The sequence below is a fragment of the Xanthomonas cassavae CFBP 4642 genome, from assembly GCF_000454545.1.
Lineage (GTDB): Bacteria > Pseudomonadota > Gammaproteobacteria > Xanthomonadales > Xanthomonadaceae > Xanthomonas > Xanthomonas cassavae.
Genome location: NZ_CM002139.1, coordinates 3,905,811 through 3,960,417, shown reverse-complemented (window position 1 = coordinate 3,960,417; position 54,607 = coordinate 3,905,811). Strand labels below are relative to the sequence as shown.

Here is a 54,607-nt window from a genome sequence, read left to right as displayed (position 1 = left end):
GGGCGACACGGTGATCGTGCGGCGCGCCGGCGATGTGATTCCCGAGGTGGCCGGCGTGGTCGCCGAGCAACGCCCGGCAGGCACGCAGCAATGGCGCATGCCTACCCAATGCCCGGTGTGCGGGTCGGAGATCGTGCGCGAGGAGGGCCAGGCAGTGTGGCGCTGTTCCGGCGAGTTGACCTGCCCGGCGCAGCGCAAGGAAGCGTTCCGGCATTTCGTCTCGCGGCGTGCGATGGATGTCGACGGCCTGGGCGAGAAATTCATCGAGGTGCTGGTGGACAGCGGCCTGGTGCAGGGCGTGGCCGATCTGTATCTGCTCAACGTGGATCAGCTGCTGCAGTTGCGCCTGATCAGCAGCGCCGACAGCCCGCATGGCTTCCTGCGCGAGGCGCGCGAGCATTTGGCTGAGAGCAAGTACCGCGAGCTGGAAGGTTTGATCGGGCTGCAGGGCGTAGATGTGGCGAACGCGGATGCGGCTGCACCTGAAAACTGGCAGGCCAATATCTTGCGTTTGCAGTTCAAGGGCTTCGACTGGAACCGCCGCAAGATCGCCACCAAATGGGCCGAGAACCTGATCGAGGCGATCGAAAAATCGCGCGATACCACGCTGGAGCGCTTCCTGTTCGCACTCGGCATCGAGCATGTGGGCGAAAGCACCGCCAAGGCCTTGTCGGCCTGGTTCGGCGACCTTGAACTCATTCGCCATCTGCCATGGCCGCTGTTCAAGCGCGTGCCGGACATCGGCGGCGAAGTGGCGCGTTCGCTCGGGCATTTCTTCGATCAGCCGGGCAATCAGCAGGCCATTGACGATTTGCTGCAGCGTGGCGTGCGCATCGGCGATGCGCATCCGCCATCGCCCAAGCTGCGCGAGGCGCTGAGTTTTGCCAGCGTGCTGGAAGACATGGATATTCCCAAGGTGACGCCGGTGCGTGCGCAGCAGCTCGCCGCTGCAGCGGAGTCGTTCGCTGCATTGCGCACGGCCGGCGCCGATGCCTTGCAACAGGCCGGCGTGCCGGCGGCGGTGGTCGCTGCGCTGCTGCAATGGCTGGATCGCCCGGAAAACACCGCCCTGGCCAGCGCCGCGCAGCAGGCGATGGACACCGTGCTGGCGCGTCTGCCGGACGCTGCCACAGTGCAGGCCGGTCCGTTGGATGGCCAGACCGTGGTGATCACCGGCACGTTGGCGGCATTGACCCGCGACGCGGCCAAACAGCGTCTGGAAGCCCTGGGTGCCAAGGTCGCCGGCAGCGTGTCGAAGAAGACTGCGTTCCTGGTGGCGGGCGAGGAGGCCGGCTCCAAGCTCGACAAGGCCCAGTCGCTGGGCGTGGAGATCTGGGACGAGGCACGTCTGCTGGCCTTCCTGGGCGAGCACGGGCAGCAGCCGTGACCGCTGCGCCGCTGGACCTGGCCGCGTTGCAGTTAAGGGCGCGGCTCAATGCCACGATCCGCGACTTCTTCGCCGAGCGCGGCGTCATCGAAGTGGAAACGCCGGTGCTGTCGCAGGCCGGCAACACCGAGCCGAACATCGAAAGCTTCAGCACCCGCTTCAGCGGGCACGTGGATGCCGGCGCACCGGTGCGCTGGTTGCGCACCTCGCCGGAGTACCCGCTCAAACGCCTGCTCGCCGCGGGCCTGGGCGATTGCTATGAGCTGGGGCGGGTGTTCCGCAACGGCGAAGCCGGTGGCCGCCACAATCCCGAATTCAGCATGCTCGAGTGGTATCGGGTGGGCTGGGAGGACCGGGCGCTGGCGCAGGAGACCATCGCGCTGGTGCAGCGTGCGCTGGCCCTGGTCGACCGCGAAGCCACCGTGCAGGTGCTGAGCTATCGCGAGCTGTTCGTCCAGCGGCTGGGCGTCGATCCGTTGCTGGACCCGATCCGGGCGCTGCGTGCGCCATTGCAGGCGATCGCCATCGATCCGCAGGGGCTCACGCGCGACGATTGGCTGGACCTGCTGATGACCCACTGCCTGCAGCCCGGCTTTGCCGCCGATACGGTGACCGTGGTGCACGACTGGCCAGCCAGCCAATGCGCGCTGGCGCGGATCCGCCACGACGATCCGCCGGTGGCCGAGCGCTTCGAGCTGTATCTGGGTGCCTGCGAGGTGGCCAACGGCTACCACGAGTTGAACGATGCGCACGAACAGCGTGCGCGTTTCCAGCGCGACAACGCCGTGCGTGCTGCGCGTGGACTGCCGCAGCTGCCGCTGGACGAATCGTTGCTGTCGATGTTGCCGCAACTGCCCGATTGCGCCGGCGTGGCGGTGGGCGTGGATCGGTTGTTGATGGCCATGCGCGGCACCACGCAGATTGCCGATGTGCTGGCCTTCGAGTTCGCCTGCGCCTGAGTCGCGCTGGCAGCGCGGCCAGCGCGAACGCTCATGCTGCGAACTGTGCCGCAGGGGCAACGCCGCGCCGGAACCTGCGCGCCCGCAGCGCAATGGCTGCCTCGCGCCAATACCGCAATGGGCACGTCGCCATGCGGCAGGCCGGCCACGCCGGGTTGCCATGGCCTTGTCATGCCCGCCGTATTGCTATCTTCACATCGATGGTGCTCTCATCTTCACGTCCACGCGGGCGCGACGTACATCGTTTCGGGGTGAGGATTGTTGGCATGAAGTGGCTGATCAGCTTATGCGGTGTGTGGTGCTTGCCACTGCTGATGCATGCCGACGCACGCGCTGCCGATCGCGGCTCCGGCGTGGTGCGCTGCGAGTCCAAGGACATGGCGCGCGTGCATTGCCCGATGGAAGTGGCCAGCGGCGTGCAGCTGGTGCGCCAGCTGTCCGAGACCAGCTGCATCCGTGGCAGCGAGTGGGATGTCGACCGCGAGGGCGTGTGGGTGGAGCAGGGCTGCCGCGCCGAATTCGCCAGCAGCGCGCCCACGGCCAGCGTGATGCGCCGGGTGGTGCGCTGCGATTCCAATGGCGGCAAGGTGGTGTGCCCGGTGGTCCTGCGTGACGCGCCGGTGCGGCTGCTGCGCCAGCGCTCGATGTGGCCATGCAAGGAAGGCCGCACATGGGGAACGCGCCGTAACGAGATCTGGGTGTTGCGTGGCTGCGACGGCGAATTCGAGGTCGGTGCCGAAGACGGCAGCGGCTTCGTGGCGATGCCGCGCATGGTCACCTGCGAATCGAAGAAGAGCGCGCGGCGCACTTGCGGGGTGTCGGTGGAACGTGACGTGCGAATGGGCCGGCAGATGTCCAAAACCCCGTGCGTGGAAGGCCAGACCTGGGGCTGGAGCCGCGATGGAGTGTGGGTCAACGACGGTTGCCGCGCCGAATTCATCGTCGACTGAGCGACTGACAGGGCTGCTGCGCTACTAGGCGTCGGTCTATTGCTGGGCGGAGGATTTAGGTCTTCGCCGCGAGGCGGTTGCTCTGCGGTTTTGGCTGCACGGCCCGTACCCGCCCACCATCGCAGGACACGCCGTGAATACGTCCCTGGAGGCTCTGGCGCGGCATCCGTGCCGTTCGAGGTCCCGCGACGGGGGGCGGGCAAGGACCAGTCGAGACGGTCGGCGTGCGTGGTTTTCAACAAGCACCCGACAAGCCGCGACGCGCTCCCCGCTCTTCAACAAAACCACCAGCCAACTGTCTGGCGGTGTCCTCGCCGATTGCGGGACCCTTGGCGGCATGGATGCCGACACGGAGCCTACAAGGACGTACTTGCGGCGTGTCCCGCGAGCGGTGAGGGCGCCGCATCCTCGACGAACAGGCGTTTGCGCTTGATGCATCGCCGTACGCACTGCGAGCTGCCTATTGACGGCCCACTGACTGCACCGCCCCTGCGCCTTACAATAGCGGCATGAACGACAGCGCCCATATCGATTACGCCCGCTACGACCACATCCGTCCGCTGTTGTGGACCGGCGATGCCCTGGAATTGCTCGACCAACGCAAGCTGCCCTTCGTGGTGGAGCATGTGCGTTGCGAGACCAGCGATGCGGTGGCCGAGGCCATCCATTCGCTGGCTGTGCGCGGCGCGCCGGCAATCGGTATCGCCGCCGGGTGGGGCGTGGTGTTGGCGGTGCGCGGCATCGAGGCCGACGATGGCAGTGCGGCACTGCAGAAACTCGAACCGGCGCTGTTGCGGCTCAACGCCGCGCGGCCGACCGCGGTCAACCTGGCCTGGGCATTGATGCGCATGCGCCGGGTGCTGGGCGCGGCCGGTGCCGACTGGCGCGAGGTGATCGCGCGCGAGGCGCAGGCCATCGCCGATGAAGACCTGGCCGCCAATCGCCATATGGGCGCGTTGGGTGCCGGGTTGATCGCCCCGAGCAGTGGCGTGTTGACCCACTGCAACACCGGCTCGCTGGCCACCGCCGGCTTCGGTACCGCGCTGGGCGTGATCCGCGCCGGCATGGCGCAGCAGCGCATCGCCAAGGTGTTTGCCGGCGAAACCCGGCCGTGGCTGCAGGGCGCGCGCCTGACCGTGTGGGAGCTGCAGCAGGACGGCATCGATGCCACCCTGATCGCCGATTCGGCCGCCGCGCACCTGATGAAATCCGGCCTGGTGCAGTGGGTGATCGTGGGCGCGGACCGCATCTGCGCCAATGGCGACACCGCCAACAAGATCGGCACTTACCAACTGGCCATCGCCGCCCGCCACCACGGGGTCAAGTTCATGGTGGTGGCGCCCTCGTCCACAGTGGACATGGCCACGGCCGACGGCGTCCAGATCGAGATCGAGCAACGCGATCCGGGCGAATTGTTCGGCGTGGGCGGGGTCCGCACGGTGGCCGAGGGCATCCATGCCTGGAACCCGGTATTCGACGTCACCCCGGGCGCGCTGATCGACGCCATCGTCACCGAACGGGGGGTGATCGAGCACCCCGATCCGGCCCGAATGCAGGCCGCGTTCGGCCGCTGAGCCCAGCGCCGGGGCGGGACACCGCAACGTCGCGTAAAGTCCCGCAAGTGCTTGTTTCTGGCCGCTAAACCGGCGGCATCCGGCTGTCCCTTCATGGTACAATCCGGCGCTTGAATCGATCGGCGGGAGCGTGGGGTCGGCAGCCTGTCACCAAGGCGCCCCCGACGCGGCTTTCCGGCTCGCCCGCCACCTCACTTACGGAACCCGAATGGCAGAAACCGCCAAGGAAATCATCCAGGTCAACCTGGAAGACGAGATGCGCAAGAGCTATCTCGATTACGCGATGAGCGTGATCGTAGGCCGCGCACTCCCCGATGCCCGTGACGGCCTCAAGCCTGTGCACCGACGCGTGTTGTTCGCGATGCACGAGCTGGGCGCACACAGCAACAAGGCCTACTTCAAGTCGGCGCGTATCGTCGGCGACGTCATCGGTAAGTACCACCCACACGGCGACCAGTCGGTGTACGACACCCTGGTGCGCATGGCGCAGCCGTTCTCGCTGCGCTACATGATGGTGGACGGTCAGGGTAACTTCGGTTCGGTCGACGGCGACTCCGCCGCGGCGATGCGTTATACCGAGTCGCGCATGTCGCGACTGGCGCATGAGCTGATGGCCGACATCGACAAGGAAACCGTCGATTTCCAGCCCAATTACGACGAAAAGGAACTGGAACCCACGGTCATGCCGACGCGGTTCCCGAGCCTGCTGGTCAACGGCTCGGCCGGTATCGCGGTGGGTATGGCCACCAACATCCCGCCGCACAACCTGACCGAGGCGATCAATGCCTGCATCGCGCTGATCGACAGCCCGGAACTGGATGTCGAAGGCCTGATGGAGTACATCCCGGGTCCGGACTTCCCCACCGCCGGCATCATCAACGGCACCGCCGGCATTGCCGCTGGCTACCGCACCGGCCGTGGTCGCGTGCGCATCCGTGCCAAGGCCGATGTGGAAGTGGCCGACAACGGCCGCGAGGCGATCATCGTCACCGAGATCCCGTACCAGGTCAACAAGGCGCGGCTGATCGAAAAGATCGCCGAGCTGGTCAAGGAAAAGAAGCTCGAAGGCATCAGCGAGCTGCGCGATGAGTCCGACAAGGACGGCATGCGCATCTACATCGAAATCAAGCGCGGCGAGTCGGCCGAGGTCGTGCTCAACAACCTGTACCAGCAGACCCAGATGGAGTCGGTGTTCGGCATCAACATGGTGGCGCTGATCGACGGCCGCCCGCAGTTGATGAACCTCAAGCAGATGCTGGAGGCGTTCATCCGCCACCGGCGCGAGGTGGTCACCCGCCGCACCATCTTCGAGCTGCGCAAGGCGCGTGCGCGTGCGCACGTGCTGGAAGGCCTGACCGTCGCGTTGGCCAACATCGATGAAATGATCGAGTTGATCAAGACCTCGGCCAACCCGCAGGAAGCGCGCGAGCGCATGCTGGTCAAGACCTGGCAACCGGGTCTGGTGGGTGCGCTGTTGGGTGCCGCCGGGGCCGAAGCGTCCAAGCCGGAAGATCTACCGCCGGGCATGGGCCTGATCAAGGGCTTCTACCAGCTCAGCGAGGTACAGGCCTCGCAGATCCTGGAAATGCGTCTGCATCGCCTCACTGGTCTGGAACAGGAAAAGCTGACCGACGAGTACAAGCAGTTGCTCGGCGTCATCGAAGGCCTGATCCGCATCCTGGAAAATCCGGACGCGCTGCTGCAGGTGATCCGCGACGAGCTGATCAACGTGCGCGAAGAGTACGGCGATGCGCGTCGCACCGAGATCCGTCACAGCGAAGAAGACCTGGATATCCTGGATCTGATCGCACCGGAAGACGTGGTGGTGACGTTGTCGCATGCCGGCTATGCCAAGCGGCAGCCTGTGAGCGCGTATCGTGCGCAGCGCCGTGGTGGGCGTGGGCGCTCTGCCGCGGCGACCAAGGAAGAAGATTTCATCGACCAGCTGTGGTTGGTCAACACGCACGACACGCTGCTGACCTTTACCAGCAGCGGCAAGGTGTTCTGGCTGCCGGTGCATCAGCTGCCGGAGGCCGGTTCCAATGCGCGCGGCCGCCCGATCATCAACTGGATTCCGCTGGAAGCCGGCGAGCGCGTGCAGGCGGTGCTGCCGGTGCGCGAATACGTCGACGACCGCTATGTGTTCTTCGCGACCCGCAACGGTACGGTCAAGAAGACCCCGCTGAGCGAATTCGCGTTCCGCCTGGCGCGCGGCAAGATCGCGATCAACCTGGATGAAGGCGATGCGCTGGTTGGCGTTGCCCTGACCGACGGCGACCGCGACGTGTTGCTGTTCGCCTCCAACGGCAAGACCGTGCGCTTTGGCGAGTCCACCGTGCGTTCGATGGGCCGTACCGCCACCGGCGTGCGCGGTATCCGCATGCCCAAGGGCGAGGAAGTGGTCAGCCTGATCGTGTCCGACCCGGCCGGTGGCATCGAGATCGAGTCCGATGAAGACGTCGCCGACGAGGTCGTCGACACTGCCGACGGCACCGATGCAGCCGTGATCGAGCTCGCCGACGACGGCAACGTGGCCTACATCCTCACCGCCACCGCGAACGGCTACGGCAAGCGCACTCCGCTGGCCGAGTACCCACGCAAGGGGCGTGGTACCCAGGGCGTGATCGGGATCCAGACCACCGAGCGCAACGGCAAGCTGGTGCGTGCGGTCTTGCTGGGTGCCACCGACGAAGTGCTGTTGATCTCCGATGGCGGCACCCTGGTGCGCACGCGCGGGTCGGAAATCTCGCGCGTGGGCCGCAATACCCAGGGCGTCACGCTGATCCGCCTGTCCAAGGGCGAGAAGCTGCAGGCGGTCGAACGCCTGGATGCGTCGCTGGATGAAGTGGACGAGGTGGCAGAAGAAGCGAGCGCAACCGTCGAGTCCGTGGCGCTGCCACCGGCAACCGAAGAATGATCGGCCAGCGCCCTCGCTGCAGTTGAACCAAAACGCCGGCAATGCCGGCGTTTTTTTATTGCCGGCGTTTTGTTGCGCGCTTGGTTTATTGCAGGCGATGACATGTGCAACGCAGTGTTTAAGCGCAATCCCCGCCAAAAACGCGGTGTTTTCACCGTTGCAGGTCGAACGTAAGTGGCGGTGCGGCGGCGTTGCGTTGCCGCTGGGTCGAATGAGGAAGAACTGATGACGAATGTGGATCGTCCTTCCAGTCGCGGCCATTGGGCGCTTGCGATCCTGGGAGGCGTGATTGCCGTGCTGGGCGCGGTGTTGCTGGCCGGCGGCGTGTGCTTGGCCGCGCTGGGTGGCTCCTGGTATTACGCACCGGCTGGTGCGGCGACGCTGGTTTCAGGCCTGCTGCTGTCCCGTGGCCGCAACGCGGGCGCGTGGTGGTTTGCAGCCGTGGTAATCGGCTCGCTGCTGTGGACCTGGTGGGAGTCGGGCAGCGATTACTGGCGCTGGGTACCGCGTCTGGGCCTGATCGTCGGCCTGGCGTTGGTGCTTGCACTGCTGCTGCCCAGGCTGCAACGCCCGGTATCGCGCGCAGTGTCGCGCAGCGTGGCGGGCGTGTTGGCGGCCGTGTTTGTGGTCGCCTTCGCGCTGGCGTTCATGCCGCACGGCGTGACCGCGGCCGATGGCGCGTTGGCGCATGCTGCAGGGATGGTCGGTGGCCTGGTCAATCGCAGCGCGCCGGCAGCGTCTGCGGCACACGACGTGCAGCCGGCCAACGCGCCGGCCGATGGCGATTGGGCGGCCTACGGGCGCAGCCAGGCCGGTCAGCGCTATTCGCCGCTGCAACAGATCAACCGCGACAACGTCGCACAGCTGCAGCAGGCCTGGGTTTTCCATACCGGCGATCTGCCGAGCAAGCGCTGGGGCGCGGAAACCACGCCGTTGAAGGTGGGCGACAGCCTGTACCTGTGTACTGCGCGCAACCAAGTGATCGCGTTGGATGCGTCCAGCGGCAAACAGCGCTGGCGCTACGACCCCAAGATCAAGGACGAGGCGATTCCGAGGGTTGGCAGGGATTCGTGTAAAACACAGCCAAAAGTGGGCTAACTTGCTGTCAGTAAAGGTTTCTTACACGAATCCCTGCCAACCCTCAGATAGTCCCCCCGACTGAGCCNAACTGTAACGGCGGACCTCTCAACTCCCCCGCCACCGTGAGCAAGGCCTCCAGGGCGCGTGCGCCGGACCACTGTTTGCCGACGCCAACGATGTCTTGGTGTGTCGCCTCTGGCAACGCCGCGATTATGTCCTGATACGTGACAGCAACGTTCCCTAACGCTGCCGGGTGTTGGCTGAGCGCAACGATGTGCGCGTGTGTAAACCCATGGCCCACCAGTGCCTCGTGGTGCTGCGCCACTGTCGAACGAACCTTCGGTTTGATCTTCTCTTGCTGCTGCTGACTGTAGCCGAGCGTGCGTAGATCCACCTGCGCGGCCGGCGAAGCGTCGGAGGGTTGCGCAGCACGCCGTCGCGGGGCCGGCTTGGCGCGCGGCGGCCGCGCGGCCGTGACAGCGACACGCACGGTGGGTGGCGGGTCATCGGCTGCACGCAGACCCGATTGCACCTCATCCCACTCTGCTGGGGCAGCCGCTGTATGAGGCGTGCCGACGGCAGGCATCGAATCAAGAAGCGATGTATCAAGAAGCGACGGATCGAACTGACGGAGCAGATCGCCGAAGCTGCCCGCCGAGAACGCAGGCGAGGGCGCAGGGGGAGATGGCAGCCGGGTCCGGGACATCGTCCGCCGAGCGGGCAAGCCATCCAGGGGGCCGCCAGCAGGCAGAGCCCCCCCCCGATCTGCAGTCGGCTGAACCCCATCGGGTTGGGGTCCGGGCAGAAGCTCGCGGGCAGGACTTGGCGTGCGCGAACGAATGGGATCCATCAGGCATACCTCTTTACATGGTCGCCTCCAGACTAGCGGTCTGTGGTCCCTACATAGCTTCCGAGGCCGCATTGCAGTACACAACTTCGGGTGATCCTGGCAACCCTCGACGACCAGGGTGAGGCGCAGACATGAAGGCGATCCCGGACCCGCATGGAGGATCGGCAGAAGGTTGTGAAAAATTTCTTTGATGACAGCGAGTTAGCTCACTTTTGGCTGTGTTTTACACGAATCCCTGCCAACCCTCGAACAAGCCGCTGCACCTCGAGCACGCCTACGCGTCCACCGTCCACAGCTCGCAGGGCTTGAGCAACGACCGCGTACTGATCGCGCTCGATACCAAGAGCCGCACCACGTCGATGAATCTGTATTACGTGGCGATCAGCCGTGCGCGACAAGAGGCCAGGGTGTACACGAACAATCGGGGCGAGTTGCCGGCAGCCATTGCTCGGCGATTCGACAAGACGACGGCCCTGGGCCTGGAACGCAATCGCAACACCAAGCGCGACCGGCAAGCGTTGCAGCGAAACGGCGCGGCGGATGGAAAGGCCATCAAGCCGCCGGCGCATAAATCGCCGGAACTGACCAAGAAGCCGCCGACACCGCGCCAGCCGCGCCAGTACGGCCGGTTCCAGTGACAAGCACGAGCGCGCGTCTGGCTTTGGGAGCCGGTCATCCACCGCGGTATGCAGGCGACCGGCTCGTGTTCGCTCTCATGAAGCCAGTGGCATCCGTCTATTACACACTTGCGGATTAGCTCTCGCAGCCCATCCGATGCACTGAGCGTAGTGCGCGAATGAGCGTAGTGCGCGAAACCCTTCTTGCAGCAGCGAAGCCCAGATGACCCGGTGCGTAGCTGCGGCGCCAAATCAGAAACTGCCACATCCCGCCTACCGGCGCAGATCGACAATCAGAGCGTCATCCCGCATCGCCCAGAGACGCTATGAACGACTACGGTTCTTATCGCTACCTGCCTGCCGATGGTTGGTACGCCACCTATCCACAAGCTGCCGAGGCCGATGAGCCACGCGTCTTCCAGCGCGTGGCCCTATGGCGGGTGGCCCCGCATGGAACGATCGTTGGCCTGATCTCTTCGCCCGACAATAGCCAGGACGAAAGCGAATCGCAGCTTCTGAGCGCACCGCGCGGTCTAGGCGTCCACTACATCCACATTGATGATCTGACCGCAGACGAACGCCAGGAGATCCGCCGCAGACGTTTCAGTTGATCGCCTTTGGTTCTGCGTCATAGCGCGTGTGGTCCTTGGGTGGGTGGTTGCAACGGTTAGGCGTTGGCGCTGCTCGCGCGGGCCGGTTTGCTGCGGGTGCGCGGCAGGCCGGGCAACTGGCGTCTGCTAATGGGCGGGGGGATTACCGGGTTGTAGGGCGGCTCCTTCAACCTCGCCGCTTGCATCTATCTCTTGCCAAAATCCTTGGGTTCGATGCCCTTGGATGCCGGCCCTTGAATCTCTTTTGCTCCCCATTCATTCACTATGCCGACCCGGTTGTATGGGTAGCGAATCTCGACGTTCGCGCCGGCGTTCAGCAGCTCGCGGCGGTCGGTGTTCAGTACAAGTCGTTCGTGCTGAATGTGCAGCTCGCGGCCGGCTTCCCTGACTGACTGGATGACGTGCTTGTCGTCGGCCGACACAATCGGGCCTTGGTAGGTCTTGCCGGTTTCGGGCGCGCGCAGCTCGGGCTGTTGCCGGCCGTAGTCCTGGCGCTCGTACTCGGCCGGCTTAAGCTCCAGGCGTTCTAATCCCCCGTACTGCCGAGCTACTTCTTGCACACGCTCGATCTCGCGCTCGTCGGCGCGGCGGGCTGCCATCATGGCGAGAATCGTTGTCCATTCGGCCTTGTGCTGCCGGCGTTCCTCGGGCGTCGGTGGGCGGTTGCGCTCGGCCTCGACGGCGGTTCTTGCTGTCGGCTGCTGTTTCCATTCGTTGCCCTGCATCTCGTTGTCATACAGTACGTTGCCCTTGCGGTCGTAGACCTGTACGCGGTCGGCCAGCTTGTGACGTTCGATGTATTCGAGCGTTGCCGGCATGCCTTTATAGGCGTCGTTGTGGGCCTGCACGTTCGACCAGCGGCCGAAGCCCTTGGCCGCTTTCTGTTCTTCGTAGCGGCGATGGATGCCGGCCATGCTGTCGCGCTCGTTGGCCGCGATCACACGGGCGACGACGTAGTAGCCGGCCACTTTGAGGCGGCGCATCGTGTCGGTAATCGGGCCGGCCTCGCGCATCGTGCCCTCGAACAGGACGTTGCGGCGAGTCTCGATGGTGCGGTCGAATAGCTGCTTCGTCCACGGCCGCGCATGCGGGTCGGTCAGCTCGGCAAAGTGGCGCTCGTCGGCCTTCTGGATGGCAAGGTATTGCGGGTGGTAGTAGCGCAGCTCGTCGCCGTTGATCGTGACGACGTTGCGATCTGCAAAGCCTTGCTTGCTCGCTTCGAGCAGGCCGCTTTTGCCTGCGCCGGGCTGGCCGCCCAAGATGATTGCCTGCGGTTGGTCGGCCGGGGCGGTGTCCTTGAATTGATGCCGCTCGATCTTCTCGTAAATGATCGCGTGCTTGCTCGGACTCAGTTGGAAGCGGTTGTCATCCATTACGCGTCACCCGTGCATCGGTTTGAGCAGGGGTGCGTAGACATACAAGGCCCGGTTAATCAGGCCGAGATTATCGGGCGTAATGGCGCGGCGCTCGTCCACCACGATTTCTAGCTCGTGCTCTAGCGCCTCGATGCGACCAGCGTTCGGTTCGGCCTTGTCCTGCTCGGCGTCGATCTCACTGTTCAGGTAGCCGATGTACTCGGCCAGCGTTTCTGTGGCGGCTTCTAGGCGAGCCGTTTCTGCGATGGGGGAAAGGGTAGTAGTAGCCACTGTTGCACTCCTCAAAAACATCCAAATCGGAATTCGTCTTCCTTCGTTATGCCAGCCCGGTGACGAGCATGAGGGCGCGTTCGACGGCCCTCATGCGTTCTGCGTCGAGCGTGCCAATCGGCTCACTGACTTTCGCGCGAGGTATCGGTGCTGTCTTGTCCACCATGACCTGCGAAATCTTCTGTAGACCATTGGTCAGACTCGGCTCGACCGTGACCCGAAACATCGCGTCGCGCAGATCGCTTGTGATCGGGCATACGAGGACGCTTTCCAGCTCGGCAAGCAAATCGGACTGGATGACTAGCGCCGGCCGTGGCTTGCCGTAGGCTCCCGGCAAAGCCACCGTTACCAAGTCGCCACGCTGCGTCATTCCCACCCCTCGATAAGGCCAGCGGCGGCTTCACCGAAGCCGATAGCATCGGTTTCGGTTGGATCACCATGCAGACTGCGACACTGGCGGCTGAGCATCGCAGCCAACTCGGGCGAGCGGGTATCGTGCACCCAAAACTGCACTGGCCTGTACCCGGCTGCACGCAGTCGGTCACGATGACGGGTGACCTTGTTCGTCGGATTGTGAGTTCTCGGCATAATGGGCTCCTTACATTGCATGTATAGTTACATGATACCTGGCATGTATCCCATGTCGAGGGTAATCCCCCCGCCCATTAGCAGACGCCAGAAGTGGAATTTTCTCGTACCCTTTCCCGAGGAGGTTCCATGAACAAGTCCCGCTTTACCGACAGCCAGATCATCGCNNGCCCGAATATGGCGCTCGGCGGCATCACACCAGCGATGAAGTTGGCGATGGCCGCTTAGCTCCACTTCTGGCGACCGCTAGAAGTGGGGGGATTACCTTGGCCAACGCCTTCAACGCGGCTGGCCGCCCACGGCGGTAGACCTTGGGCGCGCGCACGTAGTTGGCCTGCAGCACCTCGAACACGGTCACGCCCAGCGCCAGCGGTTCCCCGCGCTGGCCGGTCAAGGAGTAACGGACGGAGACAGCCATCCCAGCAATGCGGATCCGGTCCGTGCTACCTAGTCGTTGGCTTGAACCCGCCACCTTTCGTTGGCTTGATTACGAGGAGAACTGATGATGTCCATGTCAATGCGTCAATGTGCTGCCTGCGTTGTGCTGCTCGGAAGTTGCATCTCGCTCGCCCAGGCAGCGCCAACCTGCAACAACCCGGTAGGCGAATGGAAAAACCAGCTGGGTTCCACACTCACGATCACCGCCGTACAGACCTCCGGTCAGCTCTCGGGTACGTACATCTCGCCTTCCGGCACCACTGGTTCGGTGTATCCGCTGGTTGGCTGGTTTGCCAACCCGGTTGCTGGGTCGACGGCATCGAGCAAACTGCCCGCCATCACTTTTTCGGTGCAGTGGGGCAACTACGGCAGCATGACTGCCTGGACCGGTACCTGTGATGCGTCTGGCGGCGTGCCGGCCATCACCACAGTCTGGCACTTGGTACGGACCGGCTCCCAGTATTCGTGGGACCACATGCTGACCAACAGCGATGTTTTCGTCCCCAAATGACAGGGGGGGTCTTCCGCACATGGGGCTAGCTAGCCTGGAGCCTGAATCGCTTGTTGATGTTTGCGTCATTTGTAGTTGACGGGAGCGTCAGGAGTGGCCAAGATAGCGCCACTGCCCTTGAGCAGTTACAGGCTCTCCCGACCCGGTGTATAGGGGGAGCTGGCCACCTTCTAAAGAAGGTCCCACCCAGAGTGGGGTTAAGAGACTCCGGCCCGCACTACCATGCTGTTAACAAAAAGCCTGCTCACGCGGGCTTTTTGCTGTCTGCTCACTTTGTGTTGACCAAGACGTCTATCAGCTTTGTAGCAGCCGAGCGCGCAATTTGCTCGTCCATGTCTAGACGGACATAAGCGCTTTCAACAACGAGCAACAAGAAATTTCGTCTGCGCGACACGCGAAACCAAATGGAGTAATGCCCTTCGGGTGTGACGCGCTTCACGGCGAAATGATTGTGATGCCGTGTTGGATAGACATTGCGTTGATCTAGGGCGGCGATTAATCGCGGCAACTCCTTACTGTCTTCGTAGCGTTTCGGGCAGAACACCCTGAGGTCGTCTTCGCGCTCGGCCCAGGTGTAAAGATGATCCAGGTTGTAGTCCGGAACCTTGGCGACGCCGTTGCTAAAGCAATGGTGGGAATATTCAACGCGCACCCTGAAATCCCGGGCGGCCCTTCCCGGATGCCCAGGTGCTGGGGGCCGCGCCGGCGCGTGGAATGAAACGAATACGGGATGAAGGTGTTTTAGCGTGTAACGAACACGATCCTGGACATGGTCTGCCCATACTCTGGTTGTGCTGCGGGTCGGCATTGCTGGGACATCTCATAAAACGGAAAAATCCTACGTGAAGCCATGCTCATCGTCGCGTGGCCTGGACTGGCTCCCAGCATACAGCCCGCTGAATCCTCGGCTGAGGACGGAGGATGTCGAAGGCCGCTACTCGCTCAGCGTTCCGGTATTTCGGCGGTTCCGGCTTACAACCCCAATATGGTCAATTCGCATGCCCTTGAGCGCAGTGAGCGGCCCACACACGCTTGACGGTAGTGACACTCGCGCCTGCCAGGCGCGCAGTGTTGGCGATGGTCTCCCCACGACCGCGCAACGCGACGATGCGAGCGTGTATGGCCTGATCGGCCGGGCGGCCACAGTACTTGCCGCTGGCCTTGGCCAACTCGATGCCCTGGCGTTGCCGCTCGCGTCGATCTTCGTAATCGTCGCGAGCTATCTGCAGGGCGATGCGTAACAACATGTCCTGCATAGATTCGAGTACGACCTTGGCAACGCCTTTCGCTTCTGCAGCGACGTCTGATAGGTCCACGACACCCGGCACTGCCAAACGCGCTCCCTTGGCGCGGATCGAGGCAACCAGACGCTCGGCGTCGGCCAGCGGCAAGCGGCTGATGCGGTCGATCTTCTCTGCGATGACCACTTCGCCCGGCTGCAGGTCTTCGATCATGCGCAACAACTCAGGACGATCCGGACGCGCGCCGGATGCTGTCTCGCGATAGACGCCGGCGACGTAGTAGCCCGCCGCTTTTGCTTCCTTGATGATCCGCTCCTGCCGTTCCAGATCCTGGCCATCGGTGCTCACCCGCATGTAAAGCCGGGCGACCAAATAGAACGGCGCAGCCTGCAGAGTGCGTCCCTTCGCCATCAGTTCGTTTCGCTCCGCACAATCGGTTCAACATCCGGGACCAACAGGTCCGGCCATACCTGCCAACGCAGTTCAGGTCTCAGCTGCCAGGGCTCAGTCTGCTTCGCGACTACAACCATCCCAGGGGTGCCCGCCGGAACATCAAGCCGCACGAGTCCAGAAAGGCCGCCCTGCTCCCGCCAGAGTCCGGGCAGAACCTGGGGCACCGATTCCTCCTGCTTGCCTTGCTTCGTCATAGGCCCTCCATAGATCATTTGGGTATACCTAAACGTACCATCAATTTTACGGGTGGCCCAATATTTTTTTATGGACTTAAACGGACCACCTAAAATGGGCCAGCCTAAATGGACCATTCATCCGATAGGGAGGTCTCCGGGGCGGCGCTGCGCGCCGGCCGTGGACAAGCCGGGGACGGCCTGGCGGCGGCGCCATCAAAAGCGGGTTTGCAGGGCAGGGGGAGGGCGGCTCCCTGTCGGCGGCGGGAGCGTTGCTCTCGGCGCTGAAGCCGCGCGTGCGCGGGTGAGGCGTTGTCCGTAGGGGGTTGATCTGGCACCTGATCGTAGTCGGCGCCGGCGACGACGTTGGTGACACGATCGCGGACCTGCTCAGCTGCATGTGTGACCAAGACAGGGTTGTAAGCCGAAACCGCCAAAATATCCGCTAACTCACTGATGCAATGGATGAAATCCGATCTTGTGAGCTATTTTTACACGTATGTCGGCTGAACCCCTGCAACAGCCCCTGATTTTCGCGGTCAAACGTCATCTTCGACAGCCGACCAAAAAGACTCCGACAATTCCGAGGGCCGTGTCGGAGCCAAAGAGCCTTTGATTACTGCTGCACCGTGTTCGGGCGCTCAGCCGCTGCGACCCACTGGTAGATGGTCGCCATGTCCCGCTGTGCTTTTTTGGCCGCATACATCGCTCGCACGACAATATCTTTCATGGCTCGTTGGCACAGGTCGTTCTGAATCTTCGCGATGCTGCCGCTGGACAACTCTGAGATCGCGTGAGCAAACTGGTGCAGCCGCATGACGGCCAGCCGGCAATCCGTTACTGCCTGATCCGAAACCGGCGTTCTACCACCTAGCACGGCATCCAGTTTCCCCGCTTCTTCCTGCATCGTGCCGCCGCTCTTGCTCCAGAATTCGCGAAACGGCTTGATCGCATCGGATGACTCTTTCCAGAACGCGTCGTACAGCTCGCGCTTCCCGGCCGCTTCGGCAATTTCCTGTTCTTCGTTCATGTGTGCTCCATCAGTAGGCGGATCTTTTGGTGTGACTTCCACGCAATTGCGAGACTCACCACCAATTAGCGCGCACGCAAGCCAAGCGCCTTCGCCTGATAAGTGCACCTGACCTCATCATGGTCCCTCCGCAGCCCAACAGCACAACGCATTAGGCCGGTGATGACGCGCCGCCCCAACCCCAGTAGCCTACCTTGATGGCCCTCTACAACATCACCGACCGGCTGGCCCGGGCAAGAGAACTTATCGCAACTGGCAACGAGCATTCACTGCTCTATGCAGCGCTTGAACTCCGATTCTGCTTCGAGTCCGTGGCCTACCAGAACTTGGCGGCATATGGAGAAGATGTTTTGGCGGAGCTTACCCGCGAGTGGCGACCTGACCAGATCATCCGGATGCTGGCGCAATTCGACCCACACTCCGATCAAACGGCGAGCTTTTCCATCTCCGTTTCACCGCTTCCAGACGACCTCAACTTCGAAACCAGCGACTTGAAAAAGTTGTTTGGCGATCAAGAGTTCTTGCCCATCGGCGAAGCAAAGCATATCCCTTTGTCAAAGTTCCGCACCTACTACAACGCGCTGGGCAGCTACCTCCACCTCCAGAAGGACAAGCGCACGAAGCCTCCTAGGGTGGAAAAGCTCCAGCTTTGGATTTCCGAGCTGGAAAATGTAGCGACTTCAACCTTGATAGCGGCAGCCAAAGACATCGCCACCAGTAACTGTTCGTGCGGCCAAGTTTTGATCTTGGGGCCCGCAGAACAAGCCGGTGACAAGGCAATCTTCTGCCCTAGCACCAAGTGCAACGCCAGCTACATCGCAATCAAGAACGATCCAGAGCATCGGATCGAAAAGATTCCGGCCGTCGGCCTTCGCTGCAAATGCACGGCCATGGTTCCCTTTGCCCCTGACAAGCTTCTCAAGCCAACCGTCTGCCCCAACTGCAAGGCATCCGTTCGTGCTTATATCGGCGCTGACGTGATGATGCTTTCCGACCCACCCATGCGCGAAGACGAATCGGGCAGCTAGGGCCTGTTAACACATCCGGAGCCCGTCAACGGTGAGCACAAAGCTGAGGAATCCAAGGAACATGACGTCCAGCTTCTCGAAGCGTGTGAAAATCCGGCGGTAGCCCTTCAGGCGACGGAACAGTCGCTCCACGTCGTTGCGTCGCTTGTACATTTCCCGGTCGTACTCCCAAGGGTCGACCCGATTGGAGTCGCGCATGATTCTGATATCAGAACATGGCCTGGACGCGGGGGTCGAAGTCGAGCGCCAGTAGCCAGTCACGCTCCAACGAAGACTCGAAAGCAGCGACGCCTCCATCGCCCAAAGTCACACGCCCTGTCAGGCTTCTTCGGCTTGTCCGGAGCTCGCGTACAGGGGTGTCAGAACTCAGTCGCGCCATTAGGCAGCATCCCAGAGGCAGTCGCCTCTATTGCAGTGGCTCGGTCGTGTTATTTACTGGAATTATCCGCGCTAGAGCCTTGATTTGCAATACATTGAGTCGCCTAATTGGCTGGAAGTCACATTTGGCATGGCCGGCGCGCGGTTGCGCGTGGTAGGCTTGCGGCTCGTCGTCATTGCCCGTCCCTCTAAGTGGTAGTGATGGCAAGCCGGCAGATTGCCCGATCTGCCGGCTTTTTTATCGCTCGCGATCTGGTGTTGATCGCGGCGGCTGTTTGGTCTTTTCGCTCTTGCTCTTCTCGGCCGGCTTCGCCGGCCCAAGTCCTTGCGTCTCGCCGGCGTTGAGTTTTTCTTGGATCGTGGCGCGAACGCCGGCCACGAACTGCTCACGCAACTGCGGTGCGTTCACCACCTTCGTGGCGCTGTAGAAGTCAGCGCGGCGCAGCGTGGCGTAAGCCTCTTTCAGCTCGGGGAATGCCAGTACGGCCTCGGCTTCCGGCAGCCGCTGGAACGCGTCGGCGCGGGCGGGGCGCACAAGGTGATGGCCGGCGTCCTTCAGCAGGCCGGCAAGATCCTTGTTTCCTTCCAGTTGGTCCATGCTGAAAACGACGTCCCGGCGCGTCACCTCCGCTTTGATGTTCGGCAATGCCAGCTCGTTGACGCTGCGGTCGCGGGCGACATAGAGCGCGTCGCGGCCGCCCTTGTTCTGCCCGAAGTATTCCCATTGCAGATGGAAGCCGGAGGCCTCGGCCAGCTCGCGCGTGAATTCGCGCAGCGTGCGGCTATTACCATCGCGGAACGGATGGATGTAATCGAGTTCGGCATAGAGTGAAGCCAGCTCTTGGACGAACGGGCCGGTCTTCATCTGCCGGAGACGTTTTGGGTCGGCGCGCTCTAGTGTTTCGCCGAGCCGCCCAATCGCCTTGGCATCCATGTCTGAGTAGCAGACATGCGACGTGACGTTGGCCGTCTCTAGCTGGCGGTGCTTCACCCAATCGACACCCGCCGGCACGGCATCCCTGAAGCGGCCGGGCGTCACGTCATCGAAGCCAAGGCCTGGTAGATCCTGGAAGATCCGGCGATTGATCTCCTTCAGGTGGTCCACGTCAAATGCGCCCCCCACGGGGGCCACACGCAGCTCAACAATGCGCCGGAAGGTGTAGAAACCTTCCAGCTCATCGCGTCTTGCTGCAATGTCGAGCTTATCGACCATGGACCACGTCGAACGACGGTGCCATGAACTCTTCCTTGCTGATTTCGCCGCGCATGAAGCGCTGCGCCAAATCCTGCGCAGCTCTGCTCACTGCGAAGCCTTCCAGTGCCACGGAACCGTGTGCGTATTCCACGGCCTCACGGCGCAGGCGCAGCTCATCCTCGGACGGCTTCGCAGGTCCGCTCGGCTCGATCACGAGGCGGCCATCGGCGTAAGCATCCATCAGCTCGCGCATCACCTGCGACGGATTCCGATGGCGCTCCTTGGTCTTCACTGCATTGTTGAAGCGATCGCGGCTGTTCTGATCAATGCGGAGCGTGTAATTCACTTCCAACATGTCCTGCTCCTGGTTCGGAAAGTCGCCAGCGGGGGCGACTCGGCAAGCCTCCAGTTTAATATCGCTTCCGGTGAGCTGGTCTTTCATATCTTCGGCGCCATCGCGCAGTTTGAGCGCCGGCTTATGGTCGAGCGGACGCGGGCAGGCCTCTATGCCGCCCGCGCGCGTGGACGCAACAGCGGCCGCCCGAGTGAAAGCGCCGATACCATCCGCGCAATCGAGACTCTGGCGCTGACCGATCGAACGCCCGAGGACATCTGCAAGGCGCTGAAGATTAGCCGCAGCAGTTTCTACAAGTACGCGCCTGCACGCGCAGCGGCGCCGGCGGCGGCAGTGGTGACAGATCTGCGCGATCGATCGCGCGGATCTGTCACCAAGTAAAAGCCCGGCGGTTAGGCCGGGCTTTTGGTGACAACTGCGAACTGGCCAGGTCGAGTGCATGTCGTCAAGCTTAGGTTCCTTGCGGCTCCGCGTTTGTGCGGTACTGCTCCCGGAGGGCATCGATTTTTTGCTGACCCGGCACAGGCCGGTGTTGCTGGCGGTGATGACCGGCGGCCAGGAATGCGACACTGACCATGGCGGAGATGGCGATGGTTGCCGCGATGGCGGCCGCCTGCTTGATCTGGCCGGCGCAGACTGCCTGCGGCAGGGGGGAAATGAGGGCCAGAGTAACGGCGGTCGATCCGGCGAACTGCTTGTGTTCCGTTTTCATGGTTCATTCTCGATAGCGAAAGGGCAGGTTTCACGGAGTGGTTGCGGGCCTCCTTTGCGCGGGGCTGTTGTCGATGATCTTGAGTGCGCACTGGTCGGGCGACCAGTTCTTCAGCTCGACGGTGATCGTTGCGAAACCGACATCCCGCAGCAGCTTCAGCGCGGTTTCCGAGCTGCTGAAGAAGCGCACGGCGCGGTCGGCGTCCCGCACGAGGATGGCCGAGTCGCCGAGCCGGTCGGCGGTGCTGACGTAGAACCGCCCACCGACGCCCACGAGCTGGGCGCCGGTGAAGCCACCGGCAGCGTGGGCGGCGCGGAACTGGCTAAGCGTCATGGACTGCTGCATGGCGCCTCCCTAGGCCGCCGAGGCGGCGGTGTCGGCGTCGTCTTCGTCGCCGTTGTCCACGTCCGCGATGATGAGTTCATCGAGGTCCACCGTGAAACTGTGGGGCAGGGCGCCCGGACTGCTGGGCGACAGAAGCCCCCAGGTCAGCGGGCCGCCGGCGCCATTCAAGTTGTCTTCCAACACACTGAGGCAGTCACGGCGCGCTTCCTCGGGATCGCCATGGTAGTGCGCGGCGATGAACGGATTATCGGCGAAGTGGGCCGCGATGAAGGTCCGGAAACGTTCGTCGCCGGCGGCGGTGAAACCATGGATTTGCTGATAGTTCGACATGCGGATTACTCCTAGCTGTGAGTGACGCTTGGCTGGTGCGGAATCAGGACAGCGACCGGGTGTCCCGCGCTGCCTTGACCAACGTGTAAACCGCTTTGGCAGGCACCAAGTCGCCGGCGTTGATGCGCTCGCACAGCGCGTCGATGTCGCTCTCGGTGATGCGCGGACCGGCGTCGGTCAGAATGGAATCGATGTCAGCCGGCAGCACGTCGTGTCGCTGAAGCAGGCGAAGGCCTGCGAGGATGGCGGCGAGTTCGATCGGCTCGATGTTCATTGCTTGTTCTTCTAAAAGAGGGCGACGAGTTCGTTGTAGTGCGCCAAAGCGGCATCTACGGCCGCGATGTCTTCGTGCTGGCCGGTGTGGTCGTCCATGTAGTCTCGGGCGATCATCAGTGCGGCCGCCAGGTTGCCGGCAGTAGCCGCCAGCGCTTCCGGTCCTGCACCTGCTGGGTGAACCAGGCGTGGAACGCGGCTTCGTTGAATTGGGAGCCCTGCGCCTGGATCGCGCGGCTTCGGGCGGTGTCGTACTTGGCCATGAGTTCCGCGACGATGGCAGGCAGTTCGGCAGGCTTGACGTTCATGCTTCGCTCTTGTGGTGGCTGCGGGTTGGCGACCAATCCGCAATTTTCCTGTAACCAAATTATATCATATTGGCTAATGAAAGGGCGAAACGCGGCGCGAAATGATGTTTTCGCGCTCGCATGCTCGGCCAAGAGTCGGGTTAGTAATAGGAGCTGTAATACTTGGGCCTGCCGTCCCACTTGGACAGGCTGCCGTGGTGGCCGGCGCCACCGCTCAGGGCGTGCAAATAGGCGGCGCGGTGCATGCGCGGCATGGCGCCGGCCTTGAAGACACCGGGGCGAGGCACGGCGGTGCCGGCCATGGTCTTCTCGCCGGCCTCGGTCTTCTCGGCCTCGATCTCGCACACCACGGCGGAGCGTGCGGACGGTACGCGCGTGACTTCGTAGAAGTGCACGTTCGTCTGCTCGTAGCCGTAGGTTTCATACACGATGTCACCCACCGCCAAGCCGTGGCCGGTTTCGCGGCGCTCGCGCTTGGCGTTCTCGTTCGCGGCCTGCCGCTCGATGTAGCTGGTCAGGTGCCTATCGCGCTGCTCGGCCGTGGTGAATGCCAGGTCGAGAGCGGCGCGGATCTGCCGACCCTTGTAGGCCAGCAGGGCGTAGCGCACGCCGCTGACGTAGCAGTAGGCGACAACGCCGGCCTGCGGGAACTCGCGGGCCTCGGCGTTGGCGGGGATATAGCGGGTCTTCTTCGGGCGGTTCATGGTGCGGATCTCCGGTCGGATCGTGATGACGGGCGCGAGGGTGCTGCTGACCAGGTCGTCAGCGTCGAAGATGCTCATGCCTGCACCTCGACCAGCTCGATGCGGCGCGAGGGATGACGGCTGATCGTGCCCATGAGGGTCTCGCATTGCTGGCGGCTCATCGGATACCGGGTCAGACGCAGGCGCTCGTCGCTGTGCTTGCTGACGGCCTCGATGTGGAAGAGAGGACCGCGCTCGATGTAGACACGGGCATCGGCGCGATAGGTCATCACGTCGTAACCACCGTTTGCCAGCACATACACGCGGCACCACCACCCGGCCCGCACTTCCTGCACGTTGTCCCGGCGCGCAGCCACCCCGTTGAACATGCCCAGCAGCACGTCACCCGGCTTGATGTCCTTCGCGTCTATCCACATTGCTTTGCTAGATGCAGGAGCCGGCTTTTGATCTTGTGTATCGCGCTTCAGCGCGGGCGTGTTTAGGTTCATCGGGACGCTCCTTTTGCTGTTGTTGGGGGAGTTGACCATTGCTTCGCTGAGTGCCTTTCGCCGTGTTGCCCGTAGGTCGGCCGGGTCAAGCGGGTGTCCAGGGAGAGACGGGAAGCCGCAGCCCGAAGCGCAGCGCAGGGACCGGGTGAGCGGATCAGCGAAGCGGTGCCCTGGATGGCCGCGCAGCGCCCGGACTACCGTTCAGGGCAGGCGAAAGGGTCTCAGCGATGCAGCACGCCACCGGCGACGCGTGGGAGCGGTCCCGTGGACCGTGAGCGCGTCGCGTCCGCGACGTGCAGATGGAGCCGTTCCGGCGAGCCGCAGGCGCGGTTCTGCGGCCGTGTGCGGCCGTCGCTGGTGATCGCGGTGGTGATCGAGCTGGTGGCCGTTCTGCAGGGCAGGGCGGCCGCACTGGCCGGCGTGCGATCGGCACGCTGAAACTGTCTTGCGGCGCGTGCGCGAGGACGCCCGCCCCCAGCTTGGGGTTGTAAGCCGGAACCCCCGATTTTCCGTCTGGCCCGCAAAGCCAGCAGGCACAGCAAAAAAAAGGGGGCAAAGCCCCCTTGGTCAGAAGTGGCCCGCTTCAGCCATCGAAACGGTGCGGTTCCCTCCGACAACGATGTGGTCCAGCAGGCGCACTTCCACCAGCTCCAAGACCTCTCGCAGGCGTTTGGTCATCACCAAATCGGCCGAGCTGGGTGCCGGGTCCACGCTGGGGTGGTTATGTGACACGATCACGGCCGCCGCGTTCAGTTGCAGGGCTTTGCGCGCGACCTCGCGCATGTAGACCTGCGCCTCGTTCAATGTGCCTTGGAACATTTCGGCATACTCGATCAGCTGGTGCCTATGATCGAGGAAAATCACGCTGAACACCTCCCGCTCCAAGCCGCCAAGCTTGATCGCAAAATATTCGCGAACCTCACTTGGCCGGCTGAACTTCTGGCCACGCTTGGCCTTCGCCTCGATCGCAAAGCGCGCGGCATCGATGATCTGGTCAGGCGTTGCCTCGCTGTAGTTGCCGGCCGCATCGCGAACCATGAGAGCGGAAGAGAACATAGTCGTATCCAGGTAGCGGGCGGATTGCCCGGTCCCTTCGGGTCACGTCGCAGCGCAGCTGTCAGGGGTCGATAGACGGCCGCGGCCGCAAGCTCGGCATTTCGCCGAGCGCAGCCCTTGACCGCGAGAACGACGTGGCACGATGAACGGACCAGCAAGACAGCCCTATCTATCCGAAGCCATGACCGGCAAGCGCAGCGCGCAGGCCGTCAGGCCGGAGGCTCTTGCAGTGAGGGACGGCCCGGCGACGGCGCCATCAAAAGCGGGTTTGCAGTGGGGAGGTGAGGGTGGCTCTCTACCGGCGGCGGAAGCGTTGCTCTCGGCGCTGAAACCGCGCGTGCGCGGGTGAGGCGTTGTCCGTAGGGGGTTCCCCCCCTACACCCCGGATCGGGCCCCTGGTCGTCGGCAGCGCCGGCGGCGGCGTTGGCGACACGATCGCGGACCTGGTGAGCTTGAACTGTGACCAAGACACTTTCATCGTGCCGGCCAGGGCGTTGGCGACATGCCTCGGTCTGGCCAGCCGCCGGGCTGTCGCCAATCCTTGGTCACGGATCTCGCCGGCGACGCCGGCCAGGTCGTCACCAAGGCGCATCAGCGCCGCCGGCGCTGTCCACATATCCACGGTCCGCGTAGGGGCCTTCTATGGCACCCGCAGCGAGGCGGTGGGTATGTGGGCAGTCGCCAATGTCAGCCGCCACGGCAGGGGCGGCGCCGCTCACCGCGCCTTACTGAGACGGTGACGACAAATTCACGACGGAACACGCAGATTTGTCGGTAAGCGGCGCGGCGCGCCTGCTAAATTCCTTTGCAGGGCAATGCCTTGCTTCGCTCTGGCAGTATTGCGCCAGGCTTCGTCTGCTTGGTGACACTTCCATATCGAAAATTACATTTTTGTCGCCAACATAGTACAGTGTGGCCATGTAGCGCGGCAGTTTGGGGATGCAGATTTATGCATGTTGGTTCGCGTTCGCGCAGTGATGGTAAGCCGCCGAGGCACTACCGGCGTTCCTTGCTGTTCGCCGGACCCGAAAGGGATTGAAGCCCGAAGGGCCGAAACCGGCACAGCCGGGTTCGGTTTACGAAAGCCCGTCCCCAAACCCTGGCCGCAGGTCGGGGGATGGGGTGAGCCAGCTAGCTCGTTCTCTGAGCGGACCATGGAACCGAAATGATGCAAATCGATTACCAATATGCGGTGCTTTGGTAGTAGGATAGGAAAATTTTAAGATGAACGACCGAGACCGAGATCGCGACCGCCTCATGGGAGCCGCCCTACCACCCGTTTACCCACCCTGCACCCTGTCTAATTCTATTTTGGAGAGTGATCTGGAGTTGGCCGCCCAATATAATATTGTGAATCACATCAAGGTATTTGAAACGCCGAGCGGTTTTTACGTCACTGCCAAATTTGCAGATAGGAAGGGTGATTTTCTTAAACAGATCAAACCTATGGGGGTACCCGAGGCTTACTACGTTCTAGCGCAACTTCTTGGCGAGCCCGGCAAGGAGTGGTATTTGACCACTCGGAGGAATCGCGACAGACCGAGAATGTTTAAGGACTTGAAACGTCTCAACGATCTATTGTTGGAGAAAGATCCGCTAGACGGATTTACTCTGCTCCGCAACCAGGGATTACCGGGCGAGGCCCGACCGATGGCGGTTGTTGGGGATATGCCGGCCAGCGCCAAATTGGCAAAAAGCTGAAGCCAATATGGCGTAAGTGTTTTTACCAATATATGTTATTATGGTCTCCAGACCCAACAATGGAGGCCATATGTTGCTGGAGTTCATGGACCTTGCGCAGCAGTGCGCACCGACCGTCGCGCCGCAGACGATGGCGGCGCTTGTGCAAGTCGAGTCGGGTTTCAACCCGTATGCGGTTGGTGTGGTTGACGGGCGACTAGCCCGTCAACCCGTCAATCTTGAGGAAGCCGTCGCCACTGCGCAGCAATTGGAAGCGGGCGGCTGGAACTTTTCACTGGGCATCGCCCAGGTCAATCGGCACAACCTTCCGAAGTACAAGCTGACATATGCGCAGGCGTTCGACGCCTGCGCCAATCTGCGTGCGGGATCGAAGATCCTGCAAGACTGCTACGCGCGGGCGTCGGCCAAGCTGGCCAGCGAGAAAGACCCGCTGCACGCGGCGTTCTCTTGCTACTACTCCGGTAATTTCTCGCGCGGCTTCCGGCCCGACAAGGCGGGGCAGCCGAGCTACGTGCAGAAGGTACTCGCGAGCGCCGGGGTGGTGCCGAAGGCGATACCGGTCGTGCCGGCGATCGGCGCGCGCACGTCGCCCAACGCCCGCGTTCCGGCCGCTGAGCCGGCGCAGCCAGGCGATGCCACCGCCGCAGTGCCGCTCACTGCGGCGCCAGCGCCGAGCGAGCCGGCGGAGCCGGCCGACCACGCCTCAGTGCTGGTCGATCTCGATCCGCCGAAGCGATCGGCGCTGCCACAGCCGCCGGCTGCTCCGGTGGCTGACGATGCGGTGAAGCTGAAGGCGCAACAGCCGTCCGCATCGCCCACGCCGCCGGCCGACGCGGACGACTTTTCCGTCTTCTGACCAATTACCCGACACGAGCCAACGTATGAAACTCATGGTGGTGGAGAGTCCGAATAAGGTTGCCAGTATCCAAGGTTATCTCGGCGACGATTGGAAGGTGGTCGCGAGTGTGGGACATATTCGCGACTTGCCGCAGCGCGAATTTGGCATCAGTAAGCCTGGTTTTTTGCTTCAGTACGAATACATCCCGCCGCAGAAAGTCGGCGACCGCACGTTCCCTGGCGCTGCTGAGCGCGTGGCACGGATCAAACGCGAGGTCGCGAAAGCCGAGGTCGTCTACCTCGCGACCGATCCGGACCGCGAAGGCGAAGCGATCTCTTGGCATCTGAAGGAGGCGCTTCAGCTCGGCGAAGACGACTACGAGCGTGTGACGTTCACGGAGATCACGCCGAAGGCGATCCAAGCCTCGCTCCGCGCCGCCCGGCGCATCGACATGGATCTCGTGCATGCCCAGGAAGGGCGGCGCGCCCTCGATCGGTTCGTGGGCTACATGGTGTCGCCGCTGCTGTCGGACATGCTCGGCATGTCCCTCTCGGCAGGCAGGGTTCAAAGCGTGGCGGTGCGCCTGGTGGTGGAGTTGGAACGCCGCATCGCGGCGTTCAAATCCACCAAGCATTTCGGCGCGGTGGTGACGTTCGACGCCGGCGGCGGCGCGAAATGGTCGGCGCAGTGGGACACGAAGCCGTATGTGACCGAGGACAGCCCGTATGTGCTGGACGCGGCGCTGGCCGCGAAGGCGTCGCAATCGCGGCAATTCGTGGTCCTGGAGGCCAAGACGGAAGAGAAGTCGGAACGGCCGCCGTCGCCACTTTCGACGCTCGGCATGCTGCGCGCAGCTAGCACAGTCCTGAAGATGAGTTCTGCTGCGACGACGAAGGCGGCGCAAAAGCTCTTTGAGGACGGCCATATCACGTACATTCGTACTGACAGCGTGAACCTGAGCCCGGACGCAGCCGACAAGGTGCGTAGTTTCGCGGCGAGCCAGGGGATGGCGCTTTCGCCGGACGTGCGCAGATGGAAGGAAAAGGCCAGCGCGCAGGGCGGACACGCCGACGCCGTCCGGCCGACGCACATCGAGGTCGAGGAAGCCGGCGCGGACGAAGCCCAGCGGGCGCTCTATCGGTTGATCCGGCTGCGCACCCTAGTTTCGCAAATGGCCGACGCCCGATACACCGTCAATACGGTGCGCCTACGCGCCACCGATCGCGACGGCTTCGAATACGTCGCGCGTGGCCGCAAGATGATCGACGCCGGTTGGCGGGCGCTGTTGGAGCGCGATCCGGACGACGAAGAGAACAGCGACGAAGACGCCGCGAAGGACGGCCAGGTTCCGCGCCTGGCTGTCGGTGGTGATCTGCGCGCGATCGACGGCAAGGTGTTGGATAAGAAGACGGAGCCGCCGCGCCGTTTCACTGAGGCCACCTTGCTTCAAAAGCTTGAGGACGAAGGAGTCGGCCGGCCGGCGACATTCGCAGCGATCATGACGAACGTGCTGGGCCGCAGCTACGTCGAGCTGGACAAGAAGCGATACCTGCTGCCAACCGAGATCGGCGAGCTGGTGGTGGACAACCTGCTGCGCGGCCAATTCGGTTTCATGGAGCTGGGTTTCACCCGCGAGCTTGAGGTGCAGCTAGACGCCATCGCCGAAGGCAAGGCGTCGTATCGCGACGTGGTGGAACCGGCCTACACGCAGTTGAACGAGGAGCTGGCGCGCATCGCGGTCAGCGGCGAGTTCACGCCCCGCTTCAAATGCCCGAAGTGCGGCACGGGCATGCGTCGTTACGCCAAGCCCGGCAAGTCGCCGTTCTGGCGCTGCACGGCCCATGCTGAGACGTGCGGCCACTACATGGACGACGACAAGGGCAAGCCGGTCGAGCGAGCGGCGCACCCGTGCCCTCGCTGTGGTGAGACGCTCCGGCGCTTCAAGCGCAAGTCAGGTGGCGGCCTGGTGTGGGTCTGCCCGGCCGAGGCCTGCGAGACGTTCCTGGACGACGTGGGCGGCAAGCCTGTCGCCCTGCACACCTGTTCCAAGTGCAGCGCGCCGCTGCGGCGATACCAGAAGAAGGATCGCGAGACCGGCAAGCCGACAGGCGCCTTTGGCTGGTTCTGCACCGACACCGAGAACTGCAAGACCTTCATGGACGACGACAAGGGCAGGCCCGTCGCGATCAAGAAAGCGCCGTGCCCGAAGTGCGGCAAGGCGATGTACCGCCGCAAGGGCGACCATGGCTGGTGGTGGGGCTGTAGCGGCTACCGTGAGGGCTGCAAGACCATCATGGACGACGACAAGGGCAAGCCCGTGCCGAGGGCGGCCAAGGGTGCCACCAAGTCCACCAGCTCGCCGGCGAAGGCCAAGGCCAAGGCGAAGCCTGCGGCTAAGCCGAAGTTGCGCCGGTAGGGAAGTAGGGCTTGTGTGCGATACCAAAACACATCATTTTGGTATTCAATGCGATACAATTTGGTTGCCTGATGCGGCGCCTCGGGGGGGAAGTAGCACACAAGAGCACACGCGGTAACACCGCACACCATCACTTTTACTAGGACTGGACACTCTATGAAGAAGCTTGCTTTCACCGGCGCTAAGTCGCCGTCCCGCACCGCGCTGCTGAGCGTAGCCGCACTGGCTGCTGCAATGGTCATCGCCGGCCCGGCTGCGGCCGAAGGCCTGGAAAAGGTCAATCAGGGTGTCGAAAACGTCCTGAGCGTCTTGAACGTGATTTCCGTGTCTATCGTCACGATCGCCGTGATTGTGGCCGGCTATAAGATGGCGTTCGCGCACGCCCGTTTCATCGACGTGGTGCCGATCCTGGGCGGCGGCATCCTCATCGGTGCCGCTCCCCAGTTGGCGCGCTTCCTCATCAACTGAGGGTGGCCGACGATGGCGACGGGATCAGACTCCGCCGGCTCGCGCAGAGCCACCTACACGAAAGATCCGCTGTTCAAGGGATGCACGCGACCGGCGATGATTATGGGTGTCCCGGTGGTGCCCTTCGTCATCGTCGGCGGCAGCCTCATGCTGGTGACGATCTGGACGTCAATCTTCTGCATCGTGCTAGTGCCCGTCGCCATCATGGTCATGCGGCACATCACGAAGTCGGACGATCAGCAATTCAGGCTCCTTTGGCTGAAGATCCTTTTTCGGCTCATCAACTACAACCGCAACGGTAGCTTCTGGCGGTCATCCGCCTGGAGCCCCGTTGCGTTCAAGAAACGGAAATGAGGCGTATGAATGCACAGGCCAGGTATCAGCAGCAGTTGAACGGCGAGCGCTCGATCTCGCCGTTTATTCCGTACAGCAGCCAGGTATCGCCCGACACGATCGTGACGCTGGAAGGCGATTACGTGCGCACCTGGCGGCTCGCCGGGTTGGCGTGGGAGACGGCAGACCCGGAAGAACTGTTGCAGCGCAAGGAAGAACTTAACACCCTGTACCGCTCCATCGCGAGCGAGCATGTTGCGATGTGGACGCACATTCTCCATCGCAAGACGACCGACCGGCTCGTTTCGCACTTCGACAATGAGTTCTGCCGCCAACTTGACGAGAAGTATTACGCCTCGTTCACCGGCTACAAGATGATGGCGAACGAGCTTTACGTCACGCTCGTTTACCGTCCGCATCCTTCACGCATCGGCAAGCTGTTTTCCAAGGCAAGCCGTCGTTCGCACGCCGAGATCATCGCGGATCAGCGCAGGGCGCTTCGCAGGCTCGATGAGCTTGCATCGCAGGTGGAGGCGAGCATGCGCCGCTATGGCGGTGATGAGCGCCGTGGTATCGAAGTATTGCGGACCTACGACAAGGGTGGCGCGCTCCATTCCCAGCAGTTGGAGTTCTTGAACTACCTGCTGACCGGTGAGTGGCAGCCGGTACGCGTGCCGCAGGCGCCGTTGAACGAGTACCTGGGCAATGCCTGGGTATTCGCCGGCACGGAGACGATCGAAATTCGCACGCCGGTCTCTACGCGGTTTGCGCGCTGCATCGATTTCAAGGACTACCCGGAGAACACCGAGCCGGGCATCCTCAACATGCTCATGTATAAGGGCTTTGAGTATGTGGTGACGCAGTCGTTCTCCTTCATGCCCAAGCGCGACGGCGTAGACTTCCTGGATCGCCAGGAGAAGCGCTTGCGCAATACGGAGGACGGCAGCGTGTCGCAGTTGGTCGCTATGGCAGAGGCCAAGGACAGCCTTATCAACGGCGAGTTTGCGATGGGTGAGTACCATTTTTCGATGATGGTATTTGGCGACAGCATGGACTCGGTGCGTAGCAATACCACTGAGGCGATGACGACGTTGCAGAATGAGGGCTTCCTTGCGGCGTTGGTCAACACCGCAACGGACGCGGCGTTCTATGCACAACTGCCCTGCAATTTCCGCTTCCGACCGCGCATCGCCGGACTGACATCGCAGAACTTCGCCTGCTTGGCTGGTTTCCATAACTTCCGCGCCGGCAAGCGCGACGGCAATCCGTGGGGCCAGGCGCTGACTCTGCTCAAAACGCCGTCCGGTCAGCCGGCCTATCTGAACTTCCATTTCTCCAAGGGAGACGAGGACAACTACGATCAGAAGTTGCTCGGCAACACGCGCGTGATTGGTCAGTCCGGCTCGGGCAAGACCGTGCTTTTGAACTTCTGCATGTGCCAGGCGCAGAAGTACAAGCACAACGCGCCGATGGGCTTGTGCTTCATCTTCTTCGACAAGGATCAGGGCGCGAAGGCCACGATCTTGGCGAGCGGCGGCAAGTACCTGGCTGTCCGCAACGGCCAGCCGACCGGCTTCAACCCGCTTCAGATGGAGCCCACTGAAGCGAACATCCTGTTCCTTCAGCGGCTGGTGCGCTCGCTGGTCAGCAGCGGCGGCAATCGCGTCACGACTGAGGATGAGCGCCGCATCGAGCATGCGGTGCGCACAGTGATGGGCATGCCGAAGGCGCTGCGTCGTCTTTCAACGGTACTTCAGAACATCACCGAGGGCAGCGACAAGGAAGATCGCGAGAACAGCGTGGCCAAGCGCCTGGCGAAGTGGTGTGCCGACGATGGTTATGGCAAGACCGGTTCGCTCGCCTGGGCGCTGGATTGCGCGCACGATCAAATCGACTTCACGACTCACACGACCTACGGTTTCGATGGCACGGACTTCCTCGACAATGAGGACGTTCGCACGCCGATCTCCATGTATCTGCTTCATCGCATGGAATCGGTCATCGACGGCCGCCGCTTCATCTACTGGATGGATGAGGCGTGGAAGTGGGTCGATGACGATGCGTTCAGCGACTTCGCCGGCAACAAGCAATTGACGATCCGCAAGCAGAACGGCCTCGGCGTCTTCGCGACGCAGATGCCGAGTAGCTTGCTGAAGTCGAAGATCGCATCCCAGCTCGTGCAGCAGGTTGCGACCGAGATCTACCTGCCGAACCCGAAGGCCGATTATCACGAGTACGTGGACGGCTTTAAGGTGACCGAACATGAGTACAAGATCATCAAGTCGATGAGCGAGGACAGTCGCTTGATGATCGTGAAGCAAGGCCACCAATCGATGATCTGTCGTCTCGACCTGGGCGGGATGGGTGACGAGCTGGCGATACTGTCCGGTAGTTCGGACAACAACGAGCTGTTGGATGAGATTATCGCCGAGGTCGGCGACGATCCGAGCCTATGGCTTCCCGTGTTCCACCAGCGCCGCAAGGCTCGCGTGGTGGCGTCCAAGAAATCCAACTGACGAGGTAGCGCTATGAATCAGCAGGTCGCGACCGAGATTTATCTGCCGAACCCGAAGGCCGATTATCACGAGTACGTGGACGGTTTTAAGGTGACCGAAGACGAGTACAAGATCATCAAAGTCGACGAGCGAAGCCAGTCGCTTGTGGTGACGTCCAAGAAATCCAACTGACGAGGTAGCGCTATGAAGAAGTACGCATTGATCCTGGCCGCCACGCTTGCCCTCTCGGGCACGGCGTTCGCCGGTGTCCCGGTGACGGTGATCGCCGACGTGCCGGCAATCACCAATCAGATTGAGACCATGGCCAAGTGGAAGGCCCAATACGACCAGATGGTCAGCCAGATTAACCAAATGCAGAAGCAATACGACGCAGTCACTGGCCCGCGCGGCCTGGGTCAGATCATGAATAACCCTGCGCTGCGCGACTATCTGCCGTCCGACTGGCAAAAGGTCTACGACTCCGTCCGCACCGGTGGCTACAACGGCCTTAGCGGCTCCGCAGCGGCAATCTACGACGCCAACAAGGTTTTCGACGCCTGCGGGCGTATGGCGGCCGGAGCGCAGCGCACCGCGTGCGAGGCCGCAGCGGTGAAGCCTGCGCAGGACAAGGCGTTCGCCGGCGAGGCGTATGCCGCCGCGAAATCGCGTCTGGATCAAATCAACTCGCTCATGGGCCAGATCAACCAGACGCAAGACCCGAAGGCGATCGCCGAGCTGCAAGGACGCATCGCGTCCGAGCAAGCCATGATCGCCAACGAGCAGACCAAGCTCCAGTTGTTCCAGATGATGGCGCAGGCTGATGAGAAGCTTCAGGAGCAGCGCCAGCGCGAGATCAACGCCAAGCTCAATGCCCGGCGCGGATATTCCGCGTTGCAGCCAGTCCAGTTCTGAGGGGTATTTCAGCCATGTATAAGGTTTTGTTTATCGCTTTGCTCATGCTTTCGTTGGCTGGATGCGGCGACAGCGAACCGACTCGGACGGTTTCGGAATACAAGGCCGACAAGGAGCTGCGGGCTTCGACGTTGGCGGCTTGTAAGAATAACCCCGGCGATAAGGGGTTATCGCCAAACTGCATCAACGCAGGTCACGCCGAGAACGAAGTGTTGAACGCGAGGCGTGGTTATACTCCTTTGAAGCCGGTGAAGTTCTAAGAGGCTATAAACATGTCCGATCCCATGATTTTTCAATTCACAGGCGACTGCATCACCAGTGCCATTGGTGCCTATGTTGAAACCACGGTTCCGGCCGTGATCGTCAAGGTTACAGCGACGGCTGTACTGATGGGCACGCTCTATTATTCCGTCATGGGGATTTTAATGGCCCTGGGTCGCGTCGATGGGCCATTTTCACAGTTCATGCTTTCTGCCGGAAAATTTCTTCTAATCAGCGCAATTGCTCTGAACTCAAGCACTTATATGGATTTCGTGGTATCTGCCGGTCACGATCTAGAGACCGGTATCACACAGGCATTTGCAGGAAAATATGGCGCCAACCCTTCGACGGTCTATCAAGTTATTGACGAGTCGGTTGGCAAAGGCTGGGATTTAGCCGGCGAGCTTTGGAATCGCGCGGCGGATAGGGGTATTACTGAGATCGGGATGATGTTCGGCGAGTATTTCGAGGCGATCATCATTGCGATGGCAACACTTATTATTGCGATCCCCGCTGGCGCAATGATTGTGTCAGCGAAGTTCGTGCTTGAATTGCTCCTGGGTATCGGGCCGTTCTTCGTCATGCTGCTTATGTGGCCGGTCACGAAGGAGTTCTTTGATCGCTGGTTTGGGGAGGTAATTACCACCGTTCTACAAATCGCTTTGGTTAGTGCAGTACTGGCCTTTGCTATGAAGGTCTTCGTTGCAGTGGTTTCCGCCACCAATATTGACAGCCCGGATGCAAGCCCGTTCTTTGACTCTTTGCGCCTGATTGCAATCACAGTGGTCATGTTGTGGCTGATGTACGTCGCCTATCAGAAAGGTGGGGCACTTGGCGGAGGCATGACCTCGGCCGCGATTACATTAGGTGGACTGGCGGCCCGCGCATCCGGTGTGGGTTCGGCCGTTGTTGGGGCGGTCAATCCCGTGTCCACTCGTCGCGATCTTGAGTCCGGCATGATGGTCACGGCTGGCCGAACTAATCATTTTATCGCCGGCAACACGATGTGGAACCCATCGTATATGCAGCATGTCCTCGACAATGTCGGCAAGAATTGGGGCCGCGCACACGGCGGATCTATCAGCAATTAACCAGTAACCGCTCAGGCAATGACTGCCTGGGCGGCTTTTTTTTGCCTTGCGAATTCCAATATTACCCATATTGGATAGGTCAAATGGTACAATTTGGCTCCCGCATTCCCAGGATTAAGGATATGAAACAGTGCATTACCTTGCTTTGCCTTGTCGCCATGCTGGCGGGATGTGCGAGCAACGCAGCCGTCGTCCCGGCACTAGAGGGACGGGCACGCGTGCCGGTGAACAAGCAGATCCCGGCGCAAGCCCCGGTCACACAGCAGCCGACCAGCTCTGCGCAGGGGGAATGACCATGTTCGGACGCAATAAGCCCGCAAAGGTGCATTCCACCATGTCGCAAAGCGCCGACGGCGCGCACACTCAGGTCACGGCTGAAGACAGTCCGCATTACGCTCAGGCGATCGGTTGGGAAGCTTCCCGCACGCTTGCCCTGGAACAATCTGAGCGGCGCGCCTGGCGCGTCGCCGGCGCGTTCGGCGTCGCCTTCGTCCTCATGGCGATAGGCATTGCGGTCATGGCACCGCTGAAGGAAAGCATTCCCTACGTTATCCGCGTGGACAGCGCGACGGGCGTGCCTGATCTCGTCACCGCGCTCGATACCAAGGGCGTGGGATACGACGAGGCGATGGACCGGTATTGGCTGGCCCAGTACGTGCGCGCCCGCGAGACCTACGACTGGTACACGCTGCAAAAGGACTACGACACGGTAGGCCTTCTGTCGGCGGCCAATGTCGCTAAGGCATACGGCGAGCTGTTCACCGGCGACAACGCGCTGGACAAGAAATTCGGATCGCAGGTCCGTGCGACGGTTGAGATTGTCAGCGTTGTTCCTAATGGCGATGGCGTCGGCACGGTCAGGTTCATAAAGACGACAAAGCGAGCCGAAGAAACCGGCCGTGGGCAGGTCACGCGCTGGATCGCGACGATCGCCTACAAGTACCAGAACCCATCGGTCTTGAAAGAGTCCGCACGGCTGACCAATCCCCTCGGCTTCCAGGTCACGAGCTATCGCGCCGATCCGGAGTTGACGACGGAGGGCACGCGATGAAGCGCCTATCTCTCGCGCTCGCGGCTGTGCTGGTGTCGGTCCCAGCCTTCGCGATGGATGTTCCGTCCAGTTCACGATTCGACAACCGCATTCAGTACGTCAACTACAACGTCGGCGACGTTGTGCTGGTGCGGGCTCTGCCTGGCCTCGGCGTGCGTATTGTTTTCGCCCCTGGCGAGAACATCGTGGATGTTGGCACCGGCTTTTCGCAGGGCTGGGAGTTCCGCAAGAGCGGGAACATCCTGTTCCTCAAGCCGAAGTCGGTAAAGACCGGCGGCAATGACGGTCAAGTCATGGCGCCGGAAGCTGGGAAGTGGAACACCAACTTGATGGTGACCACTGACCAGCGGCTTTACGACTTCGATCTCCAATTGCTGCCTGGTAGCAACGACGGGGCACCGGCGCGCAACCAACGCGTCGCCTACCGTGTGGAGTTCCGCTACCCGGCAGATGAGGCGCGGGCGAAGGCGCGCCAGGCCGACAAGAAGGAGGCGGAGGCACGCCTGGCGGCGAAGCCGGCGCCGATGAACTGGCATTACTCGATGCAGGTTGGCGAGGATTCGGAGGCCATCGCGCCGTCGATGGCCTACGACGATGGTCGGTTCACGTACCTACGTTTCCCGAACAACCGCGACTTTCCGACCGTCTTCCTCGTCGCCGGCGACAAGTCGGAAAGCATCGTCAATGCGAATGTCGATCCGAGCGCGCCGGATATTCTGGTCGTGCACCGTGTCGCCCGTGAAATGGTGTTGCGCCTCGGATCGGCAGTCGTCGGTATCTATAACGATTCTTACAACATGGACGGCGTGCCGACCAACACTGGGACGACGGTTCCGGGCGTGGAACGTGTCATCAAGTCCGGTGAGGTGAAGTGATGAGCGAGGCAAATACTCAACCCGAGCTGGCGGCCCTGCCTGGCGAACGTGGAATGCCGAGCGTCAATGACAGTCAGCGCGGTAGAGGCATGAAAGTCGCGTTCGTCATCGGGGTCATCGTGATCTTGATGGCACTCGTGTCGCTGGCGCTGTTGAAGTACACGGGCAAGAAGTCCGCAGCGGCCACCAAGAAAGCCTCCATGGAGGCGCCGGCGCTACCGGCCAGGTCGTTCACCGCACCGCCTGCGTCTCCCACGCCTCCAGCGCCGGCGGAGGCCGTGCCTGGCGTGCAGCCGACAGCGACGGCGCCCTCGGTTCCCGGCAGCGCCACTGGCGAGGAAGCCCGCCCACCGGCCAAGTTGGACAAGTCGGCCTCGTCCTTGATGGTGGTCAGCGACGATGCGGCCTCGGGTGGCGGCGCCAGCGGCGCGCAGAGCGCGGCAGGCGCCGGCGCACGACTCGGCCTGGAGCCTTCCGGCACCGATGGCGGTGGCCCGATGGCGAGCCTCCTGAGCGGCACGAAGACTGACGCCCGCAAGGCCGGGATGATCGGCAATCGCAATTTCATCCTGGCGAAGGGCAGTTCCATCGACTGCGCGTTGCAAACACGGCTCGACTCCACCGTGCCGGGGATGACCGCGTGCGTGGTCACCCGCAACATTTTCAGCGACAACGGCAAGGTGCTGCTCATCGAGCGCGGCTCGACGGTCACCGGCGAGTATCAGTCGAACATGCGCCAAGGCATGGCGCGGATCTACGTGCTGTGGACGCGGGTCAAGACGCCGAATGGCGTCGTCGTCAATCTCGACTCGCCCGGCGCTGACGCGCTCGGTGGCGCTGGACTGCCCGGTTACGTGGATAACCATTTCTGGAAGCGGTTCGGCGGCGCCTTGATGCTGAGCCTGGTGGACGACACTGCGCGTTTCGCGACGCAAGGGAACGGCAGCAGCAGCGGCAGCAATCAGTTCAATTTCAACTCGACTGGCGAGGCCAGTAGCAACATGGCAGCGGAGGCGCTGAAGAACACCATCAACATTCCCCCTACCCTCTACAAGAACCAAGGCGAGCAAATCGCGATTTTCATCGCCCGCGATCTCGACTTTTCGAGTGTTTACGATGTCCAGACCCAGTGAAATTAACACTATTGGAGCGTGTGTGATGTCCAGAACCGTTGAAAATGAAACTGGTGGAGTGGGGTTCGATCGAGCGTCGTCTGTACGACATTTGATGGAGCCGCTGAGACCATGGATGAGCGATAGCTCCATTACCGAGATATGCGTCAATCGGCCGGGTGAAGTCTTTATCGAGCGCGAAAGTCACTGGGAGCGTCACGAAGAACCTGGGCTGACGTATGCACACCTGGAGTCGCTTGGCACTGCCATTGCCAGATACGGCAACGATACGCTGGATGATGCCAAGCCGATCCTCTCAGGCATCCTTCCCGATGGCGAGCGCGTGCAAATTGTTCGGCCGGATGCCTGCGAACACGGGACGTACTCGTACACGATCCGCAAGCCATCGCTCAGTCGGCGCAACCTGGAGGACTACAACCGCCAGGGCTTTTTCAAGCACGTCAGGCCGGTATCAACCGGCCTGACGAGTGCAGAGCGTGAGCTGCTGGAACTGCGCTCGACCGGCGACACGCTCGGCTTCCTCCGGCGTGCAGTCCAGTTGGACAAAGTGATCGTCGTCGCCGGCGAGACCGGCTCGGGCAAGACAACGTTCATGAAGGCGTTGATGCAGGAAATTCCTTGCGACCAACGCCTCATCACGATCGAGGACACGCCCGAGCTGATCCTGCCAGACCATCCGAACCACGTGCATCTGTTCTACAAGAGCGAGGCGAATGAAGAGGATGGCGCGATCGTCACTCCGGCGTCGCTGCTGAAGAGTTGCCTTCGCATGAAGCCGACGCGCATCCTCCTGGCGGAGCTGCGTAGCGGCGAAACCTACGACTTCCTGAACGTCGCGGCCTCGGGTCACCGTGGCAGCATTACTAGCGTGCATGCGGGGTCGTGCGACCTGGCCTTTGAACGGCTGGCCTTGATGGTTCTGCAGAACCGCCAGGGGCGCCAGTTGCCGTATCCGGTGATCCGCCGGCTGCTGCACCTGGTTGTCGATGTCGTGGTGCATATCACCAACGACACCGACGAAGGTGGCTTTGGCCGGCACATCACCGAGCTTTGGTACGACCCCGATGCCAAGCGAGCGCTTGGCAAGATCGAGGCGTGATGTTGGCGACAGTCACGAGCTGGCCAGGTCGTCGCGCTGTCACCAATCACTGCCGGCTTTTTGGTGACAAAGACCCGCGCTCGATCGCGGGTTTTTGTCATCAAGTCGGCCGAGCTGGTCAGCCTCAGTTGGTCACGGATCTCGCCGGCGCCGGCGGCCGCAGCGTCACCAACGGGCGCCCTACCCTAGGCGAGGAAAGGTTATGAGTGGTGAGAAGTGGGCAAAGCTTGTCTTTGTCCTTTTGGTGTTGGTCGCGGGCACTGCCGGCGTCGTCTACATGGGCGGCGTCATGTTCTACCTGCTCGGCAAAGCAAATCCGATCGGCAAGACGGATTTCGGCACATGGTGGCTCTATTGGAGCTACTACAAGGACAATCCCCCGGTGGCGAAGCGCCTTCTGTTGGCGCTGGTGATCCCGGCGGTCCCGATATATGGCGCGATCATTGCCGCCACGATTGCGGCGATGCGAGACCAGCGCAAGCTCTACGGCGACTCGCGGTTCGCCAACGAGGGCGAGATAGCGGCCGCAGGCCTGTTTGCGCCGAAAGGCATCGTCGTCGGCAAGTGGAAGAAGCGGTTCCTACTCTTTCCCGGCCTGCAATTCGTGCTGCTGTCGGCTCCGACGCGCTCCGGCAAGGGCGTCGGCATCGTGATCCCGAACCTGCTGAGCTGGGAGGACTCTGTGGTCGTCCTCGACGTGAAGCAAGAGAACTTCCTGATCACGTCGGGTTGGCGCGCCCGTTACGGGCACGCCTGCTACCTGTTCAATCCGTTCGCGGAGGATGGTCGAACCCACCGTTACAACCCACTGGGCTATATCAGTGACGACCCGCGTTTGCGCGTCGGTGACATCCTGGACCTTGGATATGCAATCTATCCCGGCGACGGCAAAGAACCGTTCTTCGACGACACGGCGCGCAACCTGTTCCTAGGGCTGGTTCTCTACCTGTGTGAAACACCCGAATTGCCGCGCACATTCGGTGAATTGCTGCGCCAGGCCTCGGGCAAGGGCAAGTCCGCCAAAGACCACATCCAGGGGATCATCACGTCCCGCAATTACCGCGAGTTCGGCGACATCATGCTCAACAGCGCCGGCGAGGAGCAGGCGCAGACGGTGAAGGTCATCATGGACCTGAAGAGGGTGGATAAGGCCGAGGCGGAGGCGCTTTGCGATGAGATCCCGTTCGCAGTCGCCGAGAACGTGCCGGCCGCTGACATCGAGGCGATCGAAGAGCAATTGAAGGATTGCGGCGCCGAGTACGAGACGGAACGGCGTCTTGAGCCAATCGTGCAATGGGACGGCGTGGGCCTGCCGCCGCTGTCGTCGGAGTGCGTAGATGCGCTGAACCGGTTCGTGACGACTTCGGACAACACGTTGTCCAGCATCATGTCCACGTTCAACGCGCCTTTGACGCTATGGGCAAGTCCGATTTTCGACGCGGCCACCGCAGCGGATGATTTCGATCTACGCGAGGTCCGCCGCAAGAGGATGTCGATCTACATCGGTATTCCTGCCGCCAAGCTCGATAGCGCGCGGCTCATCATGAACATGCTGTTTTCGCAGCTCGTCAAGCTGAACCTCGACGTGCAGCTCAACGCGACGCCAGACGTGAAATACCACTGCATGATGCTCATGGACGAGTTCACCGCGCCGGGCCGCATCGGCATCATTGCGAAGTCCAACGCGTACATGGCGAGCTATGGTCTGCGGCTGGTGACCATCATTCAGTCCGCCGGCCAGTTGGAAGCGGATATCCCAATGGGATACGGGCGCGACCTGGCGCGGACACTTGTCACGAACCATGCGTGTCAGATTTTCTACACGCCGCGCGAACAGCGCGACGCGAACGATTATTCGGAAGCGCTCGGGTACTACACCTTCAAGTCAACCGGCCGCAGTCGCCAGCTCGGCCGTTCTGGCGGCTCCGAGTCGGAGTCCGACCAGAAACGGCCGTTGATGATGCCGCAAGAGCTGAAGGAAATGAGTCAGCGCGAGCAAATCATCAACCTGGAGAACACCAAGGCGATCAAGTGCACGAAGATCCGGTACTACGAGGATTACGTGTTCCTGGACCGGCTGGCCGAAGTAGATCCATCGCTACTCACGCGCAACTTCCTGGGGATGCGGCGTAAGCCAACACAGCGCGAGTTAGAGCGATCGTGGGGTAGCTGGAAGCTCGCGGCACCCGTGCCAACTATCGATTTCGATTTGCACGATGCCATCGTGCAGAGCCGCGTGCGTGAGGTAACGCCGGATGACATCGCCGGCGGCATCGACCTGCGCAAGCTGGCAATGGACACGTCGAAGATCCGCGACCTGGCCGCAGGCCAGGAGCTACCGCCCGAACAGGTGCAGGGCATCGTCGCCGACTTCTTCGACGCGCTTGACGCCGCGTCGCAGCCCTCTGCAGAGGGCATTGGTGACGAGGATGCGGTGAGCGACGAGGAATTGGCGCGGCTCGATGCGGAGGCGGCAGCGGAGACCGACAACGACGATGGCGATGGCGATGGCGATGGCGATGGCGATGGTGATCGCGCGGCCCATGCAGCCGAGCCACCGGCAGCGGTTGCAGCGGCGCCGGCGGCCGCCATCGCGCCGATCGTCGTCAAGCCCGTGGCGCAGCCTGAGCCGCCAGCCGAGCCCGCACCCGTGGATGCGGTAGACGATCTGGCGGACGAAGGCGACCACAGCGAAGCGGTTGCGGAGGACGATGTCGACGCCGACGCCGAAGGCAATGACGTGCCCGAGCTGGACGAAGACGACGAGGCGCGGCTGTACGACGAGTTGCCGGATCTCTCCGATTTCGATGGCGACACCGAAGTCGTTCATCCGGACGACGAAGTGTTGGAGGACGACGACGCGGCGCCAATGCCTGCGGCGGCGCCTACTAAACCCATCCTTGATTTATCCATTCTTGACAGCCCGATCGAGCGGAAATGACAATTTTCGGTCGATCAGGTCTTGAAATTTACGAGCACGGCCATTCTGGCTGTGACGTAAGCGGGCAAAGCCCAGTCCATAGGAGTACCTGAAATGTCGAACGACATCAGCAATGCCAGCACCAACCAGTCGAAGGCCGAAGACAGGATCAAGCCGACCGACATCCCGAGAGAGATCCGCGCGACTGTCGCGGAGAAGCTGGGCAAGGAGGCCGATGTATATCCGGCCAAGAGCGACAGCAAGAACGGCTATAAGGGGCCGGTCATCCACGCCGATAAGGATTTCATCGTCCAGGCCATTGGTAAGGGCCACAGGTCGGCGATCGTGCACCTGCGCAACGATGTCGAGTTCCAGGGGCCGAAGCTGCAAAGCCGCGACCAGAACAATGACCTGGTCAATCGCAACATCCAAGTGCACTACCGCGACGGCCAAGCGAAGGCCTACCCCTGGAACCCGGAGCGTGCAGCCGAGAACCAGGCACAGACCCAGCGCAAGGCAGTGGACCCCGTCGAGGCGGCGAAGGAGTACGCGCAGACGGCGTTCAAGACGGCCAAGCAGCGCGATGCGTTCGTGGCGCATGTGCAGGGCGTGCAGGCCTTGGCGGCCGATATGGCTAAGGCACCGACCGCCCCCGTCCAGGAGGGGGCAAAAACGGCGCGCTCGATCCCTGTGCCCGCTAAGGGCCAAGACAAGGCGCATGCGCCGAGTCTGGAACGGTAAGGGGGGCTCGTCATGGCAGATGAATCCACCAATGCCGGCGCGCCGGCTGAAAGCGCGATGCCTGGCTACGGCGTGATGATGATCGATGACAAGCCGATCACGGCTGTAAGGTTCGACAAGCGCGAGGTAGACGGCGAGACGGCCTACGACCTGTCGTTCCGGCTGAACGGCAAGCAGGTCGTGCGGATCAAGGGCGTGAACGAGGTCGGACTGACGGAGGCCGTAGGCGAGCGCAATGCTCTGCGCATCACCGAGGCCGAGGCGACGAAGGGCTCGTTGTCCGGCGAGGACCTGGCGTTCAGCCATGGCCTCACGCCAAAGGAGATTGAGCGCCGAGCCGCGGCGAACGAGGACCGCGCGCAGGAAGAAACCGAGGTCAACACCATCCGCGAGGTCAAGGGCAACGAGCTGGAATCCGTTGACGTGGCCGAGGCGTTGGCGATGGCCGCCAAGCTGCGCAAGCGCGACCGCGATGAGTACGAGCGCAACGCCGGCATCGACGGCGTGGACCGCGATCTGAGCAAGCTACAAGGTCGCGCCGATCGCGAAGTGATCGCGGTCAAGGAGCTGGACAAGGAAGCCGACCGCTTGGAGCGCGTCGAAGTCCTCGATCAGCGCGCCGGACTCGCGCCGCAGCCTGTCGAAGCTGAGCATGATGTGGTGGAGGCAGAGAAGAACCGCCGCATCCAGCTCATGGAACAGGTGAACGCTCAGTTCAACACGTCCGGGCCTCGGCACTACTTCAAGGATCAGCCGGGGCGGATCGCGTTCCGCGATGTCGGCGATAGGCTGAAGACGGCCTCCAACGATCAGCGGGTGGCGCGGGCCATGGTCATGATGGCCGACGCGAAGGGCTGGAAGGTGGTTCACCTGGACGGGCATCCGGAGTTCCGCCAGGCCGGCTGGATGGAGGCCAGTCTGCGCGGCATGGGGTCAACCGGCTACAAGCCCACTGAGCGCGACCTGGAAGCCCTTGCGGCCGAACAGGAGCGCCGCATGGGCAACTCGGTGTCGCGCGGCACTGAGCGCGTCCAGGAGCGCTCTAGGGAACCATCGCCTTCCGCCACCGCCGAGAGGTCCGCAGATGGCGCTCAGAAGCCGTCTGAGGCGGTCTCCGCACCGGAGAAGCCGGGGAAGGCTGCCGGGGCTCCTGCGCGCTCGCTGGCGGTCCATGAGGGCATCATGCTCGCGCATGGGGCAGCGCCCTATCAGAACGATCCGGCCGAGAAGATGAGTTACTTCGTCAAGCTTCGTACCGAGACCGGCGAGCGCACCATCTGGGGCAAGGATCTGGACCGCGCTGTCGGCGAGTCCAAACTCAATCCGGGCGATGCCGTTCGCCTGGAGTTCAAGGGCAGTCAACCCGTGACGGTGGAAGCCTTGACCAGGGACGACAAGGGCAAGGTGATAGGCAGCGAGACCATCAACACCCACCGCAACACCTGGGAGGCGCACAAGGGCGACCGCGAGAAGGTCATCACCGCCATCGCGGAGAAGGTGATGGAGGCCAAGGTGAAAGACCCGCAGGCCCGCGAGAAGGTCATGGCCGAGATCGGTCGGGTGGTGTCCGAGAAGTCGAAGGCCGGCACCTTGCCACCGGTGATGATGTACGACAAGGCGGCCCCGCAACGTGTGCCGGAGCAAGAGCGCACGGCGCCCGTGGTGCAGCGGAACGCCGAGCGGACGCGATAGCGGACGCGATGCGTCTCGTTGTTACAGACCCCAGCCCATAGCTGGGGTTTTTTTATGCCCCGCCACCACCACATTGGCGACAACTACACGACCTGGCCAGTTCGCATCTGTCGCCAAGGGCGCGCCACGCAAGCGAAATTCACTGCCAGCATTGCGGCATCAACGCCAATATATATAATGTTGGATTACATAAATATAAATATTGGGGTCTCTATATGCGTGCATTGGCGCTCGTCGGCGTGGCTTTCGCGGTTTCGGCGTGTTCGTCCCATCCCAAGCCTCCGACGGTTAGCGGTCGGGACCGTGTACCCGTCAACAGCCCTGTCGCGGCTCAGACGTTGCAGCAGGAGGCGTTTCCGCCGGCGCCCGTAGTGCTGCTGCACCAGGGGGGACCACAGCGGCAGCAGGCGCCACGTGCAGCCGCTCGGCCGCTGTACCCAGTGGTCAGCGTGCAGTTCCCCTGGAACAGCGCGCAGTTCCGCCCGACGCCGGCGCAGGTTGCTCATCTGCGCGGCTTGATTGCCGCCGGCGTTGCACACGTCCAGGTGCGCGGCAGAACGGACAACCCGAACCCGTCGTCCGGCGATGAGCGCATCGCGCGCGGCCGCGCGGAAGCGGCGAAGGACTGGTTGATCGGTGAGGGCGTCCCGAGCGGGATCATCGACTTAAACTTTGTGTCGGCGGGGGACTACCGGTCGAACAATCGGCTTTCCGATGGCCGCGCTCTGAATAGGCGCGTGGACATCGAATTCATCAGCAAGTGACGCTTGCGGCAACCACGGAGGATTCCCCCATGTACCTGTCTGTTCGATCTCTCGCCCTGGCCGTCGCTGCATGTGCAGCGGCCGGAGCTGCGTCCGCGCAAGAGTTCACCGGCGACACGAAGCTGGCTTGCGAGGCCATTCTGTGCCTTTCCACAGGCCAGCGGCCCGACGAATGCGCACCGTCCATCCGCAAGTATTTCAGCATCAGCGCCCGCAAGGTCAGCGACACGATCAAGAAGCGCAAGAGCTTCCTTCAGCTTTGCCCCGATTCCGAGTCGGATGACAAGATGAAGTCCCTGGTGGACTCCATCGCCAATGGCGCCGGCCGGTGTGATGCCGCCACGCTCAACGCCTCGATGACGGTCTATCAGGGCTACGGGAACACCCGCTACGTGCGCAACTCGGCACCGTCGTACTGCTCGGCGTATGGCAGCAACGAGAACGTGGACCAGACCAACAGCACGGTGGCGCGCTACGTGGGTGAGCCGGGCAAGGGCGGTCACTGGGTCGATCCAGATCAGTACGACGCCGCGCTGGCCGAGTACAACAAGCGCCAGGCCTCCGGCAATTCCAGCGGGGGCGACAACGGTTGGGACAGCGACGGGTCCAACTGGCAGCAGATGCAGCGATAGTCGCCACGGGTGGTGATATAGCGCCAGGCGCTTGCCCAGCGCAACCTAGTTGGGTTGAACGACAAAGCTCGAAAACAGGGCGTCGTTTTCCGCCGCCACTTTCAAAAGTTCTGCCCGGTGGTTTTTGGTCAGCTTGGCTAATGGAGAGTTCTCGTCGCCAGATTTATTGCCAAGGTTGAACACTAGGAAATCTAGTGACTGCATCAACTGTTGTAGACGCTGCCCATGTATCGGCTCGTGGTGAGCTATCCGGTTTCGCGCTTCGTAAACGATTTCCAGATGTTTACCAACATCACCACGCTTGATGGATTTCCTAGGGAAAAGTTCCTTTAGGCCGCGTTTCCAGAGCGAGTCTTCATAGTCGGATGAGAACAGCCGCTTCCAAAAGAACATGGTCAACTGCGCGATGAGTTGACCCTGCGGGATTGCGATGGTTTCCTGCCGCTTTTTCACCCGCTTTTCTTTGATTGGCTTAGGAACGCCATTTGGGTATGCCGCATCATCCAGCGCCCTTTTCGCCGCATCAGTCAACTTCGCGTATGCAACCCGCTGAGCTTGCCGCCTAGCAGTGTCTATCTTGTCTCGTTCGGATGGCTTCCAAACAAAAGGCGGGGGTGGTTGCATGAGCCAATCATGAGTCCCGAAGACCGACCGTAGACGCTCACTGACAGCATTCCTGACGGAAATCTCCACCAAGCACATAACCGGCACCAAAGCCGCCGCCACCTGAATGGTAGAGTCATGAACTGCGAGCGCATCACGCTCTGTGCCGGTTAGCTGAACAAAGGCAGAAAGCCGCTCTGCTGAAAGCAGCGCAGCCATCCCTGCGAGTTCTTCTTCTGTCATCCTGACCCCCTGCTTGAGGCCTTAAGAGTAGCCCGGTTCAGTCTTACGGTCATCTTGTTGTTGACAACTCCGTAGCAGCTGCGTAACGTTGGCCTCGAAACGTCGGGATCATGTGGGCAGCTCGGTTCGCCGTGACGCACACCCGACGACCTATAAGAAGGGCGCCCTTGTGGCGCCCTTCTCCTTTTCTGGCTCAGGATCGCGAGGTGGACTGATGGGAAGGGCAAAAGAACAACTTTTCGACACTCCTTGAAAACCGGCATAGCCATTCCCCACACGATGTCCACGGGATTGGTTAGCTTGGTGATCTGCCCCCCCCTCCCCGCAGGCCTTCTGCACGGTCTACGGTTCTGATCTCCTGATCGGCCACGTGCGCAACGAGCAGGTCATCCGCGACTCTCGTAGTCGTTCCCCCTGCCCTGCTCCGGTCTCTCCTTCGCCGCGTCCCGATTCGCTCCGCGATCGACGCCAGCCCTCTTCGCATTCGCACGCAACTGTGCCACGCGGTCCTCGTGTCGCGTCGTCGGCGGCGGCATGGCCTTCACCAGCTCGACAATCCGCAGCGCTAGCGCGCGGTCCTCGGCATCGCCGGTAGCCAGCGACCGCGCGACCTTGCCATAGGCGGCCGTGGTCCTCCGCCTGCCTGCGCTGATTTTGTCTTGGGCGGGGTTCGCGTGACGGCTGCGCCCGGCAGCCTCGTCGCGCGCCTGCGCCTCTTGCTGCGCCACCCGCCTTGGTGTCTCGCCTCGATCGTTCAGAGACCGGATGGCCTGGCGCTCACTCTTCTTGACGATGCCGCGTAGGCGTCGATCGCTGGCGTTCGCCTCTATGCCGTGGTCGCGCAGCTTTTCCGCGAATAGCTCTCGCCAGCGCTGTAGATCGGGCTTACGTGGATTGAGCCGGACACCGCGCGCATCTGCCGTTTTGACCGCAAGGTGGACGTGCGGATGGGCGTCGTCATCGTGAGCGGCAAACACGTATTGGCGACCGCTGAACTCAGCCGCTGCGAAGTCCCGCGCGGCAGCCTTCACCGCGTCCCGGTCCGTCCCTGGCGGCATCGACAGGACGATGCTGTAAACCTCTCGCCGCCGGCCGTCGCGCTCCGGTATCGGTGTGCCAGCGCGGGCGAAAGCGCGCAGCACGTCCCTGACGTCCTCTTGGCCAAGGTAGCGCTGGCCGTTCTCGTCCTCCAGCTCGACAGCGCCATTTCGGGATATGTACTGCATGTGCGCGCGCACGCCGCGCATGTCCTTGCAGAGGATCTCCCGCTTTCCCGTCTCCGGGTTCTTCTTGCCCTGGGTGATCTTCACCATCACCTCGGGCACGCGACGCGTTATCCGGTCGATAGTCGCCCGGATGGCCGGTCCAGACCGGTTCGGCTTTGGCGGCTCCGGGCCTGTGATCTTCGCCCCTCGCGGGGTGCGCTTCGCCTTGCGGGTCTTCTTGTATGTGATCCGGGCGGCGTCGGCGAAGTCCAACAGGTCCAGCTCGATGCTCTGCCGGGTCATTCGATGTTCCAACGCTCTTGGCTGGCGCGGATTGCATCGGCAACCTTCTTCGTGTGCTGGTCGATGCGGTCGGCCAGCATCTTGATTTGCTCGACCGTCACGCGGGCCGACTTGCCCTCGTTGAGACGCCGCGCGATCTGATTGAGGTTTCGACCGATCGCCAAGAGTTGGTAGTTCGACTCGCCGAGCGTATCGACTTCCTTCGTACCGAACTGGGGTTCGCCGGTGAGGCCGGCGCGGATGGCGTCAACGCCCCAACGGTTCATTGAGCATCGCTCGATGTTTGCTCGTTCGCGAACGGCCGCCTTCTCCGATGCAGTCAACAGGATTTCAAACCGCTGCTTGGGCTCGTCCGGCGCCTGGTGTGTCTGACAGTACAGCTTGGCCGGCTCCTTCGGAGTGGTAGCGAGCGTGTGGTCAATCGCCTCGCAAATCGCTGCGCCCGGCGTCTTCCCCCGGGCAGCGCAGTAGGCCACCCACCGCGCTTTGCGCTCCGGGCCTAGGTGCAGGTTCAACGACCTGCTTGGCTTCTCCAATGGCGTTTCCAATCGACCTCAATTAATGCACGGGCTACCCGTGCGAATACATTGTGCGCACAATGTACCGGCCTATGGCCTATCCTGCAATGTCCCTTCTTCGCTCTTGCTCTTGCTTTGGTGTTGTTTGGGCCTGCTTCGGTGCGACTTGCTAGAGGTCAGGCTTTCAGACGGGACATTCAGGATCGGCAACGGTCATTCACGTCTACGCCCTGCGGGCGTCTGGGTCTGCGCAGAGGTCAGCTCGTCAGTTCGCCCGTGTCCGCGTCGCCGCTACCCGCTCCTGCACCTGACCCGGCGGCTTCGTCCTGATTGCCAGCCTGCGTTTTTTCGTCATGACGAAATTTTCCAGCGCCGCTGGAGCCACTACGTTCGTCTCCATCGTCAGACCCGGCCGCTGCCGTTCCCTGAGCGCCTCCACCATTTTTTTCGTCATGACGAAATTTTCCGCCGCAATGTCCATTCTTCGCTCTTGCTCTCGCTTTGGTGTCGAGTGGGCTTGCTTCGGTCGGATTTGCTATCGGCAACGGTAATGTCACGTCTACGCCCTGAGGGCGTTCGGGGTCTGCACATCTGCTCGGTGGGCTCACCCTAGCCTTGCATCCTGCCCAACCGATCAAAGCGGTTTGCAGGGGGATGTCGGGGTTACTCATTGCAGGCGGCGGAAGAACTGTCCCCGAGGCTGAAACCATCCATGTGCGGGTGAGGCGTTATCCGTAGGGGTTCCCCCTACACCCCTGGTACTGGCTCCGAAACGAGAGAGGCGGACTGATAAGCCCGCCTCTTCGTCTCACCTCTCGCCTTCCATCAGCCGGTTGATCTTGACCGTCCCGGCATCCACTTCAGCGTCGCCGCCTCCATCCTCGTAACGAATGCGGATGAGACCGGCAGTAGACGGCCGGCGGTTCAGCAGGACCGCCGCAGCACGCCCGTCATGCTCGACCAGCAACAGGGGGCGCTTCATGCTGTCCGGATCGGACACCGCTTTGCCCCGAGGCCAGCTAGTCAGTTCGCCCGTATCCGCGTCGCCGCTACCCGCTCCTGCACCTGACCCGGCGGCTTCGTCCTGATTGCCAGCCTGCGTTTTTTCGTCATGACGAAATTTTCCAGCGCCGCTGGAGCCACTACCTTCGTCTCCGTCGTAAGACCCGGCCGCTCCCGCTCCCTGACCACCTCCACCATTTTTTTCGTCATGACGAAATTTTCCGCCGGCTTCCGGGCTGGTGCCAGCATCACCCGAAGCAGGGTCGGACGGCTTCGGCGCCTTCTTCTCCTTCAGGCTATCACCGAGCGCGGCGACGGATGCGCGGGTGATCTCCACGTCGCTATCGCACCACGCCTGCACTTGTTCCGGATACTTCTCGGCGAGCGCGCGCAACTCGTAGAGGGTTTTCGGCGACGTGCAGCGACCAGACATGCAGGCATCAGTGACGCAAGCCGGAGCATCTACGAGCGCAAGCAATTCCGTAATGGCATTCGCCGGCTTGCCGAGACGCTTGGCAATTACGCCTTTTTTAAAACCCTCGCCCACCTTTTCCTTGATGAACTCGGCAAGATCCATCGGATGCAATGCGTACCGCAACTCGTTAGCGTTGACCTGGTCGAAGCTGTCGAAGTCTTCATCCACGATCGTCGGGATGTCCTCTACGCCTGCCTGCTTAGAGGCACGCCAGCGAACTTCGCCGTCATTAATCAGCCACTTTCCGGGCTTCGTGGGATGTGTCTTGACGGAAATAGCTAGCTTGACGCCGCGTTCCTTGATGTTCTCCGCCAGGGCGTCAATATCGGCCTGGGTAAAGCGCTTGCGCGGCTGCTTTGGATCCCGCTCGATGTCGGCAAGTTTGACGCGGAACGGCGTGCCGTCCGGCTCGCTGACCGGGGTCATCTGATCATCGGGTTCCCCGTTGAGTGCGCTCAGGTCAATCATTCTTCGGAACCCCCATCGCCTCGGCGATCTTGTCGAAGACGGGCCGCATTTGCGTCCAAGCATCGCGCGCGCTCGTCTTGCCCAGCTTCCAGACGGGCTGCCCGACAGCCTGCGCCTCGGGGATTGCCGTTGTCTTCTTCACGGCGGCAAAGCCGGGTAGGGGAGACATGGAAATAAGGAGCTGCGGGTAGTGGGTCGCCAGCGCAGTGAAATTGTCGCGCTGGAACGGGGTCGGCTCGACCATGTTCGGCAAGATGCCGATCAAAGTCAGCTTCTTGTTGATCGTCGCCTTGATCTTGCGGATGCCTAGCTTCGGGTGGTTCAGCAGGTCGCCAATGCCGTCAATGGCTTCCTGGTTGAGTTGGATCGGCGAGACGACATAGTCGGCGACCACAAGCGACGCGAGCTGACGGATGTCAGGGTTCGGATTGGTATCGATCAGGCAGATATCGAAGTGAGGCGCGATTTCCGTCAGGACGGATAGCAGGTTGGTCGCATACTCGCTGCGCCCGTCCCGCGCACCGGTTTTCCCCTGTTCCTTCGCATACTTGACGAACGCGGTCAGTTCGGCCGCCGTCTCTTCCATCTTGTACAACTCCCCGTCGCCAGGGACCAAGACAAAATCAGCGCGCCCGATCGCTGACTTCCCGGCGCTGAGGATCTGACTGCTGGTCACAGGGGAGACGGTGCACAGCCCGCCGGTAGTGAGCGCCTTGGTGGTGTTTTTCTGGTGATCGAAGTCGATCACAACGACGCGGAGTTGACGCTGCAGAACGAAGTAGTAGGCCAGTTGGTCCAGGATCGCGGACTTACCAACGCCGCCTTTCTGGTTGGCGAAAACAACAGTTTTCATGCCCGATTGCTCCTTATGAAATTGCGCACTTTGGTGGCATTTGTAACGACGCCGTGCTTCTTGAGATAAGCGGCGATCTGGTCTGCCGAGTAACCCTTGTCCCGAAGGGTCACGATCTCATTCGCATACGACTCTAGTAATGCGGTGGGTTGTTTCGGGGGCTCGACTTGCATGAACTCTTCAAGTCTCTGCTGCTCTGCCTTCGCCAGGAACCGATTCATCAGCACGCGGGCATGTTTGGCAGTGATCTGATGCGCCGTCGCTGCTTCAGCGATCGACGCACCATCGACCAAGATCGAGCGTACCGCCCCCAAGGAATAGGGCCGCCACCTGCATGACGCCGCCACGCGGTCGAATTGGACGCCGTCAATCCTTGGTTTCGGGGCTGTCATGGTTCAGTCATTACTCCCTTGGTTCTCTGCGAGGTGTTCGCGCTTTTCCTTGCCCGGTGCACCGAATTGCACACGTTCCGCGATGAAATCGAAGCCGTAGACGGTCTCTCCGTCCACTTCCCGGTTGTTGTTGGCAATCCGGTGTTCCACGATCAACTGATCGCCCTTCATGCAATTCCTTGCGATGCGATCGGCCATCGACTTGAACGCGACGAACGACAGGGTGACGGTTCGTTCTCGGGCGGCACCTTCTCCATCGCGGCCAGCGTACTCGTTGGAGATGAGGGTGAACCGGCAATATGCCCGGTCACCATTGCCGGAGAGGGTGGGATTCTTCGCCAGATTCCCGACGAATACATTGCTCTGCATACAGGCTCCGAGTAGCGCGGCCAGGATTGACCGCACGGCCAGTATAACAGAACAGGAACTCAATATACAACAGCCAGACAACAGATAGACAACAAATTGCGGTTTGATGCATTTAGCCAGTCCCTTTGCCGCGCGGCTTGCCGGGGTTGGTTTTAGCCGGGGTGGGCGAGGTGGCCATACCCTCGAAAGCGGCTAAGCGACAGCGCAGGGTTGCAGCGTCTTCGCGGGCCTGGCTGGCCTCCTTGCGCCGCTGGTTCGGATCTTCGTCGATCAGGTCCAGCGGCAATGCCTGTGGCCCTGCAACGCCCGTACCGGCAGGAAACAGTTCAAGGGACATCGAAGCAGCTCCCGGAACGCCTGCCCCCTGCGAGGGAGCAGATACCTGATTTGCACCATGTTTAACATCCTCAACCTTGCCCGAAGCGCCCCCCAAAATCGCCACGGCGATGGGCCTGAGCACTTCTTCGAGCACATGCTTGTAGGTGGCCACCGTCTGCCTAGTGAGGCCCGCCACGCGGCCTATAGCGGCTTGCGTGAGGGCTTCGCCCTTCTGTTGCAGCAAGCGGCACGCGGCGCGTACCTTGGACTCGGTGGCCTTGTGGCGCACGTCGTGGGTGCGGGCGGCGGCGAGGCGCTGCCGCTCGATCAGCGGCAAGTCCTTGTCGAGCTGCATCACGCCCCGGTGGCACCGGCCGCTGCCGGTGTAGCGATCCCACGTCCAGCGGGCAACGGACTTCACCGTGGCCTTGAGTGAGGAGTGGGCCAGGTTGTCCATGAAGCCCAGCTTCTGGAAGCTGTTGCGGTTGTGCGCGTAGGCTTCGAGCAGCCGCGTGAAGGTGGCAAACGAGCCGCGCTCGCGCTCACGGTTCACGATGGAATAGGCGTAGTGGCGCAGGTGCTCAAAGAGGATGCAGTGCCGGGAATGGCTCACCTCATCGAGCTGCGGCCCCCTGCCCCACGGGCTGGACACAGCCAAGTCCACGTAGTCGGCCAACTCCCCCAGCTCATAGATGTGGGCGTGCAGCTCGTGCGTCAGCCACCAAGGATGGCCGGGCGTCTTGGCCACGGGGCCGCTGTGGAAGTCGGTGTCGGCATCGAGCCGCGCAGCGAAGGCCTCGTAGACGGCCTTCATGTACGCGATGGGCTTGCTGCGGGCGGCCTCGGTCGTGCAGACCGGGGGAATCGCGTAGTAGAGGTGGCTGTGGCCGCTTTGGCGGTTGCGGACGATCAGGTTGGGAGCAGGAAGCCCAGCGTCCTCCCAGATCATCGCCTTGGTGTGGTCGAGGTCGAAGATCAGCCAGCTCACGAAGCCGGGCCGATTGACCTGCATGTAGGGGTAGCGAATGGCGTATTCGCGCGGCCGGACGCGGGTGGCCGTCTTGTCGTCAGAGCAACGCGGCAGATAGGGCGCTTCGGTGAACACGCGATTGAGCGCGGTGCCCGACTGGAAAAAGCGCTCTTCTGTCTGGTTCGGCTGGCGCCAGTGCGCACGCTTGCGCGGCCGGCCGCTGGTGGCGGTCGGTTCTGGGCCTGGTGCGTATGGGCCTGGTTCTACTGCTGGCATGTCCCGCGCCGATGAACGGCAGCGGGGCAAGGTGTTCGGCGTTTAGGCCTTCGCATCCTTTTCCCTCTTGCACGGCTTCGCCGGCGGGATTAGGATGGGGGTACGTGATTGCCCATTGACTGGTTTTCCCGCCAGCCCAGTGATGAAAAAGCCGCCCTTGCCGGGGCGGTTTTTTCGTTTTCGGGGGTCTACTGCGTTAGCAGCTGGCCCACCCGCGTTGTCATATCGCTGCCAAGTATCTGCGCTCGGGCCTTAAGATGCCAGCAGCGCCATCACCTGCGCTCCGTTGAGCGTAGCTGTAGACGCTTACGCGCGGTCGATCAGTGGAGCGTCGCCAATGCTGCCGGCATGATGTGCCGCCGCACTTCGCGCAGCAGCCGCGCGACTCGTTCGGCCGTCTCCGTCCCCTGCATTGAGCCAGCGAAGCCGGGATCGCTCGCAATGCGCCGGAGATCGCCGCTCTGCATCGCAAGGTAGTCGAGTGCGTATGCCGCAGCGATCAAGTCATTGCCGCAGAATTTGTTCCCCCGGCACAGCTCATCCAGCGCGTCTAGCGCAGCATCGATTGCGATCGGGGCGAATTGGGTTTGGTCTTCGTCCATGTCGTCACCTGGCCGGAAATTGGGTGTCACCACGGCCGAACGTTACCGGTGAGGATTCGCTTTGCATCGGCAAGCACGCGCACGCCTTGTTCGGCCTGGCTCTGAAGCCGGGTCAGACGCTGGTTCAAGTCGTCGTACTGCTTGGCTCGCTCGATCGCGGCATTTGCGCGAGCAATGCGGTTGGCATCGCATCCGATATATTCGCGGTTACGCGGCTCGCCTTTGCGCTGGGTATGCAGCAGGTAGAAATATTTGGGCTGTCCGGACTTGTCGCGTTTCCAGAATGGCGAGGCGTACACTAAGGCAACGCTGATCAAGTCGGTCCCTATCGGAGAAAATATGCCCCTTCCTTCAAATCGGAACGACCGATGAAACAGCAGACATTGGCGAT

General features: G+C 62.0%; 56 protein-coding genes and 7 pseudogenes (1 of these 63 running past the window's edge). 31 read left to right on the top strand and 32 right to left on the bottom strand.

Going from position 1 to position 54,607, the window contains the following annotated elements:
- The 6 genes and pseudogenes from ligA to XCSCFBP4642_RS0117385 form a co-directional block, all read left to right on the top strand.
- On the top strand, nt 1–1,387 hold the 3' portion of the coding sequence (ligA, locus tag XCSCFBP4642_RS0117410) for an NAD-dependent DNA ligase LigA (RefSeq protein ID WP_029220903.1). 1,118 nt of this gene lie to the left of the window's left edge; the window shows 1,387 of its 2,505 coding nt (coding positions 1,119–2,505); its start codon lies off the left edge, out of view; the stop codon is at nt 1,385–1,387.
- A complete protein-coding gene (gene epmA / locus XCSCFBP4642_RS0117405) occupies nt 1,384–2,346 on the top strand; it encodes an EF-P lysine aminoacylase EpmA (RefSeq protein WP_029220902.1) in 963 nt (320 codons plus the stop codon). The genes ligA and epmA overlap by 4 nt, the downstream gene beginning before the upstream one ends.
- Before the next feature lie 266 nt (nt 2,347–2,612).
- Complete coding sequence (locus XCSCFBP4642_RS0117400; RefSeq protein WP_029220901.1) at nt 2,613–3,296, top strand: DUF3011 domain-containing protein; 684 nt, start codon at nt 2,613–2,615, stop codon at nt 3,294–3,296.
- A gap of 509 nt (nt 3,297–3,805) precedes the next feature.
- A complete protein-coding gene (gene mtnA, locus XCSCFBP4642_RS0117395; RefSeq protein ID WP_029220900.1) occupies nt 3,806–4,870 on the top strand; it encodes an S-methyl-5-thioribose-1-phosphate isomerase in 1,065 nt (354 codons plus the stop codon).
- Nucleotides 4,871–5,078: 208 nt separating this feature from the next.
- Nucleotides 5,079–7,787 (top strand): DNA gyrase subunit A, encoded by a 2,709-nt coding sequence (gene gyrA, locus XCSCFBP4642_RS0117390; protein WP_029220899.1) that lies wholly within the window; start codon nt 5,079–5,081, stop codon nt 7,785–7,787.
- A 225-nt stretch (nt 7,788–8,012) separates the two neighbouring features.
- A pseudogene (locus tag XCSCFBP4642_RS0117385) lies at nt 8,013–8,840 on the top strand (membrane-bound PQQ-dependent dehydrogenase, glucose/quinate/shikimate family); the annotation flags it as partial.
- Nucleotides 8,841–9,165: 325 nt separating this feature from the next.
- On the opposite strand, the pseudogene XCSCFBP4642_RS30550 reads toward XCSCFBP4642_RS0117385, so the two are convergent.
- Nucleotides 9,166–9,453 (bottom strand): annotated as a pseudogene (locus XCSCFBP4642_RS30550) (hypothetical protein); the annotation flags it as partial.
- A 506-nt stretch (nt 9,454–9,959) separates the two neighbouring features.
- On the opposite strand from XCSCFBP4642_RS30550, the pseudogene XCSCFBP4642_RS0117375 reads away from it, so the two are divergent.
- Together XCSCFBP4642_RS0117375 and XCSCFBP4642_RS0117370 are read left to right on the top strand one after the other, a co-directional pair.
- A pseudogene (locus tag XCSCFBP4642_RS0117375) lies at nt 9,960–10,355 on the top strand (ATP-binding domain-containing protein); the annotation flags it as partial.
- 305 nt (nt 10,356–10,660) lie between these two features.
- Nucleotides 10,661–10,945 carry a hypothetical protein gene (locus XCSCFBP4642_RS0117370; protein WP_003490829.1) on the top strand — a complete coding sequence of 95 codons (285 nt, stop codon included), beginning with the start codon at nt 10,661–10,663 and terminating at the stop codon, nt 10,943–10,945.
- 185 nt (nt 10,946–11,130) lie between these two features.
- Here XCSCFBP4642_RS0117370 and XCSCFBP4642_RS0117365 read toward each other — a convergent pair whose 3' ends face one another.
- The 5 genes and pseudogenes from XCSCFBP4642_RS0117365 to XCSCFBP4642_RS30150 all read right to left on the bottom strand — a co-directional run.
- Nucleotides 11,131–12,318 carry a zeta toxin family protein gene (locus XCSCFBP4642_RS0117365; protein ID WP_029220895.1) on the bottom strand — a complete coding sequence of 396 codons (1,188 nt, stop codon included), beginning with the start codon at nt 12,316–12,318 and terminating at the stop codon, nt 11,131–11,133.
- Nucleotides 12,319–12,324: 6 nt separating this feature from the next.
- Nucleotides 12,325–12,612 (bottom strand): hypothetical protein, encoded by a 288-nt coding sequence (locus XCSCFBP4642_RS0117360; protein WP_029220894.1) that lies wholly within the window; start codon nt 12,610–12,612, stop codon nt 12,325–12,327.
- 25 nt (nt 12,613–12,637) lie between these two features.
- A complete protein-coding gene (locus XCSCFBP4642_RS0117355) occupies nt 12,638–12,961 on the bottom strand; it encodes a type II toxin-antitoxin system PemK/MazF family toxin (RefSeq protein WP_005917856.1) in 324 nt (107 codons plus the stop codon).
- Nucleotides 12,958–13,179 carry an antitoxin MazE family protein gene (locus XCSCFBP4642_RS27460; protein WP_005917854.1) on the bottom strand — a complete coding sequence of 74 codons (222 nt, stop codon included), beginning with the start codon at nt 13,177–13,179 and terminating at the stop codon, nt 12,958–12,960. The genes XCSCFBP4642_RS0117355 and XCSCFBP4642_RS27460 overlap by 4 nt, the downstream gene beginning before the upstream one ends.
- Nucleotides 13,180–13,372: 193 nt before the next feature.
- A pseudogene (locus XCSCFBP4642_RS30150) lies at nt 13,373–13,609 on the bottom strand (hypothetical protein); the annotation flags it as partial.
- 72 nt (nt 13,610–13,681) lie between these two features.
- On the opposite strand from XCSCFBP4642_RS30150, the gene XCSCFBP4642_RS0117345 reads away from it, so the two are divergent.
- The gene (locus XCSCFBP4642_RS0117345; protein WP_029220486.1) at nt 13,682–14,128 is read left to right on the top strand and encodes an avidin/streptavidin family protein; all 447 of its coding nucleotides are present in this window, start codon (nt 13,682–13,684) and stop codon (nt 14,126–14,128) included.
- Nucleotides 14,129–14,396: 268 nt separating this feature from the next.
- Here the strand turns inward: XCSCFBP4642_RS0117345 and XCSCFBP4642_RS0117340 are convergent, their stop codons facing one another.
- The 3 genes from XCSCFBP4642_RS0117340 to XCSCFBP4642_RS0117325 form a co-directional block, all read right to left on the bottom strand.
- The gene (locus XCSCFBP4642_RS0117340) at nt 14,397–14,780 is read right to left on the bottom strand and encodes a hypothetical protein (protein WP_029220485.1); all 384 of its coding nucleotides are present in this window, start codon (nt 14,778–14,780) and stop codon (nt 14,397–14,399) included.
- A gap of 337 nt (nt 14,781–15,117) precedes the next feature.
- The gene (locus XCSCFBP4642_RS0117335; RefSeq protein WP_029220484.1) at nt 15,118–15,780 is read right to left on the bottom strand and encodes a recombinase family protein; all 663 of its coding nucleotides are present in this window, start codon (nt 15,778–15,780) and stop codon (nt 15,118–15,120) included.
- An 831-nt stretch (nt 15,781–16,611) separates the two neighbouring features.
- On the bottom strand, nt 16,612–17,025 hold the full coding sequence (locus XCSCFBP4642_RS0117325; protein WP_029220893.1) for a hypothetical protein: 414 nt from the start codon (nt 17,023–17,025) through the stop codon (nt 16,612–16,614).
- A 197-nt stretch (nt 17,026–17,222) separates the two neighbouring features.
- On the opposite strand from XCSCFBP4642_RS0117325, the gene XCSCFBP4642_RS0117320 reads away from it, so the two are divergent.
- Entirely contained in the window at nt 17,223–18,053 is an 831-nt protein-coding gene (locus XCSCFBP4642_RS0117320) for a hypothetical protein (RefSeq protein ID WP_029220892.1), read from the top strand.
- 6 nt (nt 18,054–18,059) lie between these two features.
- Here XCSCFBP4642_RS0117320 and XCSCFBP4642_RS0117315 read toward each other — a convergent pair.
- The 4 genes and pseudogenes from XCSCFBP4642_RS0117315 to XCSCFBP4642_RS30865 all read right to left on the bottom strand — a co-directional run.
- Nucleotides 18,060–18,242 (bottom strand): annotated as a pseudogene (locus tag XCSCFBP4642_RS0117315) (IS5-like element ISCARN85 family transposase); the annotation flags it as partial.
- A 25-nt stretch (nt 18,243–18,267) separates the two neighbouring features.
- A pseudogene (locus XCSCFBP4642_RS30145) lies at nt 18,268–18,432 on the bottom strand (heteromeric transposase endonuclease subunit TnsA); the annotation flags it as partial.
- 237 nt (nt 18,433–18,669) lie between these two features.
- On the bottom strand, nt 18,670–19,644 hold the full coding sequence (locus XCSCFBP4642_RS0117310; RefSeq protein WP_029220890.1) for a Fic family protein: 975 nt from the start codon (nt 19,642–19,644) through the stop codon (nt 18,670–18,672).
- Nucleotides 19,634–19,867: an antitoxin VbhA family protein gene (locus tag XCSCFBP4642_RS30865; RefSeq protein ID WP_071117323.1), complete on the bottom strand. Its 234-nt coding sequence runs from the start codon at nt 19,865–19,867 to the stop codon at nt 19,634–19,636. Before XCSCFBP4642_RS30865 ends, XCSCFBP4642_RS0117310 begins: the two co-directional genes overlap by 11 nt.
- Nucleotides 19,868–20,050: 183 nt before the next feature.
- Between XCSCFBP4642_RS30865 and XCSCFBP4642_RS30545 the strand changes: the two are divergent.
- Nucleotides 20,051–20,362 (top strand): annotated as a pseudogene (locus XCSCFBP4642_RS30545) (recombinase family protein); the annotation flags it as partial.
- A 70-nt stretch (nt 20,363–20,432) separates the two neighbouring features.
- Here the strand turns inward: XCSCFBP4642_RS30545 and XCSCFBP4642_RS0117295 are convergent.
- From XCSCFBP4642_RS0117295 to XCSCFBP4642_RS0117265, 7 genes are all read right to left on the bottom strand, one after another.
- The gene (locus tag XCSCFBP4642_RS0117295; RefSeq protein ID WP_029220889.1) at nt 20,433–20,693 is read right to left on the bottom strand and encodes a hypothetical protein; all 261 of its coding nucleotides are present in this window, start codon (nt 20,691–20,693) and stop codon (nt 20,433–20,435) included.
- Nucleotides 20,694–20,723: 30 nt separating this feature from the next.
- Complete coding sequence (locus XCSCFBP4642_RS0117290) at nt 20,724–21,038, bottom strand: hypothetical protein (RefSeq protein ID WP_029220888.1); 315 nt, start codon at nt 21,036–21,038, stop codon at nt 20,724–20,726.
- A 9-nt stretch (nt 21,039–21,047) separates the two neighbouring features.
- Nucleotides 21,048–21,368, bottom strand: coding sequence for a hypothetical protein (locus XCSCFBP4642_RS0117285; RefSeq protein ID WP_029220887.1), 321 nt, complete (start codon nt 21,366–21,368; stop codon nt 21,048–21,050).
- Nucleotides 21,369–21,411: 43 nt separating this feature from the next.
- Nucleotides 21,412–21,642, bottom strand: a complete 231-nt coding sequence (locus XCSCFBP4642_RS0117280) for a hypothetical protein (protein WP_029220886.1) — start codon at nt 21,640–21,642, stop codon at nt 21,412–21,414.
- A 115-nt stretch (nt 21,643–21,757) separates the two neighbouring features.
- Entirely contained in the window at nt 21,758–21,949 is a 192-nt protein-coding gene (locus XCSCFBP4642_RS30135; protein WP_228325745.1) for a hypothetical protein, read from the bottom strand.
- 140 nt (nt 21,950–22,089) lie between these two features.
- Complete coding sequence (locus tag XCSCFBP4642_RS0117270) at nt 22,090–22,731, bottom strand: hypothetical protein (protein WP_029220885.1); 642 nt, start codon at nt 22,729–22,731, stop codon at nt 22,090–22,092.
- Nucleotides 22,728–23,141, bottom strand: coding sequence for a hypothetical protein (locus XCSCFBP4642_RS0117265; RefSeq protein WP_228325744.1), 414 nt, complete (start codon nt 23,139–23,141; stop codon nt 22,728–22,730). Before XCSCFBP4642_RS0117265 ends, XCSCFBP4642_RS0117270 begins: the two co-directional genes overlap by 4 nt.
- A 264-nt stretch (nt 23,142–23,405) precedes the next feature.
- Here XCSCFBP4642_RS0117265 and XCSCFBP4642_RS29270 point away from each other — a divergent pair, with 264 nt between their 5' ends.
- Nucleotides 23,406–23,579, top strand: a complete 174-nt coding sequence (locus XCSCFBP4642_RS29270) for a hypothetical protein (protein ID WP_160170388.1) — start codon at nt 23,406–23,408, stop codon at nt 23,577–23,579.
- Nucleotides 23,580–23,708: 129 nt separating this feature from the next.
- On the opposite strand, the gene XCSCFBP4642_RS0117255 is transcribed toward XCSCFBP4642_RS29270, so the two are convergent.
- On the bottom strand, nt 23,709–24,197 hold the full coding sequence (locus XCSCFBP4642_RS0117255; protein WP_033898491.1) for a JAB domain-containing protein: 489 nt from the start codon (nt 24,195–24,197) through the stop codon (nt 23,709–23,711).
- A gap of 1,224 nt (nt 24,198–25,421) precedes the next feature.
- Between XCSCFBP4642_RS0117255 and XCSCFBP4642_RS0117245 the strand changes: the two genes are divergently transcribed.
- From XCSCFBP4642_RS0117245 to XCSCFBP4642_RS0117150, 19 genes are all read left to right on the top strand, one after another.
- A complete protein-coding gene (locus tag XCSCFBP4642_RS0117245; protein WP_029220882.1) occupies nt 25,422–25,898 on the top strand; it encodes a hypothetical protein in 477 nt (158 codons plus the stop codon).
- Between the two features lie 70 nt (nt 25,899–25,968).
- Entirely contained in the window at nt 25,969–26,754 is a 786-nt protein-coding gene (locus XCSCFBP4642_RS0117240; RefSeq protein ID WP_084624570.1) for a lytic transglycosylase domain-containing protein, read from the top strand.
- Nucleotides 26,755–26,779: 25 nt separating this feature from the next.
- Nucleotides 26,780–29,152, top strand: coding sequence for a DNA topoisomerase (locus XCSCFBP4642_RS0117235; protein ID WP_029220880.1), 2,373 nt, complete (start codon nt 26,780–26,782; stop codon nt 29,150–29,152).
- Nucleotides 29,153–29,308: 156 nt separating this feature from the next.
- Nucleotides 29,309–29,620 (top strand): TrbC/VirB2 family protein, encoded by a 312-nt coding sequence (locus XCSCFBP4642_RS0117230; protein ID WP_029220879.1) that lies wholly within the window; start codon nt 29,309–29,311, stop codon nt 29,618–29,620.
- A gap of 12 nt (nt 29,621–29,632) precedes the next feature.
- On the top strand, nt 29,633–29,974 hold the full coding sequence (locus tag XCSCFBP4642_RS0117225; RefSeq protein ID WP_015462658.1) for a VirB3 family type IV secretion system protein: 342 nt from the start codon (nt 29,633–29,635) through the stop codon (nt 29,972–29,974).
- Nucleotides 29,975–29,979: 5 nt separating this feature from the next.
- Nucleotides 29,980–32,469 carry a VirB4 family type IV secretion/conjugal transfer ATPase gene (locus XCSCFBP4642_RS0117220; RefSeq protein ID WP_029220878.1) on the top strand — a complete coding sequence of 830 codons (2,490 nt, stop codon included), beginning with the start codon at nt 29,980–29,982 and terminating at the stop codon, nt 32,467–32,469.
- Nucleotides 32,470–32,481: 12 nt separating this feature from the next.
- Entirely contained in the window at nt 32,482–32,640 is a 159-nt protein-coding gene (locus tag XCSCFBP4642_RS25165; protein ID WP_029220877.1) for a hypothetical protein, read from the top strand.
- Between the two features lie 12 nt (nt 32,641–32,652).
- Entirely contained in the window at nt 32,653–33,360 is a 708-nt protein-coding gene (gene virB5, locus XCSCFBP4642_RS0117210; RefSeq protein WP_029220876.1) for a P-type DNA transfer protein VirB5, read from the top strand.
- Between the two features lie 14 nt (nt 33,361–33,374).
- Nucleotides 33,375–33,620, top strand: coding sequence for an EexN family lipoprotein (locus XCSCFBP4642_RS25160; protein WP_033898489.1), 246 nt, complete (start codon nt 33,375–33,377; stop codon nt 33,618–33,620).
- Between the two features lie 12 nt (nt 33,621–33,632).
- Entirely contained in the window at nt 33,633–34,712 is a 1,080-nt protein-coding gene (locus XCSCFBP4642_RS25155) for a TrbL/VirB6 family protein (protein ID WP_033898488.1), read from the top strand.
- 289 nt (nt 34,713–35,001) lie between these two features.
- The gene (locus XCSCFBP4642_RS0117190) at nt 35,002–35,763 is read left to right on the top strand and encodes a VirB8 family type IV secretion system protein (protein ID WP_084624569.1); all 762 of its coding nucleotides are present in this window, start codon (nt 35,002–35,004) and stop codon (nt 35,761–35,763) included.
- The gene (gene virB9, locus XCSCFBP4642_RS0117185) at nt 35,760–36,638 is read left to right on the top strand and encodes a P-type conjugative transfer protein VirB9 (protein ID WP_029220873.1); all 879 of its coding nucleotides are present in this window, start codon (nt 35,760–35,762) and stop codon (nt 36,636–36,638) included. The genes XCSCFBP4642_RS0117190 and virB9 overlap by 4 nt, the downstream gene beginning before the upstream one ends.
- The gene (gene virB10 / locus XCSCFBP4642_RS0117180; protein ID WP_029220872.1) at nt 36,638–37,771 is read left to right on the top strand and encodes a type IV secretion system protein VirB10; all 1,134 of its coding nucleotides are present in this window, start codon (nt 36,638–36,640) and stop codon (nt 37,769–37,771) included. Before virB9 ends, virB10 begins: the two co-directional genes overlap by 1 nt.
- A 115-nt stretch (nt 37,772–37,886) precedes the next feature.
- Entirely contained in the window at nt 37,887–38,870 is a 984-nt protein-coding gene (gene virB11, locus XCSCFBP4642_RS0117175) for a P-type DNA transfer ATPase VirB11 (RefSeq protein ID WP_033898487.1), read from the top strand.
- Nucleotides 38,871–39,072: 202 nt separating this feature from the next.
- Nucleotides 39,073–41,811, top strand: a complete 2,739-nt coding sequence (locus tag XCSCFBP4642_RS0117170) for a type IV secretory system conjugative DNA transfer family protein (RefSeq protein WP_029220870.1) — start codon at nt 39,073–39,075, stop codon at nt 41,809–41,811.
- 93 nt (nt 41,812–41,904) lie between these two features.
- Nucleotides 41,905–42,531, top strand: coding sequence for a KfrB domain-containing protein (locus XCSCFBP4642_RS0117165; protein ID WP_029220869.1), 627 nt, complete (start codon nt 41,905–41,907; stop codon nt 42,529–42,531).
- Nucleotides 42,532–42,543: 12 nt separating this feature from the next.
- A complete protein-coding gene (locus tag XCSCFBP4642_RS0117160; RefSeq protein WP_029220868.1) occupies nt 42,544–44,223 on the top strand; it encodes an LPD7 domain-containing protein in 1,680 nt (559 codons plus the stop codon).
- Between the two features lie 440 nt (nt 44,224–44,663).
- On the top strand, nt 44,664–44,987 hold the full coding sequence (locus XCSCFBP4642_RS30130; protein WP_228325743.1) for an OmpA family protein: 324 nt from the start codon (nt 44,664–44,666) through the stop codon (nt 44,985–44,987).
- The gene (locus XCSCFBP4642_RS0117150) at nt 44,984–45,619 is read left to right on the top strand and encodes a TrbM/KikA/MpfK family conjugal transfer protein (protein WP_425480138.1); all 636 of its coding nucleotides are present in this window, start codon (nt 44,984–44,986) and stop codon (nt 45,617–45,619) included. The genes XCSCFBP4642_RS30130 and XCSCFBP4642_RS0117150 overlap by 4 nt, the downstream gene beginning before the upstream one ends.
- A gap of 45 nt (nt 45,620–45,664) precedes the next feature.
- Here XCSCFBP4642_RS0117150 and XCSCFBP4642_RS0117145 read toward each other — a convergent pair whose 3' ends face one another.
- The 11 genes from XCSCFBP4642_RS0117145 to XCSCFBP4642_RS0117095 all read right to left on the bottom strand — a co-directional run bounded on the left by XCSCFBP4642_RS0117145 (nt 45,665) and on the right by XCSCFBP4642_RS0117095 (nt 54,593).
- Entirely contained in the window at nt 45,665–46,465 is an 801-nt protein-coding gene (locus XCSCFBP4642_RS0117145; RefSeq protein WP_029220865.1) for a hypothetical protein, read from the bottom strand.
- 386 nt (nt 46,466–46,851) lie between these two features.
- A complete protein-coding gene (locus XCSCFBP4642_RS0117140) occupies nt 46,852–47,973 on the bottom strand; it encodes a relaxase/mobilization nuclease domain-containing protein (RefSeq protein ID WP_029220864.1) in 1,122 nt (373 codons plus the stop codon).
- Nucleotides 47,970–48,488, bottom strand: a complete 519-nt coding sequence (mobC, locus tag XCSCFBP4642_RS28805) for a plasmid mobilization relaxosome protein MobC (RefSeq protein ID WP_228325742.1) — start codon at nt 48,486–48,488, stop codon at nt 47,970–47,972. Before mobC ends, XCSCFBP4642_RS0117140 begins: the two co-directional genes overlap by 4 nt.
- 268 nt (nt 48,489–48,756) lie before the next feature.
- Nucleotides 48,757–48,972, bottom strand: a complete 216-nt coding sequence (locus XCSCFBP4642_RS0117130) for a hypothetical protein (protein ID WP_029220862.1) — start codon at nt 48,970–48,972, stop codon at nt 48,757–48,759.
- A gap of 327 nt (nt 48,973–49,299) precedes the next feature.
- Nucleotides 49,300–50,394 (bottom strand): ParB/RepB/Spo0J family partition protein, encoded by a 1,095-nt coding sequence (locus XCSCFBP4642_RS0117125; RefSeq protein WP_235048238.1) that lies wholly within the window; start codon nt 50,392–50,394, stop codon nt 49,300–49,302.
- A 34-nt stretch (nt 50,395–50,428) separates the two neighbouring features.
- Nucleotides 50,429–51,289 (bottom strand): ParA family protein, encoded by an 861-nt coding sequence (locus XCSCFBP4642_RS0117120; RefSeq protein ID WP_029220860.1) that lies wholly within the window; start codon nt 51,287–51,289, stop codon nt 50,429–50,431.
- Entirely contained in the window at nt 51,286–51,681 is a 396-nt protein-coding gene (locus XCSCFBP4642_RS0117115; protein ID WP_226689992.1) for a hypothetical protein, read from the bottom strand. The genes XCSCFBP4642_RS0117120 and XCSCFBP4642_RS0117115 overlap by 4 nt, the downstream gene beginning before the upstream one ends.
- Nucleotides 51,682–51,684: 3 nt before the next feature.
- Complete coding sequence (locus XCSCFBP4642_RS0117110; protein ID WP_029220859.1) at nt 51,685–52,050, bottom strand: single-stranded DNA-binding protein; 366 nt, start codon at nt 52,048–52,050, stop codon at nt 51,685–51,687.
- A 112-nt stretch (nt 52,051–52,162) separates the two neighbouring features.
- Nucleotides 52,163–53,614, bottom strand: coding sequence for a replication initiation protein (locus XCSCFBP4642_RS0117105; RefSeq protein WP_029220858.1), 1,452 nt, complete (start codon nt 53,612–53,614; stop codon nt 52,163–52,165).
- Between the two features lie 320 nt (nt 53,615–53,934).
- Nucleotides 53,935–54,216, bottom strand: a complete 282-nt coding sequence (locus tag XCSCFBP4642_RS0117100) for a hypothetical protein (protein ID WP_029220857.1) — start codon at nt 54,214–54,216, stop codon at nt 53,935–53,937.
- Between the two features lie 26 nt (nt 54,217–54,242).
- Nucleotides 54,243–54,593 carry a hypothetical protein gene (locus tag XCSCFBP4642_RS0117095; RefSeq protein WP_235048304.1) on the bottom strand — a complete coding sequence of 117 codons (351 nt, stop codon included), beginning with the start codon at nt 54,591–54,593 and terminating at the stop codon, nt 54,243–54,245.
- Nucleotides 54,594–54,607 lie beyond the last annotated feature (14 nt).

Bases quoted from the DNA above. Each gene is read 5' to 3' on its own strand.
- XCSCFBP4642_RS0117100 (WP_029220857.1), bottom strand. From the start codon at position 54,216: ATGGACGAAGACCAAACCCAATTCGCCCCGATCGCAATCGATGCTGCG.
- XCSCFBP4642_RS0117160 (WP_029220868.1), top strand. From the start codon at position 42,544: ATGGCAGATGAATCCACCAATGCCGGCGCGCCGGCTGAAAGCGCGATG.
- XCSCFBP4642_RS0117230 (WP_029220879.1), top strand. From the start codon at position 29,309: ATGAAGAAGCTTGCTTTCACCGGCGCTAAGTCGCCGTCCCGCACCGCG.
- XCSCFBP4642_RS0117345 (WP_029220486.1), top strand. From the start codon at position 13,682: ATGATGTCCATGTCAATGCGTCAATGTGCTGCCTGCGTTGTGCTGCTC.
- XCSCFBP4642_RS27460 (WP_005917854.1), bottom strand. From the start codon at position 13,179: ATGCCGAGAACTCACAATCCGACGAACAAGGTCACCCGTCATCGTGAC.
- XCSCFBP4642_RS0117220 (WP_029220878.1), top strand. From the start codon at position 29,980: ATGAATGCACAGGCCAGGTATCAGCAGCAGTTGAACGGCGAGCGCTCG.
- XCSCFBP4642_RS0117365 (WP_029220895.1), bottom strand. From the start codon at position 12,318: ATGGATGACAACCGCTTCCAACTGAGTCCGAGCAAGCACGCGATCATT.
- XCSCFBP4642_RS0117140 (WP_029220864.1), bottom strand. From the start codon at position 47,973: ATGACCCGGCAGAGCATCGAGCTGGACCTGTTGGACTTCGCCGACGCC.
- XCSCFBP4642_RS30865 (WP_071117323.1), bottom strand. From the start codon at position 19,867: ATGGATGCTTACGCCGATGGCCGCCTCGTGATCGAGCCGAGCGGACCT.
- XCSCFBP4642_RS0117325 (WP_029220893.1), bottom strand. From the start codon at position 17,025: ATGAACGAAGAACAGGAAATTGCCGAAGCGGCCGGGAAGCGCGAGCTG.
- XCSCFBP4642_RS0117190 (WP_084624569.1), top strand. From the start codon at position 35,002: ATGACCATGTTCGGACGCAATAAGCCCGCAAAGGTGCATTCCACCATG.
- XCSCFBP4642_RS0117110 (WP_029220859.1), bottom strand. From the start codon at position 52,050: ATGCAGAGCAATGTATTCGTCGGGAATCTGGCGAAGAATCCCACCCTC.
- XCSCFBP4642_RS0117240 (WP_084624570.1), top strand. From the start codon at position 25,969: ATGTTGCTGGAGTTCATGGACCTTGCGCAGCAGTGCGCACCGACCGTC.
- XCSCFBP4642_RS0117255 (WP_033898491.1), bottom strand. From the start codon at position 24,197: ATGTTCTCTTCCGCTCTCATGGTTCGCGATGCGGCCGGCAACTACAGC.
- XCSCFBP4642_RS0117310 (WP_029220890.1), bottom strand. From the start codon at position 19,644: ATGGTCGATAAGCTCGACATTGCAGCAAGACGCGATGAGCTGGAAGGT.
- XCSCFBP4642_RS0117165 (WP_029220869.1), top strand. From the start codon at position 41,905: ATGTCGAACGACATCAGCAATGCCAGCACCAACCAGTCGAAGGCCGAA.
- XCSCFBP4642_RS0117400 (WP_029220901.1), top strand. From the start codon at position 2,613: ATGAAGTGGCTGATCAGCTTATGCGGTGTGTGGTGCTTGCCACTGCTG.
- XCSCFBP4642_RS0117130 (WP_029220862.1), bottom strand. From the start codon at position 48,972: ATGGACATTGCGGCGGAAAATTTCGTCATGACGAAAAAAATGGTGGAG.
- XCSCFBP4642_RS0117235 (WP_029220880.1), top strand. From the start codon at position 26,780: ATGAAACTCATGGTGGTGGAGAGTCCGAATAAGGTTGCCAGTATCCAA.
- gyrA (WP_029220899.1), top strand. From the start codon at position 5,079: ATGGCAGAAACCGCCAAGGAAATCATCCAGGTCAACCTGGAAGACGAG.
- XCSCFBP4642_RS25160 (WP_033898489.1), top strand. From the start codon at position 33,375: ATGTATAAGGTTTTGTTTATCGCTTTGCTCATGCTTTCGTTGGCTGGA.
- XCSCFBP4642_RS0117285 (WP_029220887.1), bottom strand. From the start codon at position 21,368: ATGTCGAACTATCAGCAAATCCATGGTTTCACCGCCGCCGGCGACGAA.
- virB10 (WP_029220872.1), top strand. From the start codon at position 36,638: ATGAGCGAGGCAAATACTCAACCCGAGCTGGCGGCCCTGCCTGGCGAA.
- XCSCFBP4642_RS0117335 (WP_029220484.1), bottom strand. From the start codon at position 15,780: ATGGCGAAGGGACGCACTCTGCAGGCTGCGCCGTTCTATTTGGTCGCC.
- virB5 (WP_029220876.1), top strand. From the start codon at position 32,653: ATGAAGAAGTACGCATTGATCCTGGCCGCCACGCTTGCCCTCTCGGGC.
- XCSCFBP4642_RS0117120 (WP_029220860.1), bottom strand. From the start codon at position 51,289: ATGAAAACTGTTGTTTTCGCCAACCAGAAAGGCGGCGTTGGTAAGTCC.
- XCSCFBP4642_RS0117115 (WP_226689992.1), bottom strand. From the start codon at position 51,681: ATGACAGCCCCGAAACCAAGGATTGACGGCGTCCAATTCGACCGCGTG.
- XCSCFBP4642_RS0117245 (WP_029220882.1), top strand. From the start codon at position 25,422: ATGAACGACCGAGACCGAGATCGCGACCGCCTCATGGGAGCCGCCCTA.
- XCSCFBP4642_RS0117125 (WP_235048238.1), bottom strand. From the start codon at position 50,394: ATGACCCCGGTCAGCGAGCCGGACGGCACGCCGTTCCGCGTCAAACTT.
- virB9 (WP_029220873.1), top strand. From the start codon at position 35,760: ATGAAGCGCCTATCTCTCGCGCTCGCGGCTGTGCTGGTGTCGGTCCCA.
- XCSCFBP4642_RS0117320 (WP_029220892.1), top strand. From the start codon at position 17,223: ATGGCCCTCTACAACATCACCGACCGGCTGGCCCGGGCAAGAGAACTT.
- virB11 (WP_033898487.1), top strand. From the start codon at position 37,887: ATGAGCGATAGCTCCATTACCGAGATATGCGTCAATCGGCCGGGTGAA.
- XCSCFBP4642_RS0117225 (WP_015462658.1), top strand. From the start codon at position 29,633: ATGGCGACGGGATCAGACTCCGCCGGCTCGCGCAGAGCCACCTACACG.
- XCSCFBP4642_RS0117170 (WP_029220870.1), top strand. From the start codon at position 39,073: ATGAGTGGTGAGAAGTGGGCAAAGCTTGTCTTTGTCCTTTTGGTGTTG.
- XCSCFBP4642_RS0117290 (WP_029220888.1), bottom strand. From the start codon at position 21,038: ATGCAGCAGTCCATGACGCTTAGCCAGTTCCGCGCCGCCCACGCTGCC.
- XCSCFBP4642_RS0117270 (WP_029220885.1), bottom strand. From the start codon at position 22,731: ATGAGCATCTTCGACGCTGACGACCTGGTCAGCAGCACCCTCGCGCCC.
- XCSCFBP4642_RS0117280 (WP_029220886.1), bottom strand. From the start codon at position 21,642: ATGAACATCGAGCCGATCGAACTCGCCGCCATCCTCGCAGGCCTTCGC.
- XCSCFBP4642_RS0117145 (WP_029220865.1), bottom strand. From the start codon at position 46,465: ATGACAGAAGAAGAACTCGCAGGGATGGCTGCGCTGCTTTCAGCAGAG.
- XCSCFBP4642_RS0117370 (WP_003490829.1), top strand. From the start codon at position 10,661: ATGAACGACTACGGTTCTTATCGCTACCTGCCTGCCGATGGTTGGTAC.
- XCSCFBP4642_RS0117265 (WP_228325744.1), bottom strand. From the start codon at position 23,141: ATGAACCTAAACACGCCCGCGCTGAAGCGCGATACACAAGATCAAAAG.
- XCSCFBP4642_RS0117360 (WP_029220894.1), bottom strand. From the start codon at position 12,612: ATGTTTTTGAGGAGTGCAACAGTGGCTACTACTACCCTTTCCCCCATC.
- XCSCFBP4642_RS0117295 (WP_029220889.1), bottom strand. From the start codon at position 20,693: ATGAAAACGGAACACAAGCAGTTCGCCGGATCGACCGCCGTTACTCTG.
- XCSCFBP4642_RS25155 (WP_033898488.1), top strand. From the start codon at position 33,633: ATGTCCGATCCCATGATTTTTCAATTCACAGGCGACTGCATCACCAGT.
- XCSCFBP4642_RS0117105 (WP_029220858.1), bottom strand. From the start codon at position 53,614: ATGCCAGCAGTAGAACCAGGCCCATACGCACCAGGCCCAGAACCGACC.
- XCSCFBP4642_RS25165 (WP_029220877.1), top strand. From the start codon at position 32,482: ATGAATCAGCAGGTCGCGACCGAGATTTATCTGCCGAACCCGAAGGCC.
- XCSCFBP4642_RS0117355 (WP_005917856.1), bottom strand. From the start codon at position 12,961: ATGACGCAGCGTGGCGACTTGGTAACGGTGGCTTTGCCGGGAGCCTAC.
- XCSCFBP4642_RS30135 (WP_228325745.1), bottom strand. From the start codon at position 21,949: ATGAACGTCAAGCCTGCCGAACTGCCTGCCATCGTCGCGGAACTCATG.
- mtnA (WP_029220900.1), top strand. From the start codon at position 3,806: ATGAACGACAGCGCCCATATCGATTACGCCCGCTACGACCACATCCGT.